Source organism: Lewinella sp. 4G2, assembly GCF_001625015.1.
GTDB lineage: Bacteria > Bacteroidota > Bacteroidia > Chitinophagales > Saprospiraceae > Neolewinella.
In genome coordinates, this window is the sequence record NZ_LVWJ02000019.1 from 173,015 (window position 1) to 230,685 (window position 57,671).

Below are 57,671 nucleotides of genomic sequence, written 5' to 3' on the forward strand. Positions count from 1 at the left end.
TTTTTCGCCAGCCGCCCAAAATTATCCGGGCCCACGGCTTGCGTAATTCATTGATTATCAGTTTGATTTTGGCCGCAAGTGACTTGTTGGCGCGTCTTCGCGTCAGAATGTTACTTTTGCGGCCCAAGCGGGACGAAACAAATGTTCCGCTGGCGGCCTTCTTAAATCAGACAAATTAATCTCCCCGTATGTACTGGACCCTCGAACTTGCTTCCCACCTCGAAGATGCCCCCTGGCCCGCCACGCGTGACGAACTCATCGACTACGCCATCCGCTCCGGCTCTCCCCTGGAAGTGATCGAAAACCTACAGGCCATGGAAGACGAAGGCGAATCCTACGAAGCCATCGACGACATCTGGCCCGACTACCCCCGCAAGGACGACTTCCTCTTCAACGAGGACGAATACTAGCGCAATAACCCTAAAAAATTAAAGCCGACGACTATCAAGTTGTCGGCTTTTTTTTGGGTCGACCGAAGCCACACTACAGACTATAGACTACAGACTAAAAATGCCTCACACCATCGCCATTGACGGCTATAGCGCCTGCGGAAAATCCACCCTCGCCAAGGCCATGGCCCGCCAACTCGGTTACCGCTACATCGATACCGGCGCCATGTACCGGATGGTGACGCTCTATTTCCAACGCAACGACATTGACATTTCGGACGAGGGCGCTATCGCAGGTGCCATGGAACGGATCAAGATTGACTTCGTGCCGGGCTCCAACGACGCATTGCTGAACGGTGAAAATGTGGAGGACGAGATCAGGGGATTGGCCGTCAGCAACTTCGTCTCCCCGGTTGCGGCGCTATCGGCGGTTCGTTCCGCGATCGTCCCCCAACAACGGCGGATGGGCGAGGAAGGCTCCGTCGTAATGGATGGCCGGGATATCGGTACCGTCGTCTTCCCCAACGCCGACCTGAAGATCTTCGTCACGGCGGATATGGACGTCCGCACCGACCGCCGCCTCGCTGAACTCGAAGCCGCCGGGCAAATGGCCGACCGCCAATCCGTAGCCGACAACCTCCGCGAACGGGACTACATCGACTCGAACCGCGCCGACAGCCCCCTGCGCCAGGCGGAGGACGCCGTGGTGCTGGATAATTCCAACCTTAATCTGGAGCAGTTCATCGCGCGGGGGATGGAACTGGCACGGGCGATACCTAAACAATCGTAACCGATGAATAATCAGAAGGGGGTTCGTGATTACGTTTTCGTCGGGATTCAAGCAGTCCTTTTTGGGCTCTACTTTTACTATTTACAGTTTTCTCCGTTGGAAGCTAACCTACCAACGATTGGTGGATTGGGTTTGGCAGCCATCGGTAGTAACCTGATCGTGATGGCCATTTTGCAATTGCGGACTACGCTTTCCCCCTTCCCCACTCCGGTGGCGGACGGGCAGTTGATCACTACGGGTGTTTATAGCTTAGCCAGGCACCCAATCTACGTAGGAGTCTTACTGATGGGCGTCGGCTACGCCTGGTACGCTCACTCTTCCCTTCACTACTTACTGACGCTGGCCCTGGCGATCCTCTTCTACTTCAAATCGAGTTACGAAGAGAAACTGCTCCTGTCCGTCTACCCGGAGTATGCAGCCTACCGCCAACGCGTTGGTCGCTTTCTGCCGTGGAGTTTTACGGCTTAGTCAGATCCAGTTCCCTAACCATACTGAGGTAGCTACGGCCAAAATCGACGACGTTATCAAAACTCAGCTGACTGGTGGCTGGGCGCAGGCGGGGGTACTCATCCCGAAACTGATCGGTGATGTCGCTGATGGCGGCCCGGATAGCTCGGCGCTCTGGCCGTCCATTCTGGTCCAGGAATAATTGCTGGTAGCCCAGCTTGCGGAAGTAATCATCCTCCACCACCCGGTAGTACAATTCGAGTAGTTGCTTGTCCGGCGGCGGAACGGAATAATTGAATAGGGCGTATCCGGCGATGTAGCCGGGTACGGCGCTGGCAACTTCCGCGTAACCATTGTCCTGGTACCAATCCATATTCGGTAGTTCGCTATCGATGAGGGAGACCAGACGGTCATGGTTCGCGGGCAGCGTGATCCCGAAGGTGGACTTCCCCGCGTATAGTTCTTCGTTAAAGGACTCCGGCGCGCGGCGCATGAGGTGTTGCAGTTCCCCCAGCAGTCGGATATTCTTGTAGGTGACGGGCTGATCGGCTTCCCGGCTGAAGTACATCCGGTGCATTCGCTCCAGGGCTTCCATGGTGTAGCCTTCGGGGATGAGGAGGTAGTCCAGCCGGTATACGAGGTCCAGCAATAGGTAGGCGACGGCTCCAGGTTGCTCTTCGGGGTTGAGTAAGTCCTGGCTGAGGTAGTCAATCACGCCCTGGATGTGGCCCGTTAGAAAATCTAGCTTAAGGGCTTTGTCGGCGGGAGCCACCTGCTGCAGGTGGGTGATCTCCGTTGGGAGGAGGCTTTCACCGAACTCGTCAATCAGGAGGTCATCCTGTTTATCGGCGTTCATCGCCAGTTCCTTCAGCGCGTGGTACAGCTTATGTGGGCTGGCGTCGTTGACGGGTGTATCGAAGACGATGGCCAGGCAATTGGTGTCGTTGATGGCGAAGCGGCTGTACTTCATTTCGTAGTTCATCCCCAGTAAGCGCTGGAGGAGGTCCGCCCGCGGCTCCTTCAGCTCGGCGATGCTGGCGGAGGCCCGTAGTTGCTGCTCATCCGCGAACCCGGTGATCCGCTTGCTGCCCTGGTAGAATTCGAAATACAACTTCCCTTCCGCTAATTGGAACTGTACGTTGTCCTCCCGCTCGTCGAGCAGGTAGCGCATGAAGGCTTCGGCGCTTTCCAGGAATTTCCCTTCTTCGAAGTAATGGAGGGACTCATCCCACGCCGCGTAGTTAGCCGGGGTCTTGTAGGCATCCGTGTAGCGCCCGAACCGGAAGTCAGGGTCGCCCGTCGGGTCGTAGCCCCGGGTGCGGCCAAAGAGGGAATCCCAAATGCTCACGTATGGATTGGACTTTGAAAGATGAAGTTATCCATGACCAAGGTAGGAACTTGGACCTAGATGGTGGTGGGAAAATCACAAATTCGCCGCCCTGCCCATTGTCTAATCTATCAAATCAGTTGACAAATGCTTTTGTAGTAGTGGAGCTTTTAACAATAGGACCTCTGTTCTTGGTAAATTTCATTCCCGTAACTTTCGATAGCAAATAAGGTGGCGCAAGTATGGGAATCGAAAATTTGAAGAACAATACATACGGATTGTTAAGTGTTGTCGGCCCGGTCGAAACGCTACTCCCTATGAGCCTGGAGGAGTTTACTCAATTCTGCGAAACGTACCCACACATCATTGCGGAACGAGAATCTTCTGGAAAAGTAATCATCGCGACGCCCGTCAAATCTGCCTCTGGAGAAAATGAAGGTCACGTCTCCGGCTACCTCTACGCTTGGAACCTTACCAATGGTAAACCAGGGAAAGTGTATAGCCCATCTACCGGATTTTTATTAGCCGGGGAGCAAATACGTTGCGGCGATGCCGTATGGGTGTCCAACGAACGGCTAAAGGATTTTCTGGGTAAGCCCGATCATCAATCAAAGTGGGTGACGGCAGTACCCAACTTTGTTGCCGAAATAAGATCGGGTAGTGATCGCCTGGTCAACCTAAAAGACAAGATGGAAAACGTATGGATGGCAAATGGGGTCTCGCTAGCGTGGCTGATTGACGTCATCGAAGAAGTAGTCTACATCTATCGCCCAAACCAAGCCGAACCCGAAGTAGTCCGCAATTTCGATGGTTCAATTCTACAAGGGGAAGATGTACTTCAAGGCTTCCAGTTTCCCTTAGTAGAATTGAACCTGTAGCGGATCAACAGCTACGGCAGTCCATTCTACAAAATAGTTTTCCCCAACGTAGTCGATACCACCATCTACTCGCTCACTTCCTTTGCACCTGCGGCAGCGCCCACCGATACGTGCGATGGTAACGTGAACTATTCCTCAACGAGTTCGGGAGCAGCAGGTACAGTTTTACGTAATTCCAACCGCACCACACTTTCGCAGTGGCTAGTCTGGGGGAACATATCCACCGCGCGGGCTTTGACGACGTCGTACTTTTCGGCGAGGAGGGCCAGATCGCGCGCCTGGGTTGCCGGGTTACAGCTAACGTAGACGATGACGGGTGCCTCCAGCTGGAGCAGCATGGGGATCACCTTCGGGTGCATGCCGGCGCGGGGCGGATCAGTAATGAGTACGTCCGGCCGGCCGTGCTTGGCGGCGAACTCGGGGGTGAGGATGTTCTCCGTCCGGCCCGCGTACCAACTACAGTTACGGATGCCATTGAGCTCAGCGTTGATCTTGGCATCTTCGATGGCGGCAGCAATTTCCTCAATTCCGACGATGCTCCCCGCATCCTTCGCAACGTACTGCGCAATGGAACCGATACCGGTGTACAGATCGTAAACGTTTTCATTGCCCGTTAGGCCGGCGTACTCCGCCGTGATGTCGTAGAGCTCTTTTCCCTGCCGCGTGTTGGTCTGAAAGAAGGACTTCGGTCCGATGTGAAACTTGACGTGCCCGAGGGTTTCGCGAATGGTGGAGGTGCCCGCAAAGAGGTGCATCTCCAGGTCCATCATGTACTCGTTCACCTTACCGTTGATGCAGTAGTACAGGCTAGTAATGTGTTCCCCGAACTCCGCCATTACGGCCTCGAGGAAGGGCTTGATGGTATCCTGATCATTTTCGAAAAAGGCCAGCACGAGCATACACTCACCGGTAGTCGTCGTCCGGATCATGAACTGGCGAAAGAGCCCGGTGCGATCCCGCATATCAAAGAAGGGAACTTCCATCCGTACCGCGAGGTCACGAATACCGTTGCGCAATTCGTTGCTCGGCCCGTGCTGGAGGTGGCACTTCTCGATGTCGATGAGCTTGTCGTAGGCGCCGGCCTTGTGAAAGCCGATCACGTTGGCTTCGTTGGTGACGGCCTCGTCGGTGACCTCGTCGGCCGTAAGCCAGCGGCGGTTAGCGACGCCAAACTCCAGTTTGTTTCGGTAAAAACTTTGGCGTTCACTTCCGAGGATGGGTTCCCATTCGCCTACTTCCACCTTACCGATGCGGGCGAGGGCATCGCGGACAATCCGGTCCTTTTCCCGTAGTTGACCCGCGTAGCTGAAGTTCTGCCATTTGCAGCCACCGCAAACACCGAAGTGTTGGCAGAAGGGTTCCACCCGGTCTTCACTCATCGAATGAAAATGGAGGGGAGCTGCGTAGAGTAACTTCTTTTTCTTGCGGAAAGGCCGCACGTCAACAACGTCGCCGGGGACGACCTTTTCTACGAATACGACCTGCCCTTCCGGGGTGCGGCCTACGCAAAAGCCCTTGTCGGCCAGGCCGGTAATGCTTACGTTCTCAATGCGTTCGGGGAATCTGTTCCTGCGGTTTCTTGCCATGGGCGCAAAGGTAGCTTTTCGCGGCGGAGGGAAACCCTTTGGCCTTTGAGTAATTGGCTTCACGGTATCACCGCTACACTCGCGTTCGTCGGGTTTCCTTCTTCGTTGGTCGGGTTACGTTGCGGCTTGTTACTATGCCGCGTAACGTTGCTGCGAGTCCAGTCATAAACACCCACACACCACATTAAACAACACTAGTAATGAAGAATTTAATCACGCTCCTCTTCCTGGCCATCCTCGCCGCCGCCCTCAGTTCCTGTACGCAGGACGGCGCAGTGGACACGGACGCGCTACGCGAGTACGCCGACAAGATGGAAGCCAAAATCCCCACCAAGGCCGAATTCAAAGAATTGGCCGAGAAACGCATTGCCCAACTACCCGCAGAGGACCAGAAGGAGGCCCGCCGCGAACTGCAGAAATTCCTGGACGACTACCCCAGCGAGCAAGAAATAAGCAACTCATTGGATGAAGCCATCGACGAGATCGCCCGCGAGATGCCCAACCGTGCAGAAGTAGAGGAGATCCTAAATGAAGTAACCGCAGAGCTGCCCACCAAGGAAGAGCTGCACGAACTCATCGAAGAGCTACCCGAAGGCGAAGAACTCGAACAAGCCATCAACAAAGGCCTGAATGGTTTCTTTGAAGCGATGGATTCCCTGGCTACGGAGATTAAAAAAGAGCAGTAACGGCGAAAGTCTTTCTTCGTTACCACCAATGCAAAAGCCCCCGCCCATCAGTTGATGAGCGGGGGCTTTTTGGCATTTAAAACAAGCGATGTAGTAATCAGCTTAATTGAATACGGCGGTCGGAGTATCAAGATCCTTCGTACCTGGGAAGTTGCTGTTGGAAGACTCCTCGGTAGAAGGGTAAAGAAAGCGCTGGGCCGGCGTGTTACGTGTATCCATATCAGCACCGATCAGGTTGTCCGTGCGAATAATATCGTAAAACGTTGGCAGGCCGAATACAGAGACGAATTTTTCCACGAGGATGGCTTCAAGGAGGTCATCATCATTGTCGAAATCATCGTCGTCCAAATCGCTGTAGGAATCCGTACCCGTTAAGGTATCCCAGTAGTTACGTGCCTTGTTGAGTGCAGCAATGGCTGCATCGTCATCACCCGTACGAGCCGCGGCTTCAGCAATAATGAGTTGTACTTCGGGGTAACCGATTACCGGAAAGCTAGCGTCAGCGGCGAAGAAACCACCGGGCAATACATTAAGGCGGTAGAAACCACCCGCGGGACCGGAAGATAGCAGAGCCAGGCGTGCGGCATCATCCGTATCATCATCACCACGGCTCATCGCCGTCGTATCCGAAAGGATATTGAAAAGAGTACTCTGTACCGTACCTACGTTACCGAAGGTGAGGTAATCCGTCCGCTGCTCGGCCTCGAACTGGAAAAAGAGATTTTCCTGGAAGTTAGTCGTCGTATGAATGATTGAAACGTCGTCAGAAGTATCCTCAAAGTCAGCGGCGCGCGCGGCAGTGAGGGCGCTGGGATAATCACCCTGAGCGAGGTAATAACGTGCAAGCAGTGCATTACCGAATTCACCCCAGGTAGCGGTGCCCGTATACACTTCATTAGCAGTGGAAACAGAATTACCTGCACCCGTACCACCGGTAGCCGTCTGGATCAGGTTAATCGCAGCGCTCAACACGGATTCCTGATCATCATAAGCAGGGTCAGCAATTTCAAGGTCGTTCACTTCATTGAAAGGAACATCACCAAACATTAGTGCGGCTTCAGCGGCATAGTAGCCCTCGAGCAAAGAGGCATAGTTCGCGATGGCGTTCTGCCCGGATGCCGTAGCACTTTCCTGAGCCAGCTGAGCCTGAGAAATACCCTGCTGATAAAGATCGCCCCAGATCTCGTCAAAGATGGCGGGGTTCACTTCGAAGCGGTCCTGTACGATGTACTGGCGGTCAGTACCAGCGAACTGATCGGACCACATACCCGCAATTCGTGCCGGCTCGGCTTCAGCGATGGCAGCGGTGTTAAGTACAGTTTGATTGAAGAGTAGTTGAGCGGGGACCTCGGTAAACTCATTGGGGTTCACGTTGAGATCGTCAACGACGCTCTCACACCCTGTAAATAGAGCGGCGGAAGAAAGCAGCGCCGCGTATAGAATCTTTTTCATTATTTGATTTTAGAAAAGTAAAGTAGACTAGCCTGGCATGAAATTGGCGCCTAGGGTGATGCTATAGTGACCACCCTTAGGCGCGATAATTTTCAGCAAGAAGATTTCATCTTGGAAATCCGTTTTGGCTAGAAACCAAACTTAAGGTTGAACAATACGGAGCGGCTACCGGGGTTGTTGAAGTAGTTCAAACCACGGCCACGGGAAGCACCAGTGAGGTTCGTATCGGGGTCAGCACCAATGAAGGGGCTCCACAAGATCAGGTTACGACCGGTCACACCAACGCTTACGTTGCTAAGGCCAACTCCATCCAACAGCGTGGAAGGCAGGGCGTAGCTCAGGGTAACTTCACGGAGGCGCGTCCAGGATGCGTCCTGAACGAACTGCTCGTCGATCTCACCGAAACCACCACCGTTACCGAGGTACCACTCAGCGTCAGCCGCTACGGGGCCACCACCGAAATCGATGACGTTTCCACGGAACTGCGTACCAGCGGGTACAGTCTCACCGAGGGCGTTAACGATATCCTCCGGAGCAGTTGAAATGTTAGCTGTTTCCGGGGCAATACCGAAAAAGTGAAGAACACCGTAGGTTCCGTTCCACATGTCCTGACCCTGAGCCGTTTCGAAAAGAACGCTCAACGAGAGGCCTTTGAACGTAAATTCAGAACCGAGGCCACCACGCCAATCGGGGTTTGGATCACCGATTACTCCCTGAGGGGCATTGAAAGGGAAACCGTTCTCATTCAAGGCAAGGGTGCCGTCGTCATTCCGGGCGTAAGTACCACCGTAGATGGCTCCGAAAGTTTCGCCTTCCACAAGGGCGGAAGAAGTAGAGGTAAATCCATTAAGGATTTTACGGCTAACGTCCGGAAGCTTGGTCACGATATTCTCGTTGTGGCTTACGTTACCGAAGATGCGAAGGCTCTTGTCAGCATCAGCAAACAGACGGTAGCCAAAATCGATCTCGATGCCTTCGTTCGTGATCTCGGCAGCGTTCCGGTAGATTGTAGCGAAACCGGTGCTCGGTGGGGCTTCAATATCAAGGAGAGCATCCTCCGTCACGCGATTGTAGTAGGTTGCACCCAAGCTCAAACGGTCCTGGAAGAAGCGGAAGTCACCACCAATTTCGAATTCCTTTACGCGCTCAACCGTGAGGTTAGGGTTACCCTGAATGGAGCTACGGGCGTAGGAACCACCGTAGTTGAGGCCATCAAGCACGTCACCCCAACCACCGGAACCGGGAGTCGTGGAAACGAAGGTAGAACGGTTTACGTATAGTGGCGGCTCGATACCTACTTGGCCGTAGCTGGCGCGCAGCTTAGCAAAGCTGAGACCTTTTGTATCGTCGTCCACGAGTTTGTAACCGAGGCTGGCACTGGGGTAGAAGAACAACTCGTCGGGCAGGGAAGCGGTACGCTCCAAACGGCCACTCAACTCAATCAGCAGGCGATCGCCGATGGTACTGTTCAGGACACCGAAGACACCGTTCTTACGGTTGCGGCTCAGGAACTGTGAAGAACCGTTGTTTGCCGCGATGGCGTTGCCCAGGTTAAACTCATCGGAAGGGACCAGGAGGTTGGTCGCAGAACCGGAGAGGCGCTGGTAATCATTGTCGAAGTAGTTGTAACCAAAGGTGTAGTCCAGGTTAAAACCGTCAGTAATATCGCTGTTACCGTTCAGGATCAGGAAGAGGTTCTGAGTCTTCTCGGTGATCTCATCACGGAAAAGGCCACCCTGGCTGAAGTCACCAGCGGAGTTGACGGGAAATACCGTCCGGCGCTCGTCCGTGTAGTAATCCAAACCGTAGCGAGCGGTAAACTTGAGGTTAGGGAGGATCTGGTAGTTGACCTCAGGAGCGACCAGGAAACGATCTACTTCGGAGGGGTTTACCTGGCGGTTGATCGTCCAACCCGGGTTGTTGTAAACGGGGGCGCTCTCACCGAGGTAACGGCGGTAACCACGGTGGCCAGGGCGCGTCAGACCATCCGTACCGGTGTAGGTTCCGGAGTAATCCGTGTTATCAAAATCAGGAGAAGTACGGAGGTAACCCAGGTAAAGGCCAGCGAGGTTGGAACCGGTCTGTACGCGATTGGATTCTACGCCAGAGTAGCTACTGTTCACACGGATGTTGACCTTGTTCGTCAGGTCAAAGTCCTGGTTGATTCGGATGGTGCTCCGGTTGTAGTCGGAGTTACCGCGAAGGAGACCTTCCTGTGCCAGGTTGGAAAAGCTGACGTAGGTGCGGCTATTGTCACCACGGAAGTTTACGCTCACGTTCATATCCACGGTGTTACCCGTCTGGAATACCTGGTCGCGGTTGGTTTCATTGTAAATGGTTTGGTCACCCTTGTCCGTGATGGTACCGTAGACGGTACCGGTCTGGTCACCCGTGAAGGTGGCGCCGGCGTCGTCGATGACGTCCGTACCACTACGGTCGGCAATGCGGTCACCCCAGCTGAGAGAGGTATTAGGAACCCAGTAACCGTAGGTGTCAAAGTCGGAACCGTTAAAGGTATTCGGGAAGCCCTGGCCAAATTGGTCCTGCTTCTCGTACTCGCGGTTAACGTTGTCAAGACCGTAAGAAACACCGGCGTTAACGCTGAATTTCTTACCACCCGTACGGCCACGCTTGGTGTTGATGACGAGTACCCCGTTAGCGGCGCCCGTACCGTATACAGCGGCGGCGGAAGCACCTTTGAGTACGGTGATGCTCTCGATATCCTGTGGGTTGATGTCGTTGAGGCGGCTCTGCTGTACAACGCCGGCGGTACCACCACCGATGTTAGAGTTAGAGATCGGCACCCCGTCCAGAATGATCAGCGGCGAAGCGTCACCAAGGATGGTGTTCTGGCCACGGATCTGGATGTAGGCACCCGCACCTGGGTCACCAGAGTTACGGGTAATGTTAATGCCGGAAGTCTTACCGGCCAGGCCCTGTACAACACCCGTTTCACCGGAGCGTTGGAGCACGTCGGATTTGATCAGGGTGGCGGAGGAAAGATCCTCATCACGGCGGCGCTCAATACCGAGCGCGGTAACGACGACCTCACCCAACTGAGCGGCATTTTCTGCCAGGGTGATGACGTAATCCGTCTTGCCCGCTACAATGGGCACGGTTTGCGTGGAGAAGCCGGTGTAGGAAACCACGAGGGTCTCGGCGTTGGCGGGGACGGCCAGGGAGAACTTGCCGTCAATGTCGCTGACGGTACCCGAGGTGGTACCGCGGACCAGGACCGAAGCCCCGATCAGGCTTTCACCGGACTCATCGTAGATGGTGCCAGTGATTGTTTGCGCGAAGGCCGCCGAGAAACTCAGGCAGACAGCGGCAATCAAGAGTGAAAATCTCTTCATGCTGATATAAATTAGTTGATTACTAGTTTCAAAAAAGTGTTTAGAGTATAGTTAGCGTGTCGCACGGGGTAGCCCCAGCGCGATGGCTTTGAATTCTTGCGGTGCCACGCAAATGTGACGCCGAAACCGGGCTTGCTTAATTGGTTAATGTTCTACCGCGTGTGAAAGTAAAGTACCGTAAACTGAGTGTGAGGACACTTAAGGTTTGTTAACGTGTACCGGCAAAGTTAGAATATTCTGCGGTATCCCCAAACTTGAGAAACTTTCGCTAAGTCTGTGGTCGTTGAGTTTACTGCTTACAAACGTCGGATTGAGGGTGAGTTACAAGTAGTTATAACAGATTACTTCCGCCGCAACTTTGCTTCCGGGCCAATTCTTTCGCTAACTGAATAGGTATATCCTAAGCTCTAAAATGGAATCGCCCCATTGCTGGTTAGAGCCGTTGCTGGACAAAAAAAAGACCGGAGTGCAGAGCACAGCCGGTCCAGAAATAAACACCTAAAACCCTATTAACATCTTGGCAACGCGGCCATTCGGCGGCGTTCTTTTTTTGCGGCGGGCGGTAACCTTTTTACCGTGAATACGCTACTAGGATAGCGCAACTGCCGTAATGCGAAAGTAACGGCTATATTTGATTAACCAAAGAAAGGTCTAAATAAAATGATCGACGTACTAATCGGGGTGATCCTGGCGTTGATCATGTTTGGGATTGGCCTTAGCCTCCGGCCGGCCCACTTTCGGGCGCTGGCCCGCCATCCGCGGGTGGTCTTCTTAGGTTTGTTTTTACAGCTCTGTCTGTTGCCGCTTACAGCGTTTGCCGTGGCGACTTTATTGCGGCTGCCACCGGAATTCGCCGCGGGTGTCGTCATCCTGTCAGCCTGCCCCGGAGGTCTGACGAGCAACTTCGTCAGCTATCTCCTCAAAGCCGATACCGCGCTGGCCGTTAGCCTGACGATCTGCAATACTTCCCTCTCCCTCATCACCATTCCGCTCATCGTGAATCTGGGTTTACGGACCTTTAATTCCGGTGGCACCGTCGATCACCTCCCCGTATTGCCAACGGCGGCGACCATCTTTTTGGTGGTGCTCGTCCCGGTACTATTGGGGATGTTCTACCGCAGCAAGCGCGAACAAGGTGGCCAGCGGTTACAACAAAACTTGCGGTGGATCAGCGTCGTCCTCCTCGCCGTCCTGTTTGCCCTCAAACTGTTTGCCCCGGCGGATGTGGGGGGGAGCGAACTGAGTTTGCGCGACGTGCAGATCATCCTGCCGGCATCCGTCCTCATCAATATTATGGCCTTATTATCCGGGCGAATCTTTGGTAAGTGGTTCGGCTTTGGCCGCAACGCCCAGCTTACGCTCGGGGTGGAGGCCGGCATTCAGAATACCAGCCTGGCCTTCATGATCACTTCTACCCTGCTGATGAACGAAGAGATGCTCAAACCCGCCCTCGTTTACGCCATGTTCACGTTCTTTACGGCCCTTGCTTACGGCACCCTCCTCAAGCCCGGTGCCTGGCGCAACCTCCTCAAAAGCCGCCCGGAATAATGCCCCCACCCCTCAGTATTCTGCACGCCGGCCAGGGCTACGTGGTCATCAATAAGACCGCTGGCCTCACCGTGGAGGCTTACCGCGACCACGACACCATCGAAGCCCGGGCCTGGGCACATTTTCAGCGGCCGGGCAGCCCCAAGCGGCCGTTCGTCGGCATCGTTCACCGCCTGGATCGCCCCGTTTCGGGTGCTCTTTTGCTGGCGAGAAATAAATCCACCCTCCGGCGGCTCAACGAGGCATTCGCCCAGAAAAAGGTACAAAAGACCTATACGGCGCTGACGCAGGTGCCATTGCCGGACGAACGGGGCACCCTCGAACACTATCTGGTCAAGGACAACCTGGAGAAGCGCGCCCGAGTAGTGGATGGGCCCGCTAAGGGAGCCAAGTTAAGTCGGTTGGAGTACGAACTGCTATTGAAGGAACCGGACGGATACCGATACGCCGTAACCCCCATCACCGGCCGTTACCACCAGATCCGCGTCCAATTGGCGACGGCCGGGGCGCCGATTGTGGGGGATGCTAAATATGGCTCCCCCGTTCCCTACCTTACCGATCAAATCAAACTCCACGCCAGCCGCTTGGTGTTCCCGGACGTTGATGGTAGCCCCGTCACCGTCGATTGCCCACCGGATTGGTAGGTACGTCCCTATCCCACTTACCCCGCACCTGCGGCAGCGCCACGTAGTAAGTCCCGTACTCAGTCGGGGCGCCCGCTAAACTGACTCCCCTATGCTAAAAACTACCGTACTCTATAGCAGTCTTCTTTGCCTGATCCTACTTTCCGCCTGTACCCCAAAAGCGAGCTCCGGCGTGAGTGCGGACCCCAAACTAGCCGCCCTCAAGGAAGTGATGACGGGCAGCTTCAGCTCCGCCACCCAGGCGAAGATGGACGAGACTTATTACGATATTGACCTCCACATGCAACCCATTTGGGAGGACAAAGGCCACTACCTCTACGTGGAGCAAGCCGTAGCCAGCGCGCCGGACGAACCCTACCGCCAACGCGTGTACCAACTCGAACGGAAGGGCAAAAAATTACTCAGCAAAGTGTACGAACTACCCGACCCCGCCGCCGTGGTGGGTGGCCACGATAACCCGGCTCTGTTTGCCGACATCAGCCCCGACGACCTCGTGGAACGGGAGGGCTGTACCGTGATCCTGAAGCAGCAACGCGACGGCACTTACCGGGGCAGCACCAAAAAGAATGCGTGCAAAAGCAGCCTCCGTGGAGCTTCCTACGCCACCAGCCGGGTGACGGTAAGCGGTAGCTTCATCAACAGTTGGGACCAGGGTTTCGACGCCGACGGCAACCAGGTTTGGGGCGCTACGGAAGGCGGCTACATGTTCCTCAAGGAATAGGAAGTTAAGTCCGTACCAAGAAAAAAGCCCCGCTCGCAGTTGCGAACGGGGCTTTCTTTATTCGGAGAGTGACCGATTACTTACGGATGCCGAGTTTGGCGATCAGTGCACGGTAACCGTTGAGGTCCTTCTTCTGCAGGTAAGCAAGGTGGCGGCGGCGCTGGCCTACGAGACTGAGCAGGGCCTTACGGCTGCTGTGGTCTTTGCGGTGGCGCTGCAGGTGCTCGCTGAGCTGCTGGATGCGGTAGGTGAAAAAGGCGATCTGGCCCTCGGTGGAACCAGTGTTTTTCGCGTCGCCGGCGTACTCGGCGAAGATCTCTTCGATCTTTTCTTTAGCAAGGTAAACTGCCATAATCAATAAGCTTTGTGGGATCGCTTGGATCGGGTGAAGCAAAACCGGCAACGTGCCGGCTTAAAGGGCCGCAAAGGTAAGTAATCTCTACGAGATTTGCTACCCCGCTACCAAAAGGACAAAGAAAAAGCCCCGAACGCTGGGCGAACGGAGCTTTTTTCAGTGATTCCTCTGGGGCTCGAACCCAGGACCCTCTCATTAAAAGTGAGATGCTCTAGCCAACTGAGCTAAGGAATCGTGGCAACTTTATTGCTAAAGCGACGCAAAGGTAGAATGGTTCGGCAAACTACACAAGGGTTCCAATCTTTTTTTCTTCTGGTGGCTTGGGCGCTTAGAAAAGGTAAAGCCGATCCACTTGCGTGAATCGGCTTTGGGCTGGATTGTCATGGTATGAACTACCAAATTCGATTGTCGAAACAGGTGGTTTTGGTAGTAAAATCAAATCACATAGAAAAGACGGATATAACACTGAAAACACTTCATGAGAAACGGTGATGTTGGGCAACGCCAATATCTGTACTAATGAGAAACGTAAAAAGCGTGAAAACTGGTCGTATACAAAGTACTATCGTCGAGATTACGGGTGTTCGTGCCGTGTGTAAGTGAAACTGAGTAAAGTGCCGGAGTAATTTCGTGTTCGGGTTGTTACAAATGTACATAACCACCAACTAGGAGTGCATAAGTAAGCAGATTTTTTTGGAATGGATTGTGTCCGCGCTCCGTTAACGGGGTAGTTTCATTCCCGCCTACCTTTGTGGTGGCCAAAAGTCTCCCGACCGTTTTTCAGTTAAGGGAGGTTACGGCTTTTGACCGGTTATTACCATCTATCCTATGCGCATCCACTACTCTACCCTGTTTGCCTGTATGTTGGCCTTGATGGCCAACTGCTTGACGGCACAGCAAACAGATATGGTGGACTGGACCGTGCGGGACCCACTTGCCCCGGTGGCCACGGACAACTGGCTCACCCCGGATTCCACCCTCAATAAAAAGCGCTTTTATACATCAGTAGGCATCGGCACCACCCTCTACGGCGCGGCCAGCTACGGGCTCTACCAAACCTGGTACGCGGAGTACGACCGGGCCCCTTTTCGCTCTTTCAACGACTGGCCGGAGTGGAACCAAATGGATAAGGCCGGCCACGCCTTTACGGCCTACATCTTTAGTCGGTACGCCTTCGCGGGCCTGCGGTGGTCCGGCATGAAACGGCCAGCGGCCCGGTATACGGCGCTGGGCGTAGCGAACCTGTTGCAGGGCACCATCGAAGTGATGGACGGCCACTCCGAAGAGTGGGGCTTCAGTTGGTCCGACATGGGCGCCAACCTGACCGGCAGCCTGCTCTTCACGGTGCAGGACATTGCCTGGCAAGAGCAGCGCATCCTGATGAAGGTCTCGAACGACTTGCGTGCCCACCCCAACGTACCGGTTACCAACCGGAGCGGAGCGGTGAGTAATCTGGGGTACATCAGCGAGGTCCGCTTCGGCAGCAACTTTTTCGAGCGCTACCTGAAGGACTATAACGCACAGACCATCTGGCTGAGTGGGAACGTCCGTGCCTTCGCCCCCAACACAAAGATTCCGGGCTGGCTTAACGTAGCGGTCGGGTACGGAAGTGAGAACGTCTACGGCGCTAAAGGGAACGTGTGGCGGCAAAACGGCGAGCGCTTCGTATATAGCCCCGGCCGCTACCGGCAGTGGTTCCTGAGCCCGGATATTTCCTTCACCCGCATCCCAACGAAGAAGCGGTGGGTACGTTTAGTCTTTGGTGCCCTGGACTTCATCAAACTCCCCGCCCCCGCCCTGGAATACAGCAACGGTAGTTTCAAGGGCCACTGGCTGATGTGGTAAAGAGCACGTACTGAATTACCGGCTTTCACTATCTTGAACTTCACAACTACTCCCTCATGATCAAATTCATCATCAAACTTGGGCTGGTCCTCGTCGTCGGGCTCGTGGGCTACAATTACTTCTTTGGCGACGCGGAAGAAAAAGAACAGAGCCGCGAGATCGTCGGCAAAGTGAAGGAACTCGGCTCCGACGCCTGGGCCCTCCTCCGCTCCGAAAAACAAAAGATGGACGACGGCAAGTACGACGACGCCCTCGACAAACTGGACAACCTCTACGGCGAACTCCGGGGTAAAGCTCAGGACATCAAGGATTCCGGCGCCCTCGACCGTTTGCAGGAACTCTCCGAGCGCCGCGGCGAACTCGAAGAACTTCTCCGCCAGGAGGGTGACGAACTCTCCGCCGAGGGCAAACGTAAATTAGATGACCTCACGCAAGACACGGAGGTACTCATGAATGAAATGGAAGCGAAAAGCAAATCGGCTGCCCCCTACTAGCGAGCGCAAGATCATCCACGTTGACATGGATGCCTTCTTCGCCAGCGTGGAGCAACTCGACAACCCCGAGTTGCGCGGCAAACCCGTTGCCGTCGGCGGCTCCAAGATGAGGGGCGTCGTCGCGGCGGCCAGCTACGAGGCGCGCGTCTACGGTGTCCGCTCCGCCATGCCGAGCATCACCGCAAAGCGCCTTTGCCCCAGTCTCATTTTCGTAAAGGGCAACTTCCCCCGCTACAAGGAGGTGTCCGCGCAAATTCGGGAGATCTTCCTTTCCTACACCGACCTCGTCGAACCTCTTTCACTGGACGAGGCCTACCTCGACGTCACCAAACCCAAGAAAGGCCCGCTCTCCGCCACCCTGATCGCAAAGGCCATCCGTCAGGAGATCTTCGAGCAGACCGGGCTGACGGCCTCCGCCGGCGTCAGCTTTAACAAGTTCTTGGCCAAGGTGGCCTCCGACGTCAACAAGCCCAACGGGATGAAGGTCATCACTCGGGATGAAGCCTCCGACTTCATCGCCAACCTGAAGGTGAAGGACTTCCACGGCGTCGGTAAAAAGGGCGCAGCGCGGATGGAAAAAATGGGTTTCCGCACGGGCGCCGACCTCGTCCCCCTCACCGAACTCGAGATGGCCACCCGCTTCGGGAAGTTTGGCCGCAAGCTCTATCAGATCGTCAACAACCTGGATAGCCGGCCCGTCAATCCCAGCCGCAACCGGAAGTCCGTGGGCGCCGAACGCACCTACTCCGAAAACGTCGAAACCCGCGCCGTCATGCGCGAAAAGCTGGACTGGCTGGCGGAAAAGATCTTCCACTACCTCACCGAACGCCAGAATTTCGGCCGCACCCTAACCCTCAAGATGAAGACGCCGGACTTCATCATCCACACCCGTTCCCGCAGCTTTGGCGGGGAGATCCGCACCCTCAAAGCCCTGAAGGAAGCCGCCTACGATTTACTGGATGAGAACATTGAGGAAGTGCCCGTCGTCCGCCTACTCGGCCTTTCCGTTTCTAATCTGGAGCGGGAAGGAGGGATGGGGGTGCAGTTGTTGTTGCCATTTGAGGAAGAAGAATAAGGAGTAACGATTAACGATTAGTGAGTGACGAGTAACGATTGGCTCCGCTATCTCAGTCGCTGCGCTCCGCTACCGCAAGCACAAGGCTGCTCTGGAACTGCATAACTCTAGCTTTGAGGAGTAACGATTAACGATTAGTGAGTGACGAGTAACGATTGGCTCCGCTATCTCAGTCGCTGCGCTCCGCTACCGCAAGCACAAGGCTGCTCTGGAACTGCATAGCTCTAGCTTTGAGGAGTAACGATTAACGATTAGTGAGTGACGAGTAACGATTGGCTCCGCTGGTTCAATCGCTGCGCTCCGCTACCGCAAGCACAAGGCTACGGTCGGGTAGCATCCTACGCTGGAGTACTGAGCCGATGATGTGCGGTAGCCAATCGTTACTCGTTAATCATGACTCGTTAATCGTTAATCAAACTATCTTTGCCCACAAGGGGTGCTACCCAATCACGGGCCGGCTGAGATCAAACCCTTAGATTTTCTAATCAGGAACCTGCCCGGGTAATGCCGGGAAGGGAAAAATTCTTACTCGCATGACGCGATTTCTACTCAGCGCCGCCCTGGCGCTAGCGACCATTTGTACGCTATCGGGGCAAAAAACCATTACCGGACGGATTATTGACTTTACCGACACGCCGCTGATCGGCGCCAACGTGATCCTGAAGGGGACCGACTTGGGCACGGCGGCGGACCTGAAAGGCCGCTTCACCCTCGAAGTGCCCAAGGAGCAAATGGGCGGTAGCATCATTGTCAAATACCTGGGTTTCAAGGATCAGGAGGTTGCCGTGGCCAATTTCATCGACGATGTGGAACTGACGTTGCAGGCCAGCGATAACGTCATCGTTTGTTTCGTCAGTCGGGACGTGGTGGAAGTAACCGCTACGGCCGCGACTTCCCGTACGCCCGTCACCTACACCAACCTGTACAAGGCCGACATCCAGGAGCGCAACGTAGGCCAGGATGCGCCTTACTTGTTGAAATGGACGCCATCTGTCGTCGTTAACTCTGACGCGGGCACTGGCATCGGCTACACGGGCATCTGGATCCGGGGCTCCGACCCGACGCGGACGAACATTACCATCAACGGCATCCCCTACAACGACTCCGAAAGCCAGGGGGTATTCTGGGTCAATTTGCCCGATTTCTCTTCTTCCGCGGATCAAATTCAGATTCAGCGGGGCGTGGGTACCAGCGTGAACGGTGCCGGCGCTTTCGGGGCCAGCATCAACTTCAATACCAACAGCCTCGGCGAAGAACAGAAACTGAGCGTCGACGGCACCGTCGGCAGTTTCGGCACCCAGCGCGGTTCCGTCCAGTACTCCTCGGGCTTAATGGACAATGGCCTCTCCATCGACGCGCGTTACAGCAAAACCCATTCGGATGGCTACGTCGATCGCGCCCAGGCGGATCTCGATGGCTATTACGCCGGTATCACTTACGTCGCCAATCAGGGCGCTGGCGCGGGTGCCGGGTCGGATGGTGCGGTGTGGCGCTTCAACGCGTTCGGCGGCCACGAAGTCACGTACCAATCCTGGAACGGGGTGACCGAAGACGAGATAGCGGAATTTGGCCGGACCTACAACTCCGTCGGCACCGAAAAGGAAGGGGAACCCTACGACAATGAGGTGGATAACTACCGCCAGAACCACTACCAACTCCACTACAACAATACCATTGGCAACCAGTGGCGAGTGGGCATCTCCGGCCACTACACCCGCGGCCTCGGCTACTTCGAGCAGTACAAAGCCGACGAAGACCTCGTGGACTACGGGATCACCTCCCAAACCGCGGCCGATCCGGAAACAGCTACCTCCGATCTCATCCGCCGCCGCTGGTTGGATAACCACTTTTACGGAACCGTCTACAGCCTGCGGTACCGCGCCAATTCTGCGCTCGACGTGACCTTCGGCGGCTCCGCCAATGAGTACCTGGGTGACCACTATGGCGAAGTAATTTGGGCCCGCGATGCCGGCGATTCCGAGATTCGGGACCGCTACTACGACAACGACGCCGTGAAACGGGACTTCTCCAATTACCTCCGCGCCAACTACGGTTTCGGTGGTGGCTTCAACGCCTACGCTGACCTTCAGCTGCGGGCCGTCAGCTACGAATTTCTGGGCTTCGCCAATGACTTGAGCCGGATCGACGAGGACGAGAACTTCACCTTCTTTAATCCTAAAGTAGGACTGCTCTACGATTACGTTGGTGGCCAGGCCTACGCCAGTTTCGGCGTCGCCCAACGGGAGCCCAACCGGAATGATTTCACCGAAAACCCGACGGCTACCCGCCCTACACCGGAGAAACTACTCAATACGGAAGTCGGCATCCGCGGCGTGAGCAACCGCTTCAACTACGGGGCCAACGTCTACTACATGGATTATCAGGACCAGCTCGTCCTGACCGGAGAGCTCAACGATGTCGGTGAGTACATTCGCGCTAACGTGGACGAAAGCTACCGCCTCGGTATTGAGCTTCAGGGCGGTTACCAACTGGGCGACTTCAACGTTGGGGGTAACCTGACCGTAAGCCGCAACCGCATCCAAAACTTCACCGAGTTCGTGGATAACTTCGACGAAGGCGGCCAGTTCGAGATCGAACAGGGGGACAACCCGCTGGCCTTCAGCCCCTCCGTCACGGGTGCGCTGGATCTGGAGTACAACGTCCTCAATACGCAGAAGAACAAACTCTCCGCTGCACTCCAAACCAAGTACGTCGGAGACCGCTACGTCGACAATTCCGGCGATGAAAATTCAAAGCTCGATGGCTACTACTACACGGACCTCCGACTTTCCTACCGGTTCATGCCCGCCAACTCCCCCCTCGGTGCCCTCCGCGTGACCTTTTTGGCGCGCAACCTAACGGACCAACTTTATTTCAGTAATGGGTGGTCCTACCGTTTCTACTCCGATGGTGAGGTGGGTACAGCTCAGGGTCTTTATCCTCAGGCGGGGAGGAACTTCCTCTTGGGCTTGGGATTGGATTTTTAGTCGGATAGTGCCGTCATTTTATGTAGGGCATGCGTGGCGGGCACCTTAGAACGTCAGGTCACGCACCCGGTCTACGTAGCCACGGCTTACGCGGACGGCATCGCCGTTGCGCATGATCAAGTCATAGCTTCTTGCGTAACGGTGTGCCTCCCGCACGGCGGAGAGGTTGACGATGTGGCTGCGATGCACCCGTAAAAACGTAGCGGGGTCGAGCTTCTCCTCAATCGCGGAAATGCCGTAGTTGCTATGATAGGTGGCCTCAGTACAGTGTAACCGGGCGTAATCGCCGTCGGCCTCTACCCAAATGATGTCGGCGGTGGCCAGCGGGATGAGCTTACGCCCCTTGTTTACTAAGATTCTGGCCGGGTAAGTGCCCGGCCCGGCCAGGAGGCTTTCGGCCAGTGGCGCGATGGTATTTGGGCCCCGCTCGAGGTTCAGTTTTTCCATCGCGCGGCTGAAACGCTCCTTCGTGTAGGGCTTAAGCAGGTAGTCCACCGCGTGGACGTCGAAGGCTTCCAGCGCGTACTGATCGTAAGCTGTGGAAAATATCACCCGGGGGATGGCCGCGAGCCGCGTAAGCACTTCAAAGCCGTTAAGTCCTGGCATCTGCACGTCGAGGAATATGAGGTCCGGCTCGTATTCGTTGCACAGTCTAACCGCATCCACGCCATTATTCGCTTCGCCCAGGGGGATGTACTTCGGGTAATCAGCGAGGTATTCCCGGATGAGGCTGCGGCCGGCCGCTTCGTCGTCGATGATGATGACCTTGTTCATAAGCTGAATTGTACGATCAAACCTTGAGGAGCGTTATCGAGAATTTCCAGGACGGATCCGTACATCTTTTCCAGCCGCAGCTTGGTGTTGGTCAAACCTACCCCGGCCCCAAACATTGCTTGTTTGTCCTTGGCCCCAACTCCAGTATCGGCTACCCGAAAGTGGATTTTATCCCCTTTTTCAAATATGGAAATTGATATCTCCCCCCCTTCCACCAGCGATGCGAGGCCGTGCTTGATACTGTTCTCTACGAGGGGCTGTAGTAGCATTGGTGGGACTTTCCGTTCGAGCAACTCCTGCGGCACGTCGATACTGACCCTTAACCGATCGCCAAATCGCGCGTACTCCAGGTCCAGGTAGCCAGTGACGAACTCCATTTCTTCACGGAGCGGCACCAGTTCAGTCCTGGAAGCCCTTAGTTGGTAGCGGAATAAGTCCGAGAGCCCGGAAACCAACTCACGGGTATCTTCACTGCCGGCGGGTAGGCTGGCGTTAATGGTATTAAATACATTGTAGAGAAAATGCGGATTAAGCTGAGCCTTAATGGCAGCAAGCTCACTCTTAAGCGCAGCCTGGCGCAATTCCCCTTCAATCTTTAGTTTACGCTCGTTCTCCCGAAAATTGACGTAGGCGAAATAGCACCCGAATTGTAGTAGAAGAAATAGCGTTGGAATGTAAAGGTCCCAGATTCCATTGCTGCCCTCCAAGTGCCACCGGCCCACTTTATCAAGGTACCAGTATCGCGTCTCTCGGGTCAGGTACACAATCGGAAATACCAGCACCGCCACGAGGCTGATTTGTACCCACTGGGGCTTTTTTCTCAATGGCCGAATGACGAGAAAGTAAATTAAAATTGATATCAGAAAATACTGGACATACTGCAAGCCTGCGTTCCACCAGTAGTTTTTTGGCCGAAATAAGTCACTCCAAAAATCCGGGTTATTATTATAGCTCAGGTACTCCAGCACACCGTGGTACAGCAAAGAAAAAAGAAGGTAAAAGACTAGTAGATACGGCAGGTCCCTACTCACTACGGCGTGCTTTGAATCTGGCATATTTATATACTATTTATCGGAATTGATTCCGCTCGTTTTGCATTTTGGGCGCTACCGCGGGTGCGATGTAATGGGGATAGGAGATACTCAAAGCTACCGTCTACCCAGCAAAAGCTGAAGAATAATCCGACGAACGGGCGTACTGGCCGGCGAATGGTCATGGGGCAATTCAACGGGATATAAGCCCGTCCATCCGGTACACCTTGTTGAGGGTTGGGCACGCTCCGTCCTTCGAAGTATGAAACAGTCAACCCACTCACCCCGATTACTCTTAGCCGCTATCCTGCTGCTCTGTACCAGCCACCTATTTGCACAAACCGGAACAGTTACCGGACGGATAAACGATAGCGATGGGTCGTCAGTCCCTTTCGCTAACGTGATCCTTTACCGTGATTCCGTTTTCAGTAAGGCAGGCGCTACGAATGATGAAGGAGTTTTTTCCATCAGCAGCGTAGAGGAAGGGACGTATGATTTAGCCGTCTCCGCACTCGGATTCACTACCTCACACCAAGCTCTAATCGTTACGGATAGGTCACAAGATGTCGGTACTCTAATCGTTACCGCGGACGCCACCTTATTAACCGAGGCCACCATCGTTGCGGAAAAGCCGATCGTCCAGATCCTACCGGATAAGACAGTTTTCAACGTGGATAAATCCATCGCCGCGGCTGGCAACTCAGCTTGGGAGCTGCTTCGCAAGGCGCCGGGCGTCATCCTGGACAACTCAGGAAGCGTCATCCTTGAAGGGAAGACTGGCGTGCAGTTCTACATCAACGGTAAGGAAACCCCGTTGCGGGGAGAAGCGCTCCAAGGATACCTGGAAAGCCTGCAGGCCACGGACGTAGCTTCCATCGAACTGATCACCCAACCTTCCAGCAAGTACGATGCCGCCGGCGCGGCGGGCATCATCAATATCGTCCTGGAAAAAAACGAGAGCCTGGGCACCAACGGCACCGTGAGTGCTGGATTCACCCAGGGCAGTTACCGCCGCTACAACTCGGGCCTGACGCTCAACCACCGGACGACCAAAAGCAACCTGTACGGCTCCTACGGCGGTCGTTACGGCGAGTCGGACGGTTTCCTCTTTCTGCGCCGCGAACAGAACGGCACGGAGTTCGACGCCAGGACAATCAGTCTGTACGACCGGAAGAGTCATAATTTCCGGGTGGGGTATGATCTTTACGCTACCGAGCGATCCACTTTCGGCGCCGAGCTGAGCCTGAACCGATCTTACGGCAATTACACGACGGACAGCCAAACACCGATCCGTCCCCTTAACGCTGAAGCGCCGTCGTCCGTGCTGGTTGCCGATAATTCCAGTGAATGGGAAAACACTAATTACACGGCCAACCTCAACTACGTTTATGAGGATACCAGTGGCACATCGTTGACCATTGATCTCAACGTAGGCCAGTATCAAAATGATGCAGACCTTTTCCAGCCGAATCGGTACTTCAACGGTAGCAGAACGCAGCTCATCAGTGAAGCCATCACCGCCCAGCAGACGCTCGTCGATGTTGACCTGCGCGCCCTTAAGGTTGACTACGCACGGAGCCTTGCCGGCGGTACCCTGAGCGGTGGCGCCAAATACTCGATCGTCAGTACGGATAACGATTTTGATTTTTTCCAGATCCCGGATGCATCCCGCATTCTTGATGAGGGGCGGAGTAACCGCTTTGCCTACCAGGAGGCGATCTCGGCCGCCTACCTGAATTTTTCCAGAAAGCTCGGTGCCTTTGACGTCCAGTTTGGCCTAAGGATGGAGAATACCGACTCCGACGGACGTTTGAGTAGCACCCGCCCCGGCGGAAATGATCGGGTGGCCAGAAACTATACGGATTGGTTCCCCAGTGGCGGGGTGACGTATCGGGTTGGCCGCCAACACCAGTTTGCTCTTAAATACGGGCGGCGAATCACCCGGCCTAACTACAATTCTCTCAACCCTTTTGAATCGCAGATCGATGAATTGTCTTCGCGGAGGGGTAACCCTTTTCTTCAGCCCCAGTACGCTAATACCTTGAAGCTATCTCACACTTTTAAGTATACCTTGAACACTTCGCTGAGCTATACGCGGGTAAATGATTTCTTCGCTCAGATCACCGAAGCCGATGGCGATGAGCGCAATTTCATTTCCATCCGCAACATCGCCAATCAGGAGGTCATCAACTTGGGTGTCTCCTACCCATTCAGTCTCAGTAAGTGGGCCAGAAGTTACGTTAGCGTAAACGCGTACACCAGTAGTTACGAAGCTACCCGCCCGGGCTTTGTAGCACTCACCCAGCAAACCCTTAGCCTCTACGCACAGACTACGTTCACGCTTCCGGCTAAAGTCAGTCTGGAAGTGAGTGGTTGGTACAGCAGCCCGTCCGTTTGGGGCGGGACCTATGAATCACGAAGTCTTGGGTCCCTGAACGTAGCCGTCCAGCGTAAATTTTTCCACGAAAAGCTGAACGCGCGAATCGCCGCCAATGACGTTTTATTCACCAGCCCCTGGGAGGGAACCACCAGATTTGGGAATCTCTTCATCGAAGGCACCGGCGGCGGAGACTCTCGTTACGTCAATCTTTCGCTGAGCTATAACTTTGGTAATGACCGGGTAAAGAAGGCGCGCAAACGTTCATCCGCAGTGCAGGAAGAGCAGGGCCGGATTCAGTAATCACGTATCCGTGGCTACTGGTGAAACGGTAGGCAAATACCGCAACACCCCCTTATCCATTGGCGACCAGATGGCCGTTTTCACGCCAATCCGTTTCATCCCAGTATTGACCCAGGTGTTGCAGGTCTTCAGGCAGGAGTAGTTGCCCTCGGCTTCGTAGAAGCGGTCCAGGTCTCCGTAGGATTCCCCTACGATCTCGATAATCTTCCCTTCCTCGTCGAAGGTGAGGGTGTTGCGGATGTATTCCCAGATGGAGGCCAGCTGCTCGTCCGTCAGTTCGGCGTAGGACCACGTGCCGTCAATCCCCCGATGTTCGGTTACGTGCATGGCCGTCGGGCTGGGCAGGAACATGGCCTTGATGGCGACGCTGGCTTTGAGATCCGCCCAGGTTTCGGTATCGAGGTAAAAACCCTTATCCCCCCAGCCGATGGCCATGAGTTGGGCCCGGTCCGTCATGGTAAACTGGCTCCTCAAGTCATCCGGAATGAGCGCTAGCGGAAACACAAAATCGAGGTGGACGCCATTGGAATGAAAATACACGGTATTGCGCCCCTTCCCCGCCGTGGCCGCCTCCCCCACGGGGATGTAGGTCAGGAGAAACGATAGGGCTACGTAAAGCACAACGAAACCAATCACGAAGAGCACCGATCGTTTTACCCAGAGCCAGATGATTTTCATTTCGGAATTATTTGTCCCGAAGGTACTTAACCTAGTGACGCTGAAGGCGTCCCCCTTAACCCAGCGTCCCAAGGCCAAAGGCCGACGACGCTGGGTCTTCGTACTCCCCCATCTAAAATCGAAAATCCAACCTCTAAAATCCCATTTCATTGCACCCGCGGCAGCGCCCATAATCCCTCCCCGCAAAGCAACTACCAATCGCCTATCTTCGCGCCCATGATTTGGAGTGACAAAAAAATACTGGCCGCCATTGAGAAAGGGGAGATCGTGATCGAGCCATTTGACCGGGGGAATTTGGGGACGAATAGCTACGACGTTCACCTCAGCAAGCACCTGGCGCGGTACGAAAACCACATCCTGGACGCGCGCAAGCACAACCCGATCGTGCACGAAGAAATTCCCGAAGAAGGCTTCCTGTTGCACCCTAACACGCTGTACCTCGGCTCGACGCTGGAGTACACCGAGACCCACAGTTCCGTGCCCTTCCTGGAAGGCAAATCGAGCGTCGGCCGCCTGGGTATCGACATCCACGCGACGGCGGGCAAGGGCGACGTCGGCTTCTGCAACCACTGGACGCTGGAGATCTCTTGCACCCACCCCGTACGCGTCTACGCCGGCATGCCGATCGGCCAACTGATCTACTTCGGCGTGGAGGGCGACATTGAGAATTACTACAACAAAAAGGCCAACGCGAAGTACAATAAGGTGACGGTGCAGCCGATGGAATCGATGATGTGGAAGAATAGGTTTTAGTCTGAAGTCTATAGTCTGTAGTCTGTAGTATCGGACGCCAGAGCTATAGACTAAAGACTATAGACTACAGACTAACAATGCGTACCTCCGACCTCACCCAACACCTCATCACCGAGCTCTCCCCCACCCTCGGGGTTGGCGAAGCGAATTCCATCAGCCGACTCGTGCTGGAGGACTTGTTTGGTTGGCGGCGCGGCGCCCGGCCCCGGCTCCTTACGCAGGACGAAGAACTGCTGGCCTGGACGACCATCAACCGGTTGAAGGCGGGGGAGCCAGTGCAGTATATCACCGGGATTGCTGATTTCTACGGTTTGCAATTGAAGGTGACGCCGGACGTGCTCATCCCCCGGCCAGAGACGGAAGAATTGGTGGAATGGATCCTGGAAGAACACCCTGCCGGGCGGTCACTCAACGCCATCGATCTGTGCACTGGCTCCGGCTGCATCGCCCTGGCCCTGAAGCATAAGCGGCCGGAATGGTCCGTAGCTGCGCAGGACATCAGTGCAGCCGCACTAGAGGTCGCGCACGGCAACGCGGCGCGGTTGGGTATCCACCTGGAGCGGGGTGGGCAATTTGATTTGTTGCAGCAAGATTTGACCGATGATACCTACGATCTGATCGTCTCCAACCCACCCTACATTCCGCCGAGTGAGCGGTCACGGATGTCGCCGTCTACGTTGGCACACGAGCCCGATCTGGCCCTCTTTGTACCGGAGGAAGACCCGCTGGTTTTTTACCGGCGCCTGGCGGATATCGCCCGGGATAGCCTGGTGGACGGGGGCCGGATCTACGTGGAGACGAATGAGTTTAATAATGCGGAGGTGGTGCGGGTTTTTGAAGAACGGGGATTGGTGGGGGTGGACGCGAGGCGGGATATGCGGGAGAAGGAGCGGATGGTTTGTGGGGTGAGGATTTGACGAAACGAGAACGCGGGAAACGAATACCCGGGATCTGCTTTGACCTAAAGGTCAAATCTGATCCCGGGCTATCATGGTGATCCCTCCGGGATCGTGCTTCTTTCTAGAACATCCAGCGGCGGAAGGCTTCGATGGCTTCGTATTCCGTTAGGCCTAATTGGTTGTAGGTCTGGGCGGTGTGGCGGTTGCGGGCTTCGGCGCGTTGCCAAAATTCGCGTTCGTCGTCGCCCTGGAACATGACGCCGTCTTTTTGGGATTGGTGGAAGAAAATGGCCTGGCGCTTCTTCTCCACCTCCTGGGGGGAGAGGGGGATGGCCATCTGGATCTCGTGGATCGGCCACTCCTGCCAGGCGCCGCGGTAGAGCCAGAGGTAGGTATCCGCAATGGCCGGGTCTCCCTTTAATTGGTGGAGGGCTTCGAAAACGATATCGAGGCAAACCTTGTGGGTGCCGTGGGGATCCGCCAGGTCGCCCGCGGCGAAGATCTGGTGGGGGCGGACTTGTTCGATGAGGGCTTTCGTGATGTCCACGTCCGCCTGGGTGGGTGGGTTCTTTTTGCTCTTGCCCGTCTCGTAGAAGGGGAGATCGAGGAAGTGAATGTGGTCATCCCGCAAGCCTACGTAACGAGCGCCGGCGGTGGCTTCCCCCCGGCGGATGAGGCCCTTGATCTTGCGGACGTCCTTCGGAACAACGTCCGCGGCGGGGTCCGGGTGGCGGAGGCGTTCGATGCTCGTGGCTAACTCCTTGTTTTCGACGCCGGTGGTGCCGTTGATGTCCGCCGCAAACTCGGCGAAGCGGAGGGCATCCGCGTCGGAAACGGCGATGTTGCCACTCGTTTGGTAGGCGACGTGGACGTCGTGGCCCTGCTCCACCAACCGCAGGAAGGTGCCGCCCATGCTGATCACGTCGTCGTCCGGGTGGGGGCTGAAGAGGATGACCCGTTTTATGGCTGGTTCGGCACGTTCCGGTCGGTCGTCATCGGGCACATTGGGTTTGCCGCCGGGCCAGCCGGTGATCGTCCGCTGCAGGATGTTGAACATGTGGATGTTCTGGGTGTAGGCGCTCTCCCCAAGGGCGAGCAGGTCGGACATCCCGTTGTTATTGTAGTCCCGTTCCGTCAGTTTGAGGATGGGTTTGCCCACCTTCCCGCTCAGCCAGATGATGGCCTTGCGGCGCAGGTCGGGCGTCCAGCTACACGGGCCCACCAGCCAGGGCGTGGCGAACCGACGAAGTTCGGAGGCGGCCTCCTCGTCGAGCAGCACCGTGAGGTTATCGTGGTCCTGCAAGTAGGAGGCGGGCAGGGTGGACGTGCGTTCGCCCTCCACGGCCTTTTGCACCACTTCGGCCTTCTTGTGGCCCCAGGCGACGAGCACGACGCGGCCGGCCCGGCGGATGGTATCGATCCCCATCGTGATGGCGCGGGTCGGCACGTTGTTGATGCCCTGGAAGTCAGGGGCGGCGTCCACCCGCGTCAGGTGGTCCAGCGTTATCAGGCGGGTGAGGCTGCGGGAGTTGGACCCCGGCTCGTTGAAGCCGATGTGCCCCGTACGGCCGATGCCCAGTAGCTGAAAATCGAGGCCGCCGAAGCGTTCAATCTTCTCCTCGTAGGCCACGCAATGCTGGTACACTTCTTCGAGGGGGATATTTCCATCGGGCAGATTGATGTTTTCGGCCGGAATGTCCACGTGGCTGAACAGGTGCTCGTGCATGAAGTACCAGTAGGAGCGGGTGCTGCTGCGCTCCATCGGGAAGTATTCGTCGAGATTGAAGGTGACGACGTTGGCGAAGCTCAGGCCTTCCTCGCGGTGCATCCGCACGAGTTCCTCGTAGATCTTGATGGGCGAAGAGCCAGTGGCCAGGCCGAGCACGCAGCGCTTTTTCTGGTAGGCCCGGGCGCGGATCAGGTCCGCGATCTCGTGGGCCACGGCGACGGAAGCTTCCGCGGCGTGCTTGAACACTTCCACGTGCATTTTTTCGTAGCGGGTGGCGTCCGTACGGCCCACGTGGCGGTAGGAAATATCGGCCTTGGCGGTGTCGTGAACGGCGAGGATGTCTAACATGTGTGGTGATGATGATCGAAATAAGAAATAAGTGCCTAAATCTAGGGATTAAAATGGTTTGTGGTTGAGAATAGACTGGTATTTGACCGCACGCTCGCAGGACGATTCTATTTCCGCTGCGCTCCAATAGAATCGACGCTACGAGGAGCTATGATAGAAATGGTGTATAGGCTTCGTCCGACGCAGGAGGACCTCACAATACCGAGACCTAATTGACGTACCTTACGCGACTAAATTAGCCCCCCGCGCATGCTCCCCCTCGACCGTGATCTCGTTTTTTTTGACCTCGAAGCCACCGGCCTCAACCTGACGCAGGACCGCATCGTCCAGATCGCCCTGATCAAACTGCGGGCGGACGGCGGGCCGAACGAGGAGTTGGAGATGAAGTTCAACCCCGGCATCCCGATTAGCGCCGAGGCCAGCGAGGTGCACGGGCTCTACGCCGAGGATTTGAAGGACGCCCCCGCCTTCTCCGACGTAGCTAAACGCATCTACGATTTCATCGGCGACGCCGACCTGGGTGGCTACAATTCCAACCGCTACGACGTGCCCCTGCTGCAGGAGGAATTTTACCGCGCCGGCATTTACCTTAATACCAGTACCCGCCGTTTGATCGACGCCCAGACCATCTTTTACCGGATGGAACCGCGCACGCTTTCCGCGGCCCTCAAGTTTTACGCCAACAAGGAAATGGAGAACGCTCACGATGCCCTCGCCGACGTACGCGCCACCGTAGACGTGTTCAAAGGGCAATTAGGCGCTTACGCAGGTGCCAAGGTGGAGGGGGAGGGACAAGACCCCATTTATCCCTTCGAGACCATGGACTCCGTGGCCGCCTTCTGCCGGGATGAACGGTACTTGGACGCCACCCGCCGCCTGAAAAAAGGACCGGACGGGACGCCCCAGTTCAATTTTGGCAAGTACAGTGGCCAGGCCGTCAGCGCCGTCTTCGCCAAAGACCCGAACTACCTCAAGTGGATCCTCAGCAAGGATTTCACGACGGAGGTAAAAGCACTGGTGAAAGCGATCGATGATGCGCGGCGGGGGTAGGTTGAACTTGAACAAACTCCGTTGCAATCCTTTCCTACAACCAGCCGAATGGCCATTTAAAAACCGCAGGGCTAACCCTTGGATAGCCTGCTGACCACAGACGAAAATGCCCACCCCCGCCTACATCTACGATGCCCTGCGCAGCCCCCGCGGCCGCGCCCACGGTACCCACGACCTCTACGAAGTCAAACCCATCGATTTGCTGAGCCAGTGCCTGCGGGCCTTTCAGCGGCGGACGGGGCTGGACGACCTGCCCGCCAGCATCGACGACCTCATCATCGGGGTGAATACGCCGGCCGGGGACCAGGGCTACAACATCGCCCGGGCCGCACTGCTGAACGCCGGCTGGGCCAACGCGCGGGGTGGGTTGCAGATCAACCGTTTCAATACGTCCGGGCTGGAGGCCATCAACCTGGCCGCGGCGCGCATCAACGCCGGGTACGGGAAGGTGATGATTGCCGGGGGCATCGAGTGCATGAGCCGGGTGCCTACCTACCTCAATGGCGGGCCGATGATGAATGACCCGTCCACGGTCATCAACAGCCACTACATTCCGCAGGGGGTAGCGGCGGACCTGGTGGCCAGTCGCCACGGCCTCTCGCGGGAGGACCTGGACGCCTACGCCATCGAAAGCCACCAAAAGGCCGCCGCCGCCGCGGAAGCCGGGCACTTCGCCAAGTCCATCGAAACCATCACGGACGCCAACGGGATGGTCATCCTCGACCACGACAGTAACATCCAGCCCGCTATTTCAAAAGAGGATCTGGAGGGGCTCTCCCCCCGCTTCGCCGAGATGGGGCTGGCCGGCTTCGATGAGATGGCCCTGCACCGCTTCCCCCTCGTGGACCACGTGGACCACCTCCACACCACGGGCAACACCAGTAAGGCCGCCGACGGCTGCGCGTTGGCTTTGCTGGGGGACATGGCCTTCGGGGAACGCCTCGGTATTGCGCCCCGGGCCCGGATCCGCGCCGTGGCGATGTCGGCCGTGGACGCTACCCTGCTTTCCGGTGGGGTGAACGCTTCGGACCTGGCCCTCGAACAAGCCGGGCTGGAGTACGGGGATATCGACCTCTGGGAATTCAACGAATCCTTCGCCGCTCCGGCCATCCGGTTCCGGGAGGACCTGAAGATCGATCCCGACCGCTTCAACGTTCTCGGGGGCGCTATCGCGCTCGGGGAACCCCTCGGTGCCGTGGGAGGGATGATGCTCTGCCACCTCCTCACCGAGCTGGAAAGACAGGACCTCACGATCGGTAGCCTTACCATTGACGCGGGGGCCGGCCTGGCCGTTTCCACCATCATTGAACGGGTGTAAACGCTGCCGCCCCTACCAATTGGCTCTCGCCTATTGACATCCATAATCTTTAATTCCAGTCCCCACCCGCCAAGATGATTGAATACCGTAAGGACACCGACGATATTGTAACGCTGATCCTGGACATGTCCGGCCGCCAGAGCAATTTGCTCAACCACGAGTTGGTCAGTGCCTTTAAGCCCGTGATCGCTCACCTGCAATCCGAAAAAAAGGCCAACCGCTTGCGCGGGATCATTATCACCTCCGGCAAAAAGGATTTCCTCCGCCAGGGCGACCTGGATTACCTCCGCCAGCTGAAGGACCCGGAGGTCGCCTTCCGCCACGCCCAGGACCTGAAGAATTTCCTCCGCGACCTGGAGGTGCCCGGCGTACCCGTCGTGGCCGCTATCAACGGTGACGCGCTGGGGACGGGTTTTGAGCTCGCCCTCGCCTGCCACCACCGCATCGCTTTGGCCGACCCGAAGATCCGCCTTGGCCATCCGGAAGTGAAAATCGGTTTGATCCCCAGCGGTGGGGCCGTCATCCGATTACTCTGGCTGCTCGGCATTGAGCGGGCCTACCCGCTGCTGATGGAGGGACGGCGCTACAGCCCCCAGGAAGCCATCAAGGTGGGCATCGTGGACGCGCTGGCGGATTCCCCGGCGGAGCTGATCTCCCGGGCTAAAAAATGGTTGCTGGGCAATCCCGATTCCCGGCGGCCGTGGGACGTCATTGACGGAGAGATCCCCGGCGGCACGGCGGCGGAACCCAACCTGGGCCACCGCATCCGCCTCCTCACCGCCCGTTTATCGGCGGACACCTACGACCTCTACCCCGCCGCCCGGGCCATCATCGACCTGCTAGCCGAGGGCTCCAAATTAGACTTCGAAACCGCCAGCCGGCTAGACAGTCGGTACTACGCGCAGATCGTCACCGGAGAGGTGAGTAAGAATATGATCTCCACATTCTGGTTCGATAAGCAAGCCATCCGCGCGGGCCTCGGCCGGCCGAAGGGGTACGGGAAGTTCCGCCCCCGCCGCGTCGGCATCATCGGTGCCGGGCAGATGGGTTCCGGGATCGCCTTCCTCTGCCTCCGCAACGGTCTGGAAGTGGTACTAAAGGACGTCAGCCAACCCATCGCCGACCGGGGGCGGGACTTTGTCGCCGCTAAGATCGACGAGTACATCGAGCGGGGCACCTTCCAGCCAGAAGAACGGGAGGAACTCCTGGGCCGCATCACGACGACGGACAAGAGCGCCGACTTCGAACGCTGCGACATCGTAGTGGAGGCCGTCTTCGAAAACAAGAGCATCAAACAAAAGGTGACCCAGGAGGCGGAAGCTCACCTGGACGAGTACGCCGTCTTCGCCACCAATACGATTTCCATCCCCATCACCGAACTGGGGCAGAACAGTTTGCGGCCGGAGAACTACATCGGGATCCACTTTTTCCAGCCGGCCGAAAAGACCAATGTAGTGGAGGTCGTCCGGGGAGACCATACCAGTGAAGAAACGGTAGCGCGGGCCTTCGACTTCGCGACGTCCATCCGTAAACTTCCCCTGATCGTGGCCGACACTTGGGGATTCCTGGCCGCGCGCGTTCGGAATACTTACATCCTCGAGGGCGTCACGATGCTCAACGAGGGGTACCCGGCAGCGCTCATCGAAAATATGGGGCGGCAGGCCGGCATGAAGATCGGTCCGTTAGCTCTTGCGGATGAGTTGGGCCTCGATCTCGTCCTACGTTACGAAAGTCAAGCTTCCGAGCACTACGGCGACAAGTACCAGCAGCACCCCGCCGTCCCCGCCCTCCGCAAGATGTTGGAGGACATCAGACGCGGTGGTCGGCAGAAGCGGGCCGGCTTTTACGACTACGACCCAGCCGGTCGCGGCCGCCTCTGGATGGGCGTAGCCGAGCACTTCCCCGTCACCAAAGAAGATTACGACCGGCGGCGCATGCGCGACCGTTTCCTCTTCTGCCAGGTCATCGAATCCGGCTGGTGCCTCCAGGAAAAGGTCATCACTGAGCCCGCCGCGGCTAACCTCGGCAGCGTCTACGGCTGGGGCTTCCCCAAATACACCGGCGGCGTCCTCCGCTACGTAGAATCCTACGGCAAGGAGGCCTTCATCGCGCGTTGCGGGGAATTGAAGGAACGCTATGGTCAGCGCTTCACGGTACCTAAGTATTTGCGGGAGTTGGAGGGGTAGGTTTATACCGGTATACATGACGTTGTGTATTCCTCTCCCCCGGCCCCTTTCGCTTTGCGGCTACTACGTGGTCCAAAGGAGAGGGGAGACGTGATAGGCGTTTCATGCATAGCAGTACAGGGGTAGATTGATAAATTCAAGGAAAGAATTACCCTCCCGAACGAGTAAACGCCTGTCCTAAACCAAATACGTTGACACCAATGCATCGAAATGTCAACAAAAAATCGGAAGATCCGTCCCACCAAGCGCTACGGCGAGTGCTTCAAACGAGCCCGCGTCAAAGATTTTGAGGAGGGCACCTTTAGTGTCAAGCAAATGGTCCAGCTTTACGGCGTATCTTATCAAACGATCTACAACTGGATCGCTAAATACAGTAGCATGGCCAAGAAGAATGCCGTTATCGTCGAAGTCCCCAATAGTCAAACTGCTAAGCTTGCAGAACTGCAACGTCAGCTCGCCGAACAGCAAGCCCTCCTCGGTCGGATGGCCATTCAACTTGACCACAAAACGAGAATGCTGGCCATTTACGAAGAGGAGATGCCGGAGTTCAAAAAAAAAGCTGCTTCCACACTGCGCTCAGCCGACTCTTCGAGCAAAAAGAAGAGCCAATGACGAAGCAAACGATCTATTTAGCCTTGGGCGTTAGTCGACAAGCTCACGCTGCTTTTTGGAAGCGCCGAGCTAAGTACGAGGATGCCATGAACGGAGCTGAGTCTCAGTTAAAACTGTTGCGCAGAGAACACCCCGGCCTGGGCCTACAGAAAGCCTGGAGTATGCTACGGCCGCGGCATATCTCGCGCAACGCATTCTGCCGTGAGATGACCCGGCGTGGCTATGCCCTAGTCCGTAAACGCAACTACGTGCGGGTAACCCGATCGGGGTCCTATCGCTATCCTAATTTAGTTAAAGAACTGATTATCAATGGGGTTAACCAAGTATGGCAGAGCGATACGACGTACTATCGCATCAACAATAGCTTTTACTACATCACCTTCATCATTGACGTTTATAGCCGTCAGATCGTAGGTGTCCATACGAGTAAACACCTACTGGCAACGGCAAACATCGCTGCCTTGGAAAGCGCTTTTCGCCAGTGTGGTCAGTCAGATCTACAGGGTCTCATCTTCCACAGCGATGGTGGTTCGCAGTATCGTAGTCGTCAGTTCGTCGAACGACTGCGTAGCAGAGGCATCTCAAGTAGTATGTGCGACGTAGCGCTGGACAATGCTTACGCTGAACGCCTCAACGGTGTGATCAAACAAGAGTACCTCGACCACTGGCAACCCAAAGACTTTGACCAGCTAAAGCGCCTGGTAAACAGAGCCGTGAAGCACTATAATACCAAACGGATCCACGGAAGGTTGCCGTTGCGAAGCAGTCCCAAAGCCTTTGTGGCCGGCTGGCGATCGGATCAGCCAGGCTACCGCTATGCGCTCTTGATCAAGGACGGCCAGGGAGTGAATGAAGACCTGTGCCCAACCGTCGTGAAGTATTTACCCACGCCCGGCAAGTATGCCCGTGAGGGGCGTGGGCAAATACTCCCCGCCGGTGTCAAGTACCTAACTGAGGAAAAATTTAAAACCCGTCGTGCGTAATGGCGCGACTTCATTATTAATCTGTCAACGCTATTTGGTTAGGCACACCCCATCTAAGATCTAAAATCTAACGTCTAACGTCCCTACGGAGCACCCGCAAACTGGCACCCCCGTCAGATTCTGAGTTACGTCCGAATTAACGTCCCAAGTAGCCAACAACCCACCCTCCACCCAAGCAAACACCCCCCTCTAAAATCTAAAATCCAACGTCTAACGTCCTCACCCGGCACCCGCGGCAGCGCCCATAAAACCAATTATCAAATCCCCGTAAAACCGGCCAAAAACCGCAACCAACAACTAGCCGCCCCGTTAGCTTGGGACACATTTGACCCCACCCATATGGCGAAGCGACTTGGTATCCTCTGGTTTAGGAACGACCTGCGATTACACGACAACGAAGCACTGACGGATGCGCTGAAACACGCCGACGAATTGCTGCCCGTCTATATTTTCGACCCCCGGATCTGGCTGGCCGAACTGCCGCTGACCGGCTTCCGCAAAATGGGGCCGCACCGGGCGCAATTCATCCTGGAAGCGCTCGCCGACCTGAAGAAAAACCTGCGGAAGCGGGGGAGTGATCTGCTCGTCCGCCACGGAAAACCCGAGGAAGTACTGCCCGAGCTCAGCCAGGAATACCGCGCCAGCTGGGTGTTCTGTAACCGGGAACGGATGCAGGAGGAACTCGAAGTGCAGAACGCCGTCGAAACCGCCCTGTGGGCCATCGGCCGCGAGGTGTACTTCAGCCGGGGCAAGTTGCTGTACTATACGGCCGACCTCCCCTTCCCGATCACTCAGACGCCGGACGTATTTACTCAGTTTCGCAAAGAAGTAGAGCGGATTACGCCGGTACGGGACCCGCTGCCGACGCCCTCCAAGATCAAGGGTTGCGAGGATGAGGTGGATTACGGGCAGATCCCCGACGTAAGCGATTTCCAACTGCGCTTGCCGCCCGAGGATGAGCGAGCCGCCATCCGCCAACGCGGTGGAGAAACGGCGGGGCTGGATCGCCTGGCCTACTACTTTTTCGAGAGCCAGGCCGTCGATACCTATAAGCAGACGCGGAACGGTTTGATTGGCTCCGATTACAGCACGAAGTTCTCCGCCTGGCTGGCCCACGGTTGCCTGAGCCCGAAGCGGATCTACTGGGAACTGAAGGCCTACGAAGAAAAGAACGGCGCTAGCGACGATACCTACTGGGTCGTCTTTGAACTGCTCTGGCGGGATTTCTTCCGCTTGCTCGGCAAGAAATACGGGAACCAGATCTTCCAGAAGGGCGGCATCAAGGGCGAACCGAAACGCTGGAGTAAGGATAAGGACTTGCTGCGCCGTTGGGTCGACGGCGACACCGGCACGCCCTTCATCGACGCCAACATGGTGGAGATCGCGCGGACCGGCTTCATGAGCAACCGTGGCCGCCAGAACGTGGCCAGCTACCTCGTGAAGGACCTCAACCTCGACTGGCGGATGGGCGCCGAATACTTCGAGCACATTCTCACCGATTACGATGTGACGAGCAACTGGTGCAATTGGATGTACGTGGCCGGCGTCGGCTCCGACCCGCGTGAGGACCGCTACTTCAACATCATGAGCCAGGCCAGCCGCTACGACCCGCAGGGCGAATACGTTAAACTGTGGCTCCCGGAATTGGCGGACGTGCCCGCCGAGGCCGTTCACCATCCCGATACGCTTTCGGACGCCGAGCAGAGTAAGTACAACCTTCGCCTGGGCGCGAACTACCCGATGCCGATCGTGCCGAGTGAAAAGTGGATGAAAAAGAAGGGTGGCCACGACCGGGGTAAGCGGCGGCGGCGGTAACCCCGTCGTCGGACGATTCACTGAAATAAGGCGCAGCCTTTTTTCAGTTTCGTCCGACGACTTAGCTTAGTACACTTTCAAGTCGTCGGACGATTCACTGAAAATAAGGCGCAGCCGTTTTTCAGCTTCGTCCGACGACTTAGCTGAGTCCACCTTATAGTCGTCGGACGATGCCACCAAATTCGCGTTGCGAATTTGCTGGTGAATCGTCCGACGACGGGGAGAGGAGGCACTAAGCCCCCCAAAAAATCGTTCCCAAAATGACGGCCAGCCGCCAGCAGCCGTCGGGGCGCTTAGCCTTAACACTTCGGGCCGTTCGCCGGCCAACGTGATTTACGTACATTTGTCTAACTCAAGCATACCGGCAAACGGGCCTTTCGCCTCCTACCCTTTAATCAGCGCAACGACTATGCGGTTATTTCAACTTCTCTGTTTTTCCCTGCTCCTCAGTGTTTCCGCCCAGGCGCAGGACATTCACTTTTCCCAGTTCTACATGTCGCCGCTCAACCTGAACCCGGCCATGACGGGGGTGATGAACTGTAACAGCCGCATCGCGGTGAACTACCGCAGCCAGTGGGCCTCCATTCTCGGCAGCTCCGCCTTCCAGACTTACAGCGTTAGCTACGACCAGCGCGTAGCCGTCGGCCGCAACGATTACTTCGGTATCGGGGGCACCTTTTGGGGCGACCGCGCCGGCCAGGCGGATTTTGCGACCACGACCGGTAAGCTCTCCCTCAGCTACTCCAAAAAAGTGGGTGGTAGCCGCAAGTATGGTAACTACCTCGTTGCTGGCGTAGAAGGGGGTGCCGCCCAGCGTAGCCTCAACTTCCTGGCCCTACGCTGGGGTACTCAGCACGATGGCGCGGGTGGTTTTGACCCTACGGCCGGCTCGGGTGAAGATGGTTTCGACCGCGACCAGTTCCTTTTCGCCGACCTCGCCGCCGGCCTCCTCTGGTTCATGGTCTTCGACGAAAACAACAGCCTTTACGCCGGTGGTTCCTTCCACCACCTGAACCGGGCCGATCAGAGCTTTGACAGCAACTCCGAAGAGGACCTGCTCTACAGCCGCTTTACCGTCCACGCCGGTGGTGAGTTCATGCTCGGCCAGCGCATTGGTCTTGTGCCGGGCTTCATCCTGATGAATCAGGGCCCGAGTTTCCAGGTCAACGCCGGTACCAACGTCAAATTTTTGCTCGACGGTGGCCGCGCCGGTAGCTCCCAGTCCTTCCAACTCGGTTTGTGGACGCGGGTAAGTAACCGCCTCGACGACAGCGTGCTGACGGATGCCCTCATCCTCAGCAGCCGTTTCGACTACGAGAACTTCGCCCTCGGCTTCAGCTACGACATCAACACGAGCGACCTGAGCCAGGCGACGGACGGTAACGGCGGTTTTGAGCTCAGCCTCCAGTACAAAATCTGTGGCGCCCAGCGCCGCGGTGTGTACTGCCCCACGTTCTAATCAACGTACTTCGTACGGGAAAGCCAAGCGCGCATCTTTTTTGATGGCTCTTGGCTTTTTCTTTTTTTACCAATCAAATATCTATTCCCGCAGTGGCCTGGAATTCTAAGGACAACAAGTCAAAAACCAACGATAACCGCTCGTCCGGCAGCATGGGCGGCGGCGTCAACTCCATCGACGTCGATACCGAAATGGAAGGTAACATTAAAGCCAAGGGCAACATCCGCATCGACGGTACCCTGGTGGGCAACCTCGATTGCGGCGCGCTGCTCGTTATTGGCCCGAAGGGGTCGATCAAGGGCGACGTCAACTGCCAGAAGGCCATCATCGAAGGCAACTTTGAGGGCAACCTGCACGTCAAGGAAGACCTCACCCTGGAGTCCAACGCCACGGTCACCGGCGACGTCAAGGCCCAGAAGATGGCCGTCCTCGGTGGCGCTCAGGTGAAGGGCACCTGTACCGTTCCCTTCACGGGTTCTTCCAACGGTAAAGCCAAGGGCAACCCCCTCAAAAAGACGGCCGATGCAGCCGTCTGAGCCCGATAAGCAGAAGGGGCGCGACTGGATCAAGTACAGTGGCATGGGCGTGCAGATGATCGCGACGATCCTCATCTTCGTCTTCGCCGGGCAGTACGCTGACGGTTACTTCGAAACAGGCAATACGCTTACGGTAATCCTGAGCCTCGTCGGCGTAGCCGCCGGTTTGTACGTAGCTTTGCGCGACTTTTTCTGACGCTCCTCTCCGGGTGTTTCACCAGCCTCCTTTTCGTTGTGACCTACCCTCAGTTCTTTCTCTATCTGGCCATCACTACCGCGGTTGCGGCGGGCCTGGCGGCGCTTGCTCACTCTTTTCTATCCATCAGTTTTGCCTGGCCGCTTACGGTCGGCATCATCGTGCTGATGTGCCTCATCAGCGTCGCCCTGTTCTTCCTCGGCAAACGCACGGCGGGCGCGGAGAATAAGTTCCTGTTCAGCAACGTCTTCATGGGCGCCACGATGATCAAGATGTTTGCCTGTGGTGGCATCATTGCGGCCTACATTTTCCTGGCGAAGCCGCCGGGGAAGTTCTTCATCGTCCCCTTCTTCACCACCTACTTCACCTTCACGTTGCTCGAGATCATCTTCCTCGTCATCCTCGCCCGGGAGGGGAAGGACGACCCCGTTGAAACCGCCTAAAGCCACCCGCCATGCGCTACGTATCGCTCGCCGTTTTCCTGTTCGCCACTGCCTGCGCGTCTACTCCAGACCAACCGGGGGGCGCTGCCGCGGGTGCCGGGGAAGTGGGGCAAGCAAGTACGAACTCCACCGTTAACCGGGGGGCAAAACCCAGCGCGGAAGAACTTACCGATAGCCAGGGGACCGACACCATTAAAGTGGCCGAGCCCCACCCCAACGGGAGCCCGGGCATCCCCAGCTACGACTACCTTTCGGGGAAGTTCGACCCGGCTAAGCACCCGGAATTCTTAAAGGTAGCGGCGAAATACACCGACGGTGACCCCTACCTCCTCCACCGGGAGACTTACGCCGCTTTTGAAAAGATGCACGCCGCCGCAAAGGCCGATGGCATTACCCTGACGATCGTTTCCGCCACCCGCAACTTCGACCGCCAAAAGGCCATCTGGGAAGCCAAGTGGAACGGCCAACGTTTGCTGGAGGGCAAAGACAAGGCCAACGAGGTCTATCCCGACCCCGCCGACCGCGCCCGGGCCATCCTCCGTTTCAGCTCCATGCCCGGTACGAGCCGCCACCACTGGGGGACGGACATCGACATCAACCGGTTGACGAACGACTACTTCCGGTCGGGCCAGGGGCTGAAGGAATACGAGTGGCTCGTCGCGAACGGTCCCGAATTCGGTTTTTGCCAACCCTACACCCCGCTGGGGAAAGCCCGCCCGACCGGCTACCAGGAAGAACGCTGGCACTGGAGTTACATTCCCCTGGCTAAGCGACTGACCGGTTTCGCTCGCCAGCGGATGCAGGCCAAGGAAGTAAGTGGATTCGACGGTCAGCAGGCCGCCGTGCCGCTCAACGTGATCGAAAATTACGTGCTGGGGATCAACCGCGACTGCCTTTAATTTTCTTCGGGCGGGTGCCGGGAAGAACTAGCGGCAAACCTATCTTGTTGCTCCACTCAAACAGCAGCTATGGATATCTTCGACATCAACCGGTACGCCCTCATCCTTACGCCCAGCACGGCGTTGCTAAAATGGGCCATCAGCGAGCAACCGGAGTTGGGTGAAGACATCGACCTGGACGATACCGCTGACCTGGCTACCGTCTTCCTCCTACCCGATTTTGCTGAGATGGAGGAGGCCGAAGATTGGGTAGAAGCCCACTACGCTACCCTCCTGGAGAACCTCCTCGAAGAGTGGATCGCTGACGATAACCTCTGGCCCGACCGCTTCGAGTACAGCCACTTTGAGAAATACGCGGACTACACCCTGAGCAACATCGTCATCGATACCGTAGATGCTTCCTACGACGAAGAGGAATCCGACTAACCCCTTTCACTCTACCTTACTTTGAGTCTCCCGGTATGCCCCCGTGCCGGTAGTGCCGGCCCCCACTATTTTGGGCCACGGCGAACCCCTTATGCACACCCCACGACGGATTACCGCTTTGTTTAAATGACTTACCAAACCCCTTCCCCCGCCATTGCTGATCTGGTTAACCTCAAACCAGACCCGCTGATGCTCTTCGGGCCCGACCGCAAGCACATCATCTTGGCGGACCGGCCCAGCTTTCCTTCCATCGAAGAATTGCGGGAACCCAAGCTCAAACTGGCCGGGCGATTAATTAACCCGGAGCGCTTTACGCCCCACGGCCGGCGGGGTTACTTCTCCCCAAGAGTGCGGACACTTGATACGGGAGAAGAACGCGAATTTCGGGGTATACCGAACGGCGCCTACTTGCGCTACATTAGTTGGTCCTCGAATGGCAAGCGGATTGCCTTCTGCCTCGTCACCCCTGGTGGATTGCAACTTTGGTCCTGCGACCTCCAAGACTTGGAGTGCCGTCCCCACGGAGCCGCGGATATCAACAACAGCCTCGGCGGCTCCCCATTTGATTTTGTGACGGATCACACCTTCCTCGTCAAGCGCCGTATTCCGGGAGCGGTTCGCCCCGCCACGGATGACGTGACGACCGGCCCCATCATTCAAGAAACGAGCGGTAAGGAAGGCAGTAACCGGACTTACACCAACCTCCTCCAAACCCAGGCGGATGCGGACCAATTCCGCTACTTCAGTAACGCCCAGATCTATTTGGTGGACGCCAACGCAGGGACGGAGACGGCCTGGGGTGAACCTGGCATCATTGCCGGGCTTTCGGCCAGCCCCGACAAACAATACTACCTGGCGACCTACGTGCGGGAGCCCTTCAGTTTCAACGTCCCTTACGACAAATTTGCGGACCGGGTAGAGATCCTCGGCGCGGACGGCCACCGCGTAACCGTCCTGGATGAGCGGCCGGCCATGGAGCACCTTCCGCCGGCCTTTGGCTCGGTCATCACCGAACGGCGGCGCTTTACGTGGCGCAGCGACCACCCCGCCCAGGTCTACTGGACGCAGGCTCTTGACGGCGGTGACCCACGGCAGGAAGCAGAGTTCCGCGACCAACTTTACTACCAGGAAGCCCCCTTCACCGGGGAGCCCGTCGCGAGCGTCAAGTTGCCTCTCCGTTTTGGGGCCATCCGCTGGTGCCGGGGCGACCTCGCCCTGATCGTGGATTGGAGCTGGAAGGAACGCCGGCAAATCACCCGCCGGTGGTGGCCGGACGAGCCCCAGCGCGCCACCGAGATCATCTTCGACCAGAACTGGGAGGACAATTACAACGACCCCGGTAATTTCGTAACCGTAGCGAATAAGCAGGACCACGTCGTGCTCCTCACCCGCGACGAAGGTCAAAAGCTAGTTCTGTTCGGTAGTGGCCACGGGCCTGAAGGTTCCCGCCCCTACATCGATACCTACGACCTGGCGACCGGAGAAATGGAGCGTTGCTGGCAGAGTGCCCCACCCTACTACGAACGCCCCCTCTTCTTCCTGGACCGCCATCCGGACGAATTCATCCTCGCCCGCGAAATGAAAACGGAACGGCCCAACTTCTTCCTCCGCCACCTGCTGACGGGTGAGGAAACCCGGCTTACGGACTTCACCCACCCCTACCCCCAACTGCGGGATGCCAATTTTGAAAAGGTCCATTACGAGCGGGAGGACGGCGTAAAGCTTTCCGGTGACCTCCATACGCCCCAGCACTTTAAACTGGGGGAGGATGCCCCGCTCCCGATCCTACTCTGGGCTTATCCCCAGGAGTACAAAGACGCCGAGAACGCCGGACAGGTGACGACGAGTCCGCACCAATTTACGCGGATATCGCCCCTGGCTCCCCTGCCCTTCCTGGCGGCGGGTTTTGCCGTCTTCGACGATTTCGCCATGCCCATAGTCGGGGAAGGAGACGACGAACCCAACGAAACCTTCATCGAGCAGGTGCAGATGAACGCCCGGGCCGCCGTCACCAAGCTGGTGGAAATGGGCGTCGCCGACCCCGACCGCATTTACGTCGGTGGCCACAGCTACGGCGCCTTCATGACGGCCCATCTGCTGGCCCACACTGATCTGTTTGCCGGCGGTATTGCCCGCTCCGGCGCCTACAACCGTACGCTCACTCCCTTTGGTTTCCAAGCGGAAGAAAGGTCGCTGTGGGAAGTACCGGAAACGTACGTGAAATTATCCCCCTTCGTCCACGCCGACAAGATTGAAGCGCCGCTGCTCCTCATCCACGGGGAGGAAGACTCCAACAGTGGCACCTACCCGGTGCAGAGCCGGCGGATGTTCAAAGCGCTGAATGCGCTGGGGAAGAAAGCCCGCCTTTGCATTCTCCCGTACGAGGACCATTCCTACGCGGCGGAGGAGAGTATCCTGCACATGTTGTGGGAGATGGAGGAGTGGATGAAGGGGTAGTATTTAGTGTGAAGTCTGTAGTCTATAGTCTATAGTCTATAGTTCCAAGCTGTCCTGTCAATTATATCCTACACCAGCTCTACGTAGAATAGTAGCTCCGCGCCGCCAGGTATTTCTGGAGGGTAGCCATCGCTGCCGTAGCCCAAAGCTGGTGGGATGAACAGCGTCGCCCGATCACCACGGCGCAACAGGCCGATGCCAATGTCCCACCCACCAATCACCTCGCCGGTGCCCAAATGGAAACTAAAAGGCCGGCCGGAGGAGAAGTTTTCGTCGAACACCTCCCCGGTGCGGGAGAGCATACCTACGTACAGCACCTGGGCGCGCTCCCCACGGAGCAACTGCCGCCCTTCTCCCCTTTCGTGGATGAGGTAGCCGAGGCCACCCGTCGTCCGCTTCGGCTCAAGTTCTCCGGACTGGTAATCAGCGCGGACGGATTCGGCGTAGGCGAGGACTTCCTGCCTGCGGGCTTTGGTGCGGGCGATCTGTTTTTTACTCATGGCCCGTAAAGATAAAGGCCCGGTACACGCGCGCAGCCCTAAACGACGAAAAGCGTGACGGAGGCTTTCGCTTCCGCCACGCTTCATCGTATCAACCGGTGGCTACGGAGCACGCTTAGAGTTGGAAAGAACTGATTACAAGTGCTGTGGTGCTCCTTTTTTGGTCCTAGCCAACGGCTACCAGATTCAGCACTTCCTGGTCCAGCACCTTGACCATACTTTCGTAGGGAGTGGGTGCGGCTTTAATGGTGCTAAATCCGCCATCAGCTCGTTCATTCGTGTTAGCCACGCTTTCATCTTTGCCCAGTAAACTGGAGATGATCGCACCGTCAAATCCACCGATCAGAACGACGCCCTGATCGTCCATTTTAGCGGGAAAATCCTTGGTGCGGTCGGTCACGTGCCACCAGACGATGCGGATATCGGGCAAACCGACGGCCCGCAGCTTACGCATGGCAGTTTCGTAGTTCGTAGCCGTGTTTCCGCTTACGGGGTTGAATTGCATATCCGAAACCACCAACAGCGTAGTGGGAAAATCGGAAATGGGTACGCCGGGAGACTCAAGACGTACGCGTACGATCTCGTCGATTACCGACTGGAAGTTCGTGCTACCCCAGGCCGTCGTGGCCTTCCGCAGCTGCGTCACCTTGTCGGAAAATGTTCCGCTCAATTGCTTGACGCGGGAATCGTTATCGAACATGATCACGTGATCCCGAAAAGCACCCTGGTTCAGCGTGGAAAAGTAAATACCCAGGCTGATGCAGATGTCAAAAGCCGTCGTATCCGCCACGCGGGTACCCATCGAGCCAGAGGTATCGAGGGCGCACCAGACGTTCTCGGTCACGTCACCGTCCTGTCGGGCCAGGGCGATGAGGCCGTCGAATTGCTTATCGACCGTCAACCGTTGTGCGGTGGAGGCCTGGTAGCCCACCTGCCGCATCAGTTCGTACACGTAACCGGTGAACTTTGCGACGGGCTGGCTCTTGATCCAGTCCACGTACCGCGCCTCGATACCGTGGCGCTGCAGGGTCGTCAACTGGTCATCGCGGCCCTTACCGTTTACCAAAGTGAACAGCGCGCGGCCGGGGATCGTCTTGAAGTCCAACTCGTCCCACTTTCCGGCGGCCATTTGGCGCTGGAATTCGTGGGCCAGTCCACTCGACTTGAAGTGGCGGTACTGTACGGGCGTCCAACCCAAAAATTTGATCAACCCGAACGCGAACTGGTTCAGCGCGCGGTGGCGATCGTTGTGGGTGTTGGAGCGCGACCGGATGCGGGGAACGTATTTAGCCAGCAATTCCCGGTGGTAGTCGTTCGTCAGACCGGCAGCGATCAGTTCGAATACTTCCTGGTGGTTCAGGGCAGTCACCGTTTCGGCATGCCACAGGTCTTTCCAGGAGCCCACGGAGGGCACGAGATGCAGGTTAGCGGAGAGTGCAGCGGGGTGGCGCTCGGCCAGGAAGCGCAGGGCGGAGCGGAATTCGCTGCGGTTACCCTGGCCCTTCTGTACTTTTTCGGTCGCCACGAAACCATTCACCTTCCGGGTGATCATCCGGTTGTAGAAGATCACTTTCAGCGTCAGCTCGGGGTTTTCGGCCCAGGCGGCGGCGAGGTCCGCGAATACTTCGTTCAGTTCCCGGTTGCGGGCGGTGGCGGACTTCGTAAAGTAATCCAATACGGCGCTGCCGCTGGTGCTGTGGGAGATTGCACCATTTTCCGTAGTGGTGGGGCGGCCCAGCAAAGTTTTCAGGAAGTTATTCATGGTGAGTGGTGATTTAAAAGTGAATAAAATGGGTACCGACGGAACACACGATGTGCTTACGGGCGAGTTCACGTAAAAGGTTACGGCTCCGACCCGTCCAATTGATTGATTGCTGAGGGGTTCCTGCTTGGGGGTTTAGGTATTTAATTCGGCAGAATGCACTTTACGTTTGAAGTTTTTAAGTGCTGTGGCATTCTTGGTCTTATATATTTAGATAAATCATCACACCCGCGGAACGCACTGTACGGATTCGAACCGGAGTGACCAATTTTGGAGTGCTGAGGCGTTCCTATACCTCCGATAGTTGACAGAAAGCACGAGGCGTCGGGTGATCTAATCCCGTTGGAAATAGCGAGTGCTGAGGCTTTCTTTACCGGAGTGAAATATCACCTCGCTAACCAACTCACCCGATCGAGGCTTGTGGTTTTAGACGCTCGGTAATAATTCAACTACTGATGTTTTGAAGTATCTAAATAGTTGCGCGGTGCCGGAAGAACGTTTCCCTCTTTTCCCGTGCTGATACAAAGGTGCAAGGGATCTACGCAATGGTTTTGCGCAGTAAAATTTGTTTTCGTCGTCGGACGATTCACCGGTTATTTCCGACAGGAAATGATCGGCATCGTCCGACGACTGTGTGGGCACGGCAGCGCCTACCAATTCAAGAGGGGAGATCAACAGTGATAAATTACTACCAGCACTAAAAAGTCGTCGGACGAATCTGCTATCATCGCTTTGCGACGACAGCAGTGAATTGTCCGACGACTGTACGGGTAATATGGCTTCTATTAAGAAGATATCAGAAGCGCCTATTAATCAAGAGGGAAATATAATAGTAAAAAATTACTACAAGCACTAAAAAGTCGTCGGACGAATCTGCTATCATCGCTCCGCGACGACCGCAGTGAATCGTCCGACGACTGTACGGGCAATATGGCTTCTATTAAGAAAATATCAGCAGCGCCTATCAATCAAGAGAGAAATACAATAGTAAAAAATTACTGCAAACACTAAAAAGTCGTCGGACGAATCTGCTATCATCGCTCCGCGACGACAGCAGTGAATCGTCCGACGACTGTACGGGCAATATGGCTTCTATTAAGAAAATATCAGCAGCGCCTATCAATCAAGAGGGAAATACAATAATAAAAAATTTACTACAAGCACTAAAAAGTCGTCGGACGATTCACTGCTATCATCGCTCCGCGACGACAGCAGTGAATCGTCCGACGACTTCCCCATCACCCTGCACCTGCGGCAGCGCCCTAGAAACGGTAACCGCCAATAATACCCAAGCGGATGTCCATTAAATTGATGAGGCCGAAGGCGCGGCTGGCTAGTTCGCCGTCGCTTAGAAATAAGGACGCGCCAACGCCCGCGTTTAATTCAATTAAAATACCGCTGGGTAATATCCATTTATAACCCGCTAACGGGCCAAGTACGAGACGCGTGCCTTTAGCTATTTGGTCGGTGGCCTTTTCGGTGGCCCGGACGGATACTGCCTTACCATAAGCGCCAACGAAAAACCGATCCGCACCGTACTCCGGCGAAACGTAGTACCGGCCTTCGGGGATGAAACGGGCGGCGCGGTAGCGAAAGGCGCCATCGGAGATATTAAAATTCGTTGTTGCGTAGGCGAGGCCAAGGGATGCCGAGAAATTCGGATCAATCATCACGTCCCCCGCCACGTTGACACCGCCGGTGAGGAGGGAACCGAGGTTAAGTTTTGCATCCACCTGCAATTGTGCGGATAAATTCAGGTTGAATAAAAATAAAAGGGGAAGAAGAAAAACACGCTTCATGAGGGGGGAATTAGGGACAAAATATGCGGCTGACACCAGTGTTCAGCACGTACCGCAGCGGCTGCACAAAGAACGCACTTATTGGTCGGGCAGTACGCGAATTACGACAACTTTAAGGGCCTCGCCTTCCGCCGCAAGTCCTTACCTTCGGCGATATGGATCAACCCACCGGCCTGCAACCCCTCGTGCTTTCGGACGACTTCAACTACGCCCTGGAAAGGATGGAAGCCGGCGCCAACCTGTTCATCACCGGGCGGGCCGGGACGGGAAAATCTACCCTCCTACAGATCTTCCGGCGAAGTACGAATAAGAACGTCGTCGTGGTGGCCCCCACCGGCGTGGCCGCCCTGAACGTGGGGGGGCAGACCATCCACAGCCTCTTCGGTTTCCCACCCAGGCTGCTGCAGAAGAAGGACGTGCGGCCAAATCGCCGCTACAAACGCCTCTTCCTTAATCTGGAAACCTTGATCATCGACGAGATCAGTATGGTGCGGGCCGATATGATGATGGCCATCGATTACGCGCTGAAGATCAATCGCGACAGTGGCAAACCCTTCGGCGGCGTGCAGGTGATCTTTTTTGGCGACCTCTACCAGCTCCCCCCCGTGGTGAGCACGAACGAGGAGCGCCACTGGTTCAGCCTGCACTATTCGAGCGCCTACTTCTTCGCGGCGCCCTGCCTGGATTACATCGATCTCGAAATGATCGAATTGCAACAGGTCTACCGGCAGGACTCGACCCACTTCCTCCGCTTACTGGAAGCCATCCGTAATGCAACCATGGATTATGAGGAACTCGAAAGCCTGAACGAGCGCTACATCAAAGACTTCCGGCAGGAAGAGGGGGATAACTACCTCACCCTCGCCGCCCGCAACGCTACCGTTAATCGTATCAATTCAACCGCGCTCGCCGAGAATCCTAACCCGGAGATGCTCTACATCGCGAAGGTATCTGGCAGCTTCAAAGAGAGTCTCTTCCCCGTCCCCGCCGCCCTCAAACTAAAGGTTGGCGCTCAGGTCATGACCGTCCGCAACGACCCGGACCGGAAGTACGTCAACGGTACCATCGGGACGGTAAAGGAATGTAAGACCGAAAGCGTCATCATCACCGTCAATGAGGACGGCAAAACCAACGACATCGAAGTCGCTGCCGAAGAGTGGGACATTATTCGGTATAAAGCGGACGATACGGATATTACCAAAATTGGAACCGAGACGATGGGGACGTATACCCAGATCCCCGTCCGCTTGGCTTGGGCGGTAACGATCCATAAATCCCAAGGCAAGACTTTTGATAAGATCATTATTGATCTGGGTAAGGGAGGTGCATTTGAGCACGGGCAGACGTACGTGGCTCTTTCGCGGTGTAGGACGTTGGATGGAATCGTCCTCCGTAGGCCGTTGACGCCGCGGGATGTGATGATTGACCCGGCGGTGGTGGAGTATTATGAGATGATGAGGCGGTAGGGGAAGTCGTTTGTTTGCCTTCGGCAAGGTTTCGCAGGAGCGGGGGAGGTTGGGGAGGCCTGCGGCGCTTTTGTGACATTAACTACATAGCTATTTCGCAGGAGCGGGAGAGGTTGGAGAGGCCTGCGGCGCTTTTGTGGGCTCACCAGCATAGCTATTTCGCAGGAGCGGGGGAGGTTGGGGAGGCCTGCGGCGCTTCCGCTAAACAGCAATCTTTGTCGTTCTCTCTCTTCCTATTCTACGAATGTTATTTTTCAAATAACTGCAGTTGAAATTAACCAGAAGACCGGCATCAATCTCTAAGAGATTTAGATAGGTCCGGAGTTGCATATAAGAGACTGCGGGTATTTTCTCTACGGATTTTATCTCAATTACTACTCGATTCTCCACGATCAGATCTGCACGAAACGCTTGTTCGTTCGAAACGTAGTCATTATTGAGATAGATGGTCTTTTGCCTCTCAACGAAGAGCCCCCGTTGAACTAGCCGACCTTCAAGCGTAGCTTCGTAAACACTCTCAAATAAACCAGGACCATACATATTGTAAGTCTGGTACATCTCGTGAATTATCAATGAAGTTAAATCGTCAATTGGTAAATGAGCGTAATCGCTGGGCTTCATGCTGTTTCATTTAAACTACAATAATACGCTTAAATTAAACAACAACACAATTTGTTTTACACCATGCTTCATGCATTAATAGCGCCGCAGGTCTCTTCAGCTCCCCAACTCCTGCGAAAATATAGCCTCCATCTGACAGTAGGGAACGGGCCAAATTAGTAGAATGGGCCACCTAACGGCGTGCCATCGCTACGCAGGCCGGCCCTGCGGGACGGGCAGTCACGCAGCGCCGCAGGCCTCTCCATCTCCCCAAACTCCCCAACTCCTGCGAAAATATAGCCTCCAGCTGACAGTAGGGAACGGGCCAAATTAGTAGAATGGGCCACCTAACGGCGTGCCATCGCTACGCAGGCCGGCCCTGCGGGACGGGCAGTCACGCAGCGCCGCAGGCCTCTCCAACTCCCCAAACTCCCCAAACTCCTGCGAAAATATAGCCTCCATCTGACAGTAGGGAACGGGCCAAATTAGTAGAATGGGCCACCTAACGGCGTGCCACCCCACCCCCCGTGCTTTGTGGTACACAAAACGAAAATGTACCACACCATGAAAAACTTATTGCTCTTCCTCCTCCTCTGCCTCGCCGGCCACTTCGCGTTCGCGCAAACGGCGTTTGACGATCCCAAAACCGGCAGCCCCTACTTCCAACTCGACGTGGAGGGCGCCAAGTTTCCGTTGCACGCCACCAACGCGGAGGTCAACATCAGCGGGGTGATTGCCGACGTTACCGTTACCCAGACTTACGTAAATGATGGGAGCGAACGGCTGGAAGCCACCTACGTCTTCCCCGGCTCCAACAACTCGGCGGTGTACGGGATGACGATGATCATCGGTAACCGCCGCATCAAGGGGGAAATCCAACGGAAGGCCGAGGCACGGGAGACTTACGAACAGGCCAAGGAAGAAGGCAAGCGTGCCAGCCTCCTGGAACAGCACCGGCCCAACGTCTTCCAGATGAACGTAGCCAATATCCTGCCGGGTGATACGGTGAAAGTGGAATTGAAGTACACCGAACTCATCGTACCCACCAACGGGATTTACTCCTTCGTATACCCCACCGTTATGGGCCCGCGCTACGTGAGCCCGAGTGAGGATGCCGAAAGCTTTACGGCCCAACCCTACCTCAAATCTTCCGTACCGACCTACGACTTCGGCCTGAACGTCTACCTCAACGCCGGTATGCCCATCACGACCGTCGCCAGTCCCAGCCACAAGGTGGTGACGACGCGCTACGAGGAAGCCGTGGCCATTGACCTCGCCGGTTCCGAAAGTAAGGGAGGTAACCGCGATTTCGTCCTCAACTACCAACTCCAGGGCAAGGAAATCCAGACCGGGATGATCACCTTCGAAGGGGAAGACGAAAACTACTTCCTCTACATGGCCCAACCGCCCGCGGAAGTGGCGGAGGGTGATTACCCGCCCCGTGAGTTTGTGTTCGTCGTCGACGTATCCGGCTCCATGAATGGTTTCCCACTGGACGTAAGCAAGGAACTACTCACCAACCTTGTGGCCCAGCTACGCCCGGTCGATCAATTCAACATCATCCTCTTCGCGGGGGCCAGCGATGTGTGGCAGGACCAATCCGTCGCCGCCAACCAGGCTAACCTTCAGGCGGGGCTCAACTTTCTGCAAAGCGCCCGTAGCGGCGGGGGCACCGAACTACTGCCGGCCCTGCAAACGGCCTACGCTCTCCCCCGTTCCTTCACGGGTTTGAGCCGCAACATCGTCATCGTTACCGACGGTTACGTGGGTGTGGAGCCGGAAGCCTTCGACCTCATCCGTACGAATCTAAATAAGGCCAACGTCTACAGTTTTGGGATCGGCTCGGGCATCAACCGCCACCTGATTGACGGGATGGCCCGCGTCGGTCAGGGCCGCCCAGCGTACATCCTCGACCCCAGCGAAGCGGAGGCGGAAGCCGAGCGTTTTCAGGAGTACATCAGCGAACCCGTGCTTACGGAACTCAGCCTTGATTTTGGGGATAAATTTGCCGCCTACGAAGTCGAGCCCATCAGCATTCCCGACGTCAGCCGCGAGCGCCCCCTCATTGTTTTTGGCAAGTACCGCGGCAAAGCCCGGGGCAAGATGACGCTGACCGGTTACGGTGGCTACGTCGGCCTCAAAGCGACGGGTGGCCCGACCGGACTGCAGAGCATCGCCAACCCAACCGAGGCGGACTACCGCAAACAGGTCTTCACCTACAACTTGAAGGACGCCAAGAACAGCGAACGTCACGCCGCCCTGGCTCAGTTGTGGGCGCGAGAAAAGATCCGCCGTCTGGACGATTACAACGACCTCAGTTACGGTGGCGACGACGCCTTGATTGAAGAAGTCACCGAGCTTGGCCTGGCCTACAACCTCCTCACTCAGTACACCAGCTTCGTCGCGGTAGAGGAGCTGATCGTCGCCGATCCGAATGACCCAATGCAGACCGTTGCTCAGCCCCTTCCCCTGCCCGAAAACGTGGCGGCTACGGCCGTCGGTTTTGACCTCGGTGTTATGGGCATCGCCGGTCTTCCGACCGAGGCTTCCACGGTGGTTTGGCACTGGTCGATCTTTGCGCTAGGGGCGATCATCCTGTTTTTAATTGGATACCGCGTTATCCGCAAAAAAGGCTGGCCTCCCTTCGGCGGCTTTGGTGCCGGGCGGGATCTTTCGGCTACGCTTCCCATCCTGTTACTAGCCTTTTGCTTTGCATCCTGCGACAGCGCCCGTATTGATTTAAATACGACTACCGATATCAAATTAAATCAAACGGAAGGCCAGAAGATCACCTTTATTTTGGGTGAGGACGAAGGCACGAACGCCTATTACGGCCGCGCCGCCGAATATTTCCGCTGGCACCCCGAAGAAGGTGGTGAGACGGTCATTACCGATATGCAAAGTATTGCCGAAGTCCGCAATTATTTGGCGCTGACGCAGGTGCCCGGTGGATGGGAAAAGGTAAACATCGTCGTCCACGGCAACCAGTGGACCGGGCTAGCCACCAAGCTGGAACCCACCAGCCAGGAAGCGCGGGTGACGAGCAACCAACTCGCCAATTGGACGCCTAAAACCCGGACCCACCGCGGAACGATAACCGACCAAACCGAGATCATCGTACACGGCTGCAGCGTGGGTAAGGACACCGCCCTGTTGCTCCAACTCAGCCGGGTATTCGCCGGACGCGACGGCGCCTACCCCACCGTTACGGCCTCCGAAGACTTCACCCTCTTCCGCGAAGGAGAGAACGGCGTGGAGCGGCGGTACGCGGATTACGTTTACCGCGCCACGCCCCTCGGCAAATACCCGCTGCCCAAAGTAATGGCCACCCGCCTCCGCCGCCAGCACCCCGATAAAAAAGTGGATTGGGACGCCGCCCTGAGCAACAACCGCTTTACCGAAGACCTAGTTCCCCACCTCTACCAGTTCAACGTCCCGGTCCGGTGGACGCGCGTCTACCCCGAAGCCGATGCCGTGGCCGACCCCGAAGGCACCGAATCAGAAACCGAATGGTTAGCCGGAGAGCAACAACTGACCCAAACCCTGGACAAAATGGGCCTTACCCCCAAACAATTCCTCTGGGATTTCAGCAACGAAGACTACCAACTCGCCGACGGTGGCACCCTCCCCGCCATCACCGCTACTGGCGTCGCCCGGCTCTTCTGCGTCCTTCTACCCCGTAGCGTGGAGGAAGGGACGGAAATGGTTTCGTTGCGGTGGAGTTCGTAGGCATGGAACTGAGGGCATTGTGTCCTCCACCAAAGCACTAAAAACTAAAGCACCAACGAGATTACTATGTTGGTGCTTTAGTATTTTGGTGCTTTGGCCAATTCTAGTCAAAGACTTCCCTACGTCCCCCTAAGCCACGTTCGCCAACTGCTCCTTGATCATTTCCAACTGCTCCTTCATGTTAACGACGAGCTTCTGAATTTCCGGAGAGTAGCCCTTCGCGCCCAACGTGTTGATTTCCCGGCCAATTTCCTGGCTGATAAAGTTGAGCTTGCGGCCCTTGACGTCATCGTCGTTGCTCAGGATCTCAACGAAGTAGTCGCAGTTCTGGGCGAGGCGGACCTTTTCTTCGTTGATGTCCATCTTTTCGAGGTAGAAGAGGACTTCTTGCTCATAGCGGTTCTTATCCACGTTGCCCCGGCCGAGGTAATCCGCCAGGTGGCGTTCCATACGGTCGCGGACGGACTGGATGCGCTGCTCTTCAAAGTCCTCGACACGCAAGAGCAGGGACTTGATGGTATCACAGTTATCCTTCAGGTCGGAGGCCATCGCCGTTCCTTCCTGGGTCCGGTATTCATTGAGGTGTTGGACGGCGGCGGTAGCGGCGGCTTTGACTTCCGCCCAATCTTCATCCGTGATCCGTTCGCTGGCGCTTTCTACGACGCCGGGGATGCGGAAGAGAGCGGCGTACAGTCCGCTTTCGTGGGTCGTGCCGTCGGTGCCGGCGGGCAGGTTTTCCGTGATCTCGGTGTAGAGCCGCCGCAAGAGGTTGGTGTTGACGCGCACGGCGCCCCCACCCGATTCATCCTTGATCTCCACGCTGACGTCCAGTTTACCCCGCTTCACGGCGTCGAGGATCTGCTTGCGCAACTTCACCTCGTACTGGTGGAGGGTCAGGTTGGCCCGCAGCCGGAGGTCGTTCTGCTTGGTGTTGAGCGACCGGATCTCGACGGTATAAGATTTATTATTAGCGTCGTGAGTGGCGCGGCCGTAGCCGGTCATGGAGAGGAGCATTCGTGGGAGCTTAAGTGGTGGCGCAAGGTAGGGCTTTTGGCTTCCCCGATGTTAAGTGGGAATTATCCCGCCTTATTGGCTTTTGTTTCCCAGGCCCAGGCCGTCCGCATGATCTCGTCTACCCCGCGTTGGGGTTCCCAGCCTAGTACTTCGGTAGCTTTCGTGCGGTCGGCGTATACGGCAACGACGTCACCGGCTCGGCGCGCACCCAGCTCGTAGTTGAGTTTTACGCCGTTCACCTTTTCGAAGGCTTCGATGACTTCCAGAACGGTCAGTCCGTCACCAATACCCAGGTTGAAGAGATCGATGTTGCTTTTCATCTTCTCCCCCATCACGTATTCGAGGGCCAGGGTGTGGGCCCGCGCGAGGTCCTGCACGTGGATGTAGTCGCGCACGTTCGAGCCGTCGCGCGTGGGGTAGTCGGTACCGAACACCGTCATCTTATCGAAGGCGAGGTTGCCGGCGGCGACGCCCGTAATGACTGGCACCAGGTTCGAGGGTGGGTTAGAGGGGTCCTCCCCGATCAGTCCACTTTCGTGGGCGCCGGCGGGGTTGAAGTAGCGCAACAGGATGGCTTTAAAATCCGGCCGCGTTTTGCAGTAATCCGAGATGATGTCCTCCCCCAGCTGCTTGGTCATCGCATAGGGGCTTTCGGCCGTTTTGCGGGGGGTGTCTTCCGTTACCGGTAGCTCATCGGCATTGCCGTAGACGGAGCAACTGCTGGAAAAAACCAGGTTGCTGTTCCCCTGTAGCTGCAATCCCTCAATGACGTTGAGGAGTGAATTCAGGTTATTGCGGTAATACTCGAGCGGCTTATCGACGCTCTCCCCCACCAATTTATAAGCCGCAAAATGGATGGCTCCCGCAAAGTCGTGTTCCGCAAACATAGCCAGGGTGGCGTCACGGTCCGCCAGGTCGACGTCGTAGTGCCGCACGGTTTTCCCCGTGATGGCCCGAACGCCTTCCAGGGCGGCGGGGCGGGAGTTGTGGAAGTTATCCGCTACGACGACTTCATAGCCGGCTTCAATCAGGTCCACTACGGTGTGGCTGCCAATGTATCCGGCGCCACCGGTCACTAAAATCTTTTTCATCTGGGTCTTTTTTTCGGAGCTAGCAAATGTACACTGCTCACCCCATCAGTCGTGGTGCAATTTGATCTCATTTTCCGGGATGGCGATCCCCATGCGGGCCATCAGCGCCGTCGCGTTGAAGCTGGTACAGACGCCGGGGTGGAGTTTGTAGTCAAAAACCAGGTCGTCCCCGCGGGTCTGTACTTCCATGGCGTAATTTTCTACGCGGCTACCGGGCTCGTTTTCCAGGGCGGCCAGTTCGAGGTCGTGGGTAGCAATGATGCCGGCGCCACTATCGCGAATCAACTGGCGGATGAGCGCGCGGGAGCCCGTGTGGCGGTCCCGGCTGTTCGTCCCCTTGAGGATTTCGTCCAGTAGGAAAAACACGTGTTGCTCCCGGTCCGCCACGCTTTTGATGATGGCTTGCAAGCGTTTCAGCTCCGCGTAAAAGGAGGAAGTTGATTCGCTTAGGTCATCCTGGGTACGCATGCTCGTCCAGACTTGCAGGGGGCGCTGCCGCAGGTGCCGGGCACAGACCGGAGCGCCCGCCTGCGCGAGCACCAGATTTATCCCGACCGTCCGCAACCAAGTGGACTTCCCCGCCATGTTGGACCCAGTAACGAGATGGATGTGCCCGTCCGTCCGCATATCGATATCGTTGGTGACCCGGCCGGCCGGATTGAGCAACGGGTGGCCCAGGCCGGTCGCCCGCAAAACGGGTTCCGTGCTGAACTCGGCGTCCACCCACTCGGGGTGGTTGAAACGGAGGTTGGCCCAACTCACCCAGGCGTCCACCCTGGCGATGGTATCGAGCCACCGTGGAAGGGCCTCCCGGTGGTCTTCGCGCCAGCCATCGAGCTTCGTCAACCACTGCATACTCCAGGCACCACCCAATTCCACCAGGATGGCGAAAGGGTTATTCCGGACGTCCAATTGGCTGATGTAATAGGACAGTTTTTTTAGTGCGGGAACGGAGCCACTTAGGTCCTCACTCACCCCTTCCCAGGTTTGGGCGTGGCCGAGGAGGTCGCCGTACTGCGCCAGCAACTCGCCCATCTTCGCGGTGTAGGCGTGCTCCGTGGCGATGGCATCACTGTACTTTCGGAAGAGGAGGATGGCCGGCAGGAAGCCGAGCGCTCCCAGGTACCAGGGCGTCAGGAAAAACATCCCCACCAGGGAAGCTACCGTCAGGATTGGGATCAGGTACAGGAGGCTGCGGTCCAGCCCACTTTTTACGACGGGTTCCCGCGTCAGCCACTCCCGCAATCTGGTTTGGTGGCCGGTACTGTCTTCGAGGCCTTCCCCCAATGTTCTGAATTCTATACACCAGTCGGGGCGCTCCGCCAGGTCCTTGCTTTGCACCTGCGTCAGCGCCCGAACCTCCTCCGGTTGAGGACTGAGCAAGGCCTCCGCCAGTAACTGCCGGCCCGGCGCCGTGACCGTGCGGTTGAGGAACTGGAAGAGGCTGTGGGGACCGAAAATATCGAGATCGAGCGCGTAGGGATGCTGCGGGTCGAGCAATTCGTCGCCCCCGTCAAACACCCGGAAGTCGTGGTTGAGGGCACCGATCTCGCGGTCCGCCAGCGTAGCTCGCGTCCGAGCGAGTTCGGCCGCGCGCTTCATGGCGTCGTGCTTTTTCACGAGGAAGTAAGCTTTGACTACAAAGATGGGCAGGGCGATGAAACCCAGTAAAAAACTGTGGCCAAACGCCGCTACGACCACCACGAGCAGGGCCAGAATGACGACCAAACGGACGATGGCAAAGCGGTCGTAGGCCCGGCGCGCTTCGTCGTGCAGGGCGGTCTGCTCCCGCCGGAGGTCTTCGTAATAGGTTTTTGCTGGGGACATGAAAGCAAAGATAAACCCACGGGCGCAGCGGGTG

At 56.5% G+C, this 57,671-nt stretch carries 46 protein-coding genes and 1 tRNA gene; 30 read left to right on the forward strand and 17 right to left on the reverse strand.

The window, feature by feature from the left end:
• The first annotated feature begins 188 nt into the window (after positions 1-188).
• The 3 genes from A3850_RS17700 to A3850_RS17710 all read left to right on the forward strand — a co-directional run bounded on the left by A3850_RS17700 (position 189) and on the right by A3850_RS17710 (position 1,647).
• Positions 189-410: a DUF2795 domain-containing protein gene (locus tag A3850_RS17700; protein WP_068220307.1), complete on the forward strand. Its 222-nt coding sequence runs from the start codon at positions 189-191 to the stop codon at positions 408-410.
• Positions 411-510: 100 nt separating this feature from the next.
• Complete coding sequence (cmk, locus tag A3850_RS17705; protein WP_068220310.1) at positions 511-1,179, forward strand: (d)CMP kinase; 669 nt, start codon at positions 511-513, stop codon at positions 1,177-1,179.
• A 3-nt stretch (positions 1,180-1,182) separates the two neighbouring features.
• The gene (locus tag A3850_RS17710) at positions 1,183-1,647 is read left to right on the forward strand and encodes an isoprenylcysteine carboxylmethyltransferase family protein (RefSeq protein WP_068220312.1); all 465 of its coding nucleotides are present in this window, start codon (positions 1,183-1,185) and stop codon (positions 1,645-1,647) included.
• Here A3850_RS17710 and A3850_RS17715 read toward each other — a convergent pair.
• Entirely contained in the window at positions 1,637-2,974 is a 1,338-nt protein-coding gene (locus A3850_RS17715) for a hypothetical protein (RefSeq protein ID WP_068220315.1), read from the reverse strand. The genes A3850_RS17710 and A3850_RS17715 overlap by 11 nt on opposite strands.
• A 221-nt stretch (positions 2,975-3,195) precedes the next feature.
• Here A3850_RS17715 and A3850_RS17720 point away from each other — a divergent pair, with 221 nt between their 5' ends.
• Positions 3,196-3,831 carry a Uma2 family endonuclease gene (locus A3850_RS17720; protein WP_068220319.1) on the forward strand — a complete coding sequence of 212 codons (636 nt, stop codon included), beginning with the start codon at positions 3,196-3,198 and terminating at the stop codon, positions 3,829-3,831.
• 128 nt (positions 3,832-3,959) lie between these two features.
• On the opposite strand, the gene rlmD is transcribed toward A3850_RS17720, so the two are convergent.
• Positions 3,960-5,417 carry a 23S rRNA (uracil(1939)-C(5))-methyltransferase RlmD gene (gene rlmD / locus A3850_RS17725; RefSeq protein WP_068220321.1) on the reverse strand — a complete coding sequence of 486 codons (1,458 nt, stop codon included), beginning with the start codon at positions 5,415-5,417 and terminating at the stop codon, positions 3,960-3,962.
• A 200-nt stretch (positions 5,418-5,617) separates the two neighbouring features.
• Between rlmD and A3850_RS17730 the strand changes: the two genes are divergently transcribed.
• Positions 5,618-6,103: a hypothetical protein gene (locus A3850_RS17730; protein ID WP_068220324.1), complete on the forward strand. Its 486-nt coding sequence runs from the start codon at positions 5,618-5,620 to the stop codon at positions 6,101-6,103.
• A 102-nt stretch (positions 6,104-6,205) separates the two neighbouring features.
• Here A3850_RS17730 and A3850_RS17735 read toward each other — a convergent pair whose 3' ends face one another.
• Both A3850_RS17735 and A3850_RS17740 read right to left on the reverse strand, forming a co-directional pair.
• Positions 6,206-7,555: a SusD/RagB family nutrient-binding outer membrane lipoprotein gene (locus tag A3850_RS17735; RefSeq protein WP_068220327.1), complete on the reverse strand. Its 1,350-nt coding sequence runs from the start codon at positions 7,553-7,555 to the stop codon at positions 6,206-6,208.
• A gap of 128 nt (positions 7,556-7,683) precedes the next feature.
• Positions 7,684-10,908, reverse strand: a complete 3,225-nt coding sequence (locus A3850_RS17740) for a SusC/RagA family TonB-linked outer membrane protein (RefSeq protein ID WP_068220330.1) — start codon at positions 10,906-10,908, stop codon at positions 7,684-7,686.
• Between the two features lie 660 nt (positions 10,909-11,568).
• Between A3850_RS17740 and A3850_RS17745 the strand changes: the two genes are divergently transcribed.
• From A3850_RS17745 to A3850_RS17755, 3 genes are all read left to right on the forward strand, one after another.
• Positions 11,569-12,456, forward strand: coding sequence for a bile acid:sodium symporter family protein (locus A3850_RS17745; RefSeq protein ID WP_068220333.1), 888 nt, complete (start codon positions 11,569-11,571; stop codon positions 12,454-12,456).
• A complete protein-coding gene (locus A3850_RS17750) occupies positions 12,456-13,100 on the forward strand; it encodes an RluA family pseudouridine synthase (RefSeq protein ID WP_068220336.1) in 645 nt (214 codons plus the stop codon). The genes A3850_RS17745 and A3850_RS17750 overlap by 1 nt, the downstream gene beginning before the upstream one ends.
• 91 nt (positions 13,101-13,191) lie before the next feature.
• Positions 13,192-13,821, forward strand: a complete 630-nt coding sequence (locus A3850_RS17755) for a chromophore lyase CpcT/CpeT (RefSeq protein WP_082921946.1) — start codon at positions 13,192-13,194, stop codon at positions 13,819-13,821.
• A gap of 76 nt (positions 13,822-13,897) precedes the next feature.
• On the opposite strand, the gene rpsO is transcribed toward A3850_RS17755, so the two are convergent.
• Together rpsO and A3850_RS17765 are read right to left on the reverse strand one after the other, a co-directional pair.
• On the reverse strand, positions 13,898-14,173 hold the full coding sequence (gene rpsO / locus A3850_RS17760; protein ID WP_068221121.1) for a 30S ribosomal protein S15: 276 nt from the start codon (positions 14,171-14,173) through the stop codon (positions 13,898-13,900).
• A gap of 163 nt (positions 14,174-14,336) precedes the next feature.
• Positions 14,337-14,410 (reverse strand) — tRNA-Lys (locus A3850_RS17765).
• 594 nt (positions 14,411-15,004) lie between these two features.
• Here A3850_RS17765 and A3850_RS17770 point away from each other — a divergent pair.
• The 4 genes from A3850_RS17770 to A3850_RS17785 all read left to right on the forward strand — a co-directional run bounded on the left by A3850_RS17770 (position 15,005) and on the right by A3850_RS17785 (position 20,577).
• Complete coding sequence (locus tag A3850_RS17770; RefSeq protein ID WP_068220341.1) at positions 15,005-16,021, forward strand: DUF2279 domain-containing protein; 1,017 nt, start codon at positions 15,005-15,007, stop codon at positions 16,019-16,021.
• A 56-nt stretch (positions 16,022-16,077) separates the two neighbouring features.
• Positions 16,078-16,515, forward strand: a complete 438-nt coding sequence (locus A3850_RS17775) for a hypothetical protein (RefSeq protein WP_068220344.1) — start codon at positions 16,078-16,080, stop codon at positions 16,513-16,515.
• Positions 16,475-17,590, forward strand: a complete 1,116-nt coding sequence (gene dinB, locus A3850_RS17780) for a DNA polymerase IV (protein WP_076639979.1) — start codon at positions 16,475-16,477, stop codon at positions 17,588-17,590. Before A3850_RS17775 ends, dinB begins: the two co-directional genes overlap by 41 nt.
• 533 nt (positions 17,591-18,123) lie before the next feature.
• A complete protein-coding gene (locus A3850_RS17785; protein WP_068220350.1) occupies positions 18,124-20,577 on the forward strand; it encodes a TonB-dependent receptor in 2,454 nt (817 codons plus the stop codon).
• Positions 20,578-20,622: 45 nt separating this feature from the next.
• Here the strand turns inward: A3850_RS17785 and A3850_RS17790 are convergent, their stop codons facing one another.
• Both A3850_RS17790 and A3850_RS17795 read right to left on the reverse strand, forming a co-directional pair.
• Positions 20,623-21,351 (reverse strand): LytTR family DNA-binding domain-containing protein, encoded by a 729-nt coding sequence (locus tag A3850_RS17790; RefSeq protein WP_068220352.1) that lies wholly within the window; start codon positions 21,349-21,351, stop codon positions 20,623-20,625.
• Positions 21,348-22,175, reverse strand: a complete 828-nt coding sequence (locus A3850_RS17795; protein WP_231915363.1) for a sensor histidine kinase — start codon at positions 22,173-22,175, stop codon at positions 21,348-21,350. The genes A3850_RS17790 and A3850_RS17795 overlap by 4 nt, the downstream gene beginning before the upstream one ends.
• A 469-nt stretch (positions 22,176-22,644) precedes the next feature.
• Between A3850_RS17795 and A3850_RS17800 the strand changes: the two genes are divergently transcribed.
• Complete coding sequence (locus tag A3850_RS17800) at positions 22,645-25,062, forward strand: TonB-dependent receptor domain-containing protein (RefSeq protein ID WP_068220357.1); 2,418 nt, start codon at positions 22,645-22,647, stop codon at positions 25,060-25,062.
• Here the strand turns inward: A3850_RS17800 and A3850_RS17805 are convergent, their stop codons facing one another.
• Positions 25,063-25,740, reverse strand: coding sequence for a DUF2459 domain-containing protein (locus tag A3850_RS17805; protein ID WP_068220359.1), 678 nt, complete (start codon positions 25,738-25,740; stop codon positions 25,063-25,065).
• A gap of 216 nt (positions 25,741-25,956) precedes the next feature.
• Between A3850_RS17805 and dcd the strand changes: the two genes are divergently transcribed.
• Both dcd and prmC read left to right on the forward strand, forming a co-directional pair.
• The gene (gene dcd / locus A3850_RS17810) at positions 25,957-26,493 is read left to right on the forward strand and encodes a dCTP deaminase (RefSeq protein WP_068220362.1); all 537 of its coding nucleotides are present in this window, start codon (positions 25,957-25,959) and stop codon (positions 26,491-26,493) included.
• Between the two features lie 77 nt (positions 26,494-26,570).
• Positions 26,571-27,410: a peptide chain release factor N(5)-glutamine methyltransferase gene (gene prmC, locus A3850_RS17815; protein ID WP_068220364.1), complete on the forward strand. Its 840-nt coding sequence runs from the start codon at positions 26,571-26,573 to the stop codon at positions 27,408-27,410.
• Between the two features lie 103 nt (positions 27,411-27,513).
• Here the strand turns inward: prmC and nagB are convergent, their stop codons facing one another.
• On the reverse strand, positions 27,514-29,469 hold the full coding sequence (gene nagB / locus A3850_RS17820) for a glucosamine-6-phosphate deaminase (RefSeq protein WP_068220368.1): 1,956 nt from the start codon (positions 29,467-29,469) through the stop codon (positions 27,514-27,516).
• Between the two features lie 249 nt (positions 29,470-29,718).
• Between nagB and A3850_RS17825 the strand changes: the two genes are divergently transcribed.
• From A3850_RS17825 to A3850_RS17885, 13 genes are all read left to right on the forward strand, one after another.
• On the forward strand, positions 29,719-30,519 hold the full coding sequence (locus A3850_RS17825) for a 3'-5' exonuclease (RefSeq protein ID WP_068220371.1): 801 nt from the start codon (positions 29,719-29,721) through the stop codon (positions 30,517-30,519).
• A 106-nt stretch (positions 30,520-30,625) separates the two neighbouring features.
• Positions 30,626-31,837: an acetyl-CoA C-acyltransferase gene (locus A3850_RS17830; RefSeq protein ID WP_068220374.1), complete on the forward strand. Its 1,212-nt coding sequence runs from the start codon at positions 30,626-30,628 to the stop codon at positions 31,835-31,837.
• A gap of 74 nt (positions 31,838-31,911) precedes the next feature.
• Complete coding sequence (locus A3850_RS17835; RefSeq protein WP_068220376.1) at positions 31,912-34,023, forward strand: 3-hydroxyacyl-CoA dehydrogenase NAD-binding domain-containing protein; 2,112 nt, start codon at positions 31,912-31,914, stop codon at positions 34,021-34,023.
• Positions 34,024-34,233: 210 nt separating this feature from the next.
• Positions 34,234-34,635 (forward strand): transposase, encoded by a 402-nt coding sequence (locus A3850_RS17840; RefSeq protein ID WP_068214175.1) that lies wholly within the window; start codon positions 34,234-34,236, stop codon positions 34,633-34,635.
• Positions 34,632-35,618: an IS3 family transposase gene (locus tag A3850_RS17845; protein WP_068220380.1), complete on the forward strand. Its 987-nt coding sequence runs from the start codon at positions 34,632-34,634 to the stop codon at positions 35,616-35,618. The genes A3850_RS17840 and A3850_RS17845 overlap by 4 nt, the downstream gene beginning before the upstream one ends.
• 339 nt (positions 35,619-35,957) lie before the next feature.
• Positions 35,958-37,433 (forward strand): DASH family cryptochrome, encoded by a 1,476-nt coding sequence (locus A3850_RS17850; protein WP_068220383.1) that lies wholly within the window; start codon positions 35,958-35,960, stop codon positions 37,431-37,433.
• A 409-nt stretch (positions 37,434-37,842) separates the two neighbouring features.
• Positions 37,843-38,892 carry a PorP/SprF family type IX secretion system membrane protein gene (locus A3850_RS17855; protein ID WP_068220386.1) on the forward strand — a complete coding sequence of 350 codons (1,050 nt, stop codon included), beginning with the start codon at positions 37,843-37,845 and terminating at the stop codon, positions 38,890-38,892.
• A 92-nt stretch (positions 38,893-38,984) separates the two neighbouring features.
• Entirely contained in the window at positions 38,985-39,428 is a 444-nt protein-coding gene (locus A3850_RS17860; RefSeq protein ID WP_082921948.1) for a polymer-forming cytoskeletal protein, read from the forward strand.
• On the forward strand, positions 39,415-39,624 hold the full coding sequence (locus tag A3850_RS17865; protein WP_068220389.1) for an AtpZ/AtpI family protein: 210 nt from the start codon (positions 39,415-39,417) through the stop codon (positions 39,622-39,624). The genes A3850_RS17860 and A3850_RS17865 overlap by 14 nt, the downstream gene beginning before the upstream one ends.
• Positions 39,625-39,662: 38 nt before the next feature.
• Positions 39,663-40,067, forward strand: coding sequence for a hypothetical protein (locus A3850_RS17870; protein ID WP_068220392.1), 405 nt, complete (start codon positions 39,663-39,665; stop codon positions 40,065-40,067).
• A gap of 11 nt (positions 40,068-40,078) precedes the next feature.
• Positions 40,079-40,966, forward strand: a complete 888-nt coding sequence (locus tag A3850_RS17875) for a M15 family metallopeptidase (RefSeq protein WP_068220395.1) — start codon at positions 40,079-40,081, stop codon at positions 40,964-40,966.
• A gap of 69 nt (positions 40,967-41,035) precedes the next feature.
• The gene (locus A3850_RS17880) at positions 41,036-41,392 is read left to right on the forward strand and encodes a hypothetical protein (RefSeq protein ID WP_068220398.1); all 357 of its coding nucleotides are present in this window, start codon (positions 41,036-41,038) and stop codon (positions 41,390-41,392) included.
• Between the two features lie 126 nt (positions 41,393-41,518).
• A complete protein-coding gene (locus A3850_RS17885; protein ID WP_068220401.1) occupies positions 41,519-43,849 on the forward strand; it encodes a prolyl oligopeptidase family serine peptidase in 2,331 nt (776 codons plus the stop codon).
• 68 nt (positions 43,850-43,917) lie between these two features.
• On the opposite strand, the gene A3850_RS17890 is transcribed toward A3850_RS17885, so the two are convergent.
• From A3850_RS17890 to A3850_RS17900, 3 genes are all read right to left on the reverse strand, one after another.
• Positions 43,918-44,349: an FKBP-type peptidyl-prolyl cis-trans isomerase gene (locus tag A3850_RS17890; RefSeq protein WP_068220404.1), complete on the reverse strand. Its 432-nt coding sequence runs from the start codon at positions 44,347-44,349 to the stop codon at positions 43,918-43,920.
• A gap of 166 nt (positions 44,350-44,515) precedes the next feature.
• The gene (locus tag A3850_RS17895; protein ID WP_068220407.1) at positions 44,516-46,111 is read right to left on the reverse strand and encodes a DUF2828 family protein; all 1,596 of its coding nucleotides are present in this window, start codon (positions 46,109-46,111) and stop codon (positions 44,516-44,518) included.
• 1,262 nt (positions 46,112-47,373) lie between these two features.
• Positions 47,374-47,910 (reverse strand): DUF3575 domain-containing protein, encoded by a 537-nt coding sequence (locus A3850_RS17900; RefSeq protein WP_068220409.1) that lies wholly within the window; start codon positions 47,908-47,910, stop codon positions 47,374-47,376.
• 155 nt (positions 47,911-48,065) lie between these two features.
• On the opposite strand from A3850_RS17900, the gene A3850_RS17905 reads away from it, so the two are divergent.
• On the forward strand, positions 48,066-49,376 hold the full coding sequence (locus A3850_RS17905) for an ATP-dependent RecD-like DNA helicase (RefSeq protein ID WP_068220412.1): 1,311 nt from the start codon (positions 48,066-48,068) through the stop codon (positions 49,374-49,376).
• 201 nt (positions 49,377-49,577) lie between these two features.
• Here the strand turns inward: A3850_RS17905 and A3850_RS17910 are convergent, their stop codons facing one another.
• A complete protein-coding gene (locus A3850_RS17910; protein WP_068220417.1) occupies positions 49,578-49,997 on the reverse strand; it encodes a GxxExxY protein in 420 nt (139 codons plus the stop codon).
• Positions 49,998-50,540: 543 nt separating this feature from the next.
• On the opposite strand from A3850_RS17910, the gene A3850_RS17915 reads away from it, so the two are divergent.
• Positions 50,541-53,705, forward strand: coding sequence for a VIT domain-containing protein (locus A3850_RS17915; protein WP_197494107.1), 3,165 nt, complete (start codon positions 50,541-50,543; stop codon positions 53,703-53,705).
• Positions 53,706-53,834: 129 nt separating this feature from the next.
• Here A3850_RS17915 and A3850_RS17920 read toward each other — a convergent pair whose 3' ends face one another.
• The 3 genes from A3850_RS17920 to A3850_RS17930 all read right to left on the reverse strand — a co-directional run bounded on the left by A3850_RS17920 (position 53,835) and on the right by A3850_RS17930 (position 57,637).
• Complete coding sequence (locus A3850_RS17920) at positions 53,835-54,719, reverse strand: YicC/YloC family endoribonuclease (protein WP_068220423.1); 885 nt, start codon at positions 54,717-54,719, stop codon at positions 53,835-53,837.
• A gap of 62 nt (positions 54,720-54,781) precedes the next feature.
• Positions 54,782-55,810 (reverse strand): UDP-glucose 4-epimerase GalE, encoded by a 1,029-nt coding sequence (gene galE / locus A3850_RS17925; RefSeq protein WP_068220426.1) that lies wholly within the window; start codon positions 55,808-55,810, stop codon positions 54,782-54,784.
• A gap of 45 nt (positions 55,811-55,855) precedes the next feature.
• Positions 55,856-57,637 carry a hypothetical protein gene (locus A3850_RS17930; protein WP_068220429.1) on the reverse strand — a complete coding sequence of 594 codons (1,782 nt, stop codon included), beginning with the start codon at positions 57,635-57,637 and terminating at the stop codon, positions 55,856-55,858.
• Positions 57,638-57,671 lie beyond the last annotated feature (34 nt).

What these genes read in the sequence shown, in the direction of transcription:
- A3850_RS17785 (WP_068220350.1), top strand. Translation starts at nt 18,124, where the DNA reads ATGACGCGATTTCTACTCAGCGCCGCCCTGGCGCTAGCGACCATTTGT.
- A3850_RS17730 (WP_068220324.1), top strand. Translation starts at nt 5,618, where the DNA reads ATGAAGAATTTAATCACGCTCCTCTTCCTGGCCATCCTCGCCGCCGCC.
- cmk (WP_068220310.1), top strand. Translation starts at nt 511, where the DNA reads ATGCCTCACACCATCGCCATTGACGGCTATAGCGCCTGCGGAAAATCC.
- A3850_RS17875 (WP_068220395.1), top strand. Translation starts at nt 40,079, where the DNA reads ATGCGCTACGTATCGCTCGCCGTTTTCCTGTTCGCCACTGCCTGCGCG.
- A3850_RS17755 (WP_082921946.1), top strand. Translation starts at nt 13,192, where the DNA reads ATGCTAAAAACTACCGTACTCTATAGCAGTCTTCTTTGCCTGATCCTA.
- A3850_RS17735 (WP_068220327.1), bottom strand. Translation starts at nt 7,555, where the DNA reads ATGAAAAAGATTCTATACGCGGCGCTGCTTTCTTCCGCCGCTCTATTT.
- A3850_RS17700 (WP_068220307.1), top strand. Translation starts at nt 189, where the DNA reads ATGTACTGGACCCTCGAACTTGCTTCCCACCTCGAAGATGCCCCCTGG.
- prmC (WP_068220364.1), top strand. Translation starts at nt 26,571, where the DNA reads ATGCGTACCTCCGACCTCACCCAACACCTCATCACCGAGCTCTCCCCC.
- A3850_RS17865 (WP_068220389.1), top strand. Translation starts at nt 39,415, where the DNA reads ATGCAGCCGTCTGAGCCCGATAAGCAGAAGGGGCGCGACTGGATCAAG.
- A3850_RS17930 (WP_068220429.1), bottom strand. Translation starts at nt 57,637, where the DNA reads ATGTCCCCAGCAAAAACCTATTACGAAGACCTCCGGCGGGAGCAGACC.
- A3850_RS17915 (WP_197494107.1), top strand. Translation starts at nt 50,541, where the DNA reads ATGAAAAACTTATTGCTCTTCCTCCTCCTCTGCCTCGCCGGCCACTTC.
- A3850_RS17775 (WP_068220344.1), top strand. Translation starts at nt 16,078, where the DNA reads ATGATCAAATTCATCATCAAACTTGGGCTGGTCCTCGTCGTCGGGCTC.
- A3850_RS17855 (WP_068220386.1), top strand. Translation starts at nt 37,843, where the DNA reads ATGCGGTTATTTCAACTTCTCTGTTTTTCCCTGCTCCTCAGTGTTTCC.
- A3850_RS17710 (WP_068220312.1), top strand. Translation starts at nt 1,183, where the DNA reads ATGAATAATCAGAAGGGGGTTCGTGATTACGTTTTCGTCGGGATTCAA.
- A3850_RS17800 (WP_068220357.1), top strand. Translation starts at nt 22,645, where the DNA reads ATGAAACAGTCAACCCACTCACCCCGATTACTCTTAGCCGCTATCCTG.
- A3850_RS17740 (WP_068220330.1), bottom strand. Translation starts at nt 10,908, where the DNA reads ATGAAGAGATTTTCACTCTTGATTGCCGCTGTCTGCCTGAGTTTCTCG.
- A3850_RS17830 (WP_068220374.1), top strand. Translation starts at nt 30,626, where the DNA reads ATGCCCACCCCCGCCTACATCTACGATGCCCTGCGCAGCCCCCGCGGC.
- A3850_RS17880 (WP_068220398.1), top strand. Translation starts at nt 41,036, where the DNA reads ATGGATATCTTCGACATCAACCGGTACGCCCTCATCCTTACGCCCAGC.
- rpsO (WP_068221121.1), bottom strand. Translation starts at nt 14,173, where the DNA reads ATGGCAGTTTACCTTGCTAAAGAAAAGATCGAAGAGATCTTCGCCGAG.
- A3850_RS17840 (WP_068214175.1), top strand. Translation starts at nt 34,234, where the DNA reads ATGTCAACAAAAAATCGGAAGATCCGTCCCACCAAGCGCTACGGCGAG.
- A3850_RS17890 (WP_068220404.1), bottom strand. Translation starts at nt 44,349, where the DNA reads ATGAGTAAAAAACAGATCGCCCGCACCAAAGCCCGCAGGCAGGAAGTC.
- A3850_RS17900 (WP_068220409.1), bottom strand. Translation starts at nt 47,910, where the DNA reads ATGAAGCGTGTTTTTCTTCTTCCCCTTTTATTTTTATTCAACCTGAAT.
- A3850_RS17895 (WP_068220407.1), bottom strand. Translation starts at nt 46,111, where the DNA reads ATGAATAACTTCCTGAAAACTTTGCTGGGCCGCCCCACCACTACGGAA.
- A3850_RS17770 (WP_068220341.1), top strand. Translation starts at nt 15,005, where the DNA reads ATGCGCATCCACTACTCTACCCTGTTTGCCTGTATGTTGGCCTTGATG.
- A3850_RS17845 (WP_068220380.1), top strand. Translation starts at nt 34,632, where the DNA reads ATGACGAAGCAAACGATCTATTTAGCCTTGGGCGTTAGTCGACAAGCT.
- A3850_RS17885 (WP_068220401.1), top strand. Translation starts at nt 41,519, where the DNA reads ATGACTTACCAAACCCCTTCCCCCGCCATTGCTGATCTGGTTAACCTC.
- A3850_RS17920 (WP_068220423.1), bottom strand. Translation starts at nt 54,719, where the DNA reads ATGCTCCTCTCCATGACCGGCTACGGCCGCGCCACTCACGACGCTAAT.
- dcd (WP_068220362.1), top strand. Translation starts at nt 25,957, where the DNA reads ATGATTTGGAGTGACAAAAAAATACTGGCCGCCATTGAGAAAGGGGAG.
- A3850_RS17790 (WP_068220352.1), bottom strand. Translation starts at nt 21,351, where the DNA reads ATGAACAAGGTCATCATCATCGACGACGAAGCGGCCGGCCGCAGCCTC.
- A3850_RS17805 (WP_068220359.1), bottom strand. Translation starts at nt 25,740, where the DNA reads ATGAAAATCATCTGGCTCTGGGTAAAACGATCGGTGCTCTTCGTGATT.
- A3850_RS17835 (WP_068220376.1), top strand. Translation starts at nt 31,912, where the DNA reads ATGATTGAATACCGTAAGGACACCGACGATATTGTAACGCTGATCCTG.
- A3850_RS17745 (WP_068220333.1), top strand. Translation starts at nt 11,569, where the DNA reads ATGATCGACGTACTAATCGGGGTGATCCTGGCGTTGATCATGTTTGGG.
- galE (WP_068220426.1), bottom strand. Translation starts at nt 55,810, where the DNA reads ATGAAAAAGATTTTAGTGACCGGTGGCGCCGGATACATTGGCAGCCAC.
- A3850_RS17850 (WP_068220383.1), top strand. Translation starts at nt 35,958, where the DNA reads ATGGCGAAGCGACTTGGTATCCTCTGGTTTAGGAACGACCTGCGATTA.
- A3850_RS17905 (WP_068220412.1), top strand. Translation starts at nt 48,066, where the DNA reads ATGGATCAACCCACCGGCCTGCAACCCCTCGTGCTTTCGGACGACTTC.
- A3850_RS17825 (WP_068220371.1), top strand. Translation starts at nt 29,719, where the DNA reads ATGCTCCCCCTCGACCGTGATCTCGTTTTTTTTGACCTCGAAGCCACC.
- A3850_RS17720 (WP_068220319.1), top strand. Translation starts at nt 3,196, where the DNA reads ATGGGAATCGAAAATTTGAAGAACAATACATACGGATTGTTAAGTGTT.
- A3850_RS17750 (WP_068220336.1), top strand. Translation starts at nt 12,456, where the DNA reads ATGCCCCCACCCCTCAGTATTCTGCACGCCGGCCAGGGCTACGTGGTC.
- rlmD (WP_068220321.1), bottom strand. Translation starts at nt 5,417, where the DNA reads ATGGCAAGAAACCGCAGGAACAGATTCCCCGAACGCATTGAGAACGTA.
- dinB (WP_076639979.1), top strand. Translation starts at nt 16,475, where the DNA reads ATGAAATGGAAGCGAAAAGCAAATCGGCTGCCCCCTACTAGCGAGCGC.
- A3850_RS17910 (WP_068220417.1), bottom strand. Translation starts at nt 49,997, where the DNA reads ATGAAGCCCAGCGATTACGCTCATTTACCAATTGACGATTTAACTTCA.
- nagB (WP_068220368.1), bottom strand. Translation starts at nt 29,469, where the DNA reads ATGTTAGACATCCTCGCCGTTCACGACACCGCCAAGGCCGATATTTCC.